The sequence below is a fragment of the Lentzea sp. NPDC058436 genome (genome assembly GCF_042721515.1).
Lineage (GTDB): Bacteria > Actinomycetota > Actinomycetes > Mycobacteriales > Pseudonocardiaceae > Lentzea.
On the sequence record NZ_JBHXLF010000002.1, the window covers coordinates 1,081,552 to 1,139,222 of the forward strand.

Annotated in this window: 16 protein-coding genes (1 of these 16 running past the window's edge); 12 read left to right on the forward strand and 4 right to left on the reverse strand. The window is 70.1% G+C overall.

Going from position 1 to position 57,671, the window contains the following annotated elements; genetic code table 11:
* Positions 1–345: the start of an ArnT family glycosyltransferase gene (locus ACFWN2_RS12325; RefSeq protein ID WP_382427001.1), read on the reverse strand. 1,143 nt of this gene lie to the left of the window's left edge; the window shows 345 of its 1,488 coding nt (coding positions 1–345); its start codon is at positions 343–345; the stop codon falls past the left edge of the window.
* Between the two features lie 798 nt (positions 346–1,143).
* Here ACFWN2_RS12325 and ACFWN2_RS12330 point away from each other — a divergent pair.
* The 10 genes from ACFWN2_RS12330 (at position 1,144) to ACFWN2_RS12375 (ending at position 53,558) form a co-directional block, all read left to right on the forward strand.
* Positions 1,144–32,115, forward strand: a complete 30,972-nt coding sequence (locus ACFWN2_RS12330) for a non-ribosomal peptide synthase/polyketide synthase (protein ID WP_382427002.1) — start codon at positions 1,144–1,146, stop codon at positions 32,113–32,115.
* 225 nt (positions 32,116–32,340) lie between these two features.
* Positions 32,341–44,109, forward strand: a complete 11,769-nt coding sequence (locus ACFWN2_RS12335; RefSeq protein WP_382427454.1) for an amino acid adenylation domain-containing protein — start codon at positions 32,341–32,343, stop codon at positions 44,107–44,109.
* Between the two features lie 13 nt (positions 44,110–44,122).
* Positions 44,123–45,133 carry a guanitoxin biosynthesis L-enduracididine beta-hydroxylase GntD gene (gntD, locus tag ACFWN2_RS12340; RefSeq protein WP_382427004.1) on the forward strand — a complete coding sequence of 337 codons (1,011 nt, stop codon included), beginning with the start codon at positions 44,123–44,125 and terminating at the stop codon, positions 45,131–45,133.
* A 14-nt stretch (positions 45,134–45,147) separates the two neighbouring features.
* Positions 45,148–46,995: an ABC transporter ATP-binding protein gene (locus ACFWN2_RS12345; RefSeq protein ID WP_382427006.1), complete on the forward strand. Its 1,848-nt coding sequence runs from the start codon at positions 45,148–45,150 to the stop codon at positions 46,993–46,995.
* A complete protein-coding gene (locus tag ACFWN2_RS12350; protein ID WP_382427008.1) occupies positions 46,988–48,772 on the forward strand; it encodes an ABC transporter ATP-binding protein in 1,785 nt (594 codons plus the stop codon). The genes ACFWN2_RS12345 and ACFWN2_RS12350 overlap by 8 nt, the downstream gene beginning before the upstream one ends.
* Positions 48,773–48,786: 14 nt before the next feature.
* The gene (vioD, locus tag ACFWN2_RS12355; protein ID WP_382427009.1) at positions 48,787–49,905 is read left to right on the forward strand and encodes a capreomycidine synthase; all 1,119 of its coding nucleotides are present in this window, start codon (positions 48,787–48,789) and stop codon (positions 49,903–49,905) included.
* Positions 49,892–50,923, forward strand: coding sequence for a guanitoxin biosynthesis L-enduracididine beta-hydroxylase GntD (gene gntD, locus ACFWN2_RS12360; protein ID WP_382427010.1), 1,032 nt, complete (start codon positions 49,892–49,894; stop codon positions 50,921–50,923). Before vioD ends, gntD (ACFWN2_RS12360) begins: the two co-directional genes overlap by 14 nt.
* A 13-nt stretch (positions 50,924–50,936) precedes the next feature.
* Positions 50,937–51,167 carry an MbtH family protein gene (locus ACFWN2_RS12365; protein ID WP_382427011.1) on the forward strand — a complete coding sequence of 77 codons (231 nt, stop codon included), beginning with the start codon at positions 50,937–50,939 and terminating at the stop codon, positions 51,165–51,167.
* Between the two features lie 416 nt (positions 51,168–51,583).
* A complete protein-coding gene (locus ACFWN2_RS12370; RefSeq protein ID WP_382427013.1) occupies positions 51,584–52,909 on the forward strand; it encodes a TrkH family potassium uptake protein in 1,326 nt (441 codons plus the stop codon).
* Positions 52,899–53,558, forward strand: coding sequence for a potassium channel family protein (locus ACFWN2_RS12375; RefSeq protein WP_382427014.1), 660 nt, complete (start codon positions 52,899–52,901; stop codon positions 53,556–53,558). Before ACFWN2_RS12370 ends, ACFWN2_RS12375 begins: the two co-directional genes overlap by 11 nt.
* A gap of 42 nt (positions 53,559–53,600) precedes the next feature.
* On the opposite strand, the gene ACFWN2_RS12380 is transcribed toward ACFWN2_RS12375, so the two are convergent.
* Both ACFWN2_RS12380 and ACFWN2_RS12385 read right to left on the reverse strand, forming a co-directional pair.
* Complete coding sequence (locus ACFWN2_RS12380) at positions 53,601–53,924, reverse strand: hypothetical protein (protein ID WP_382427016.1); 324 nt, start codon at positions 53,922–53,924, stop codon at positions 53,601–53,603.
* 11 nt (positions 53,925–53,935) lie between these two features.
* Complete coding sequence (locus ACFWN2_RS12385) at positions 53,936–54,772, reverse strand: RICIN domain-containing protein (protein WP_382427018.1); 837 nt, start codon at positions 54,770–54,772, stop codon at positions 53,936–53,938.
* Between the two features lie 196 nt (positions 54,773–54,968).
* On the opposite strand from ACFWN2_RS12385, the gene ACFWN2_RS12390 reads away from it, so the two are divergent.
* Entirely contained in the window at positions 54,969–56,618 is a 1,650-nt protein-coding gene (locus tag ACFWN2_RS12390; protein ID WP_382427019.1) for a helix-turn-helix domain-containing protein, read from the forward strand.
* On the opposite strand, the gene ACFWN2_RS12395 is transcribed toward ACFWN2_RS12390, so the two are convergent.
* Positions 56,587–57,093 carry a hypothetical protein gene (locus ACFWN2_RS12395; RefSeq protein ID WP_382427020.1) on the reverse strand — a complete coding sequence of 169 codons (507 nt, stop codon included), beginning with the start codon at positions 57,091–57,093 and terminating at the stop codon, positions 56,587–56,589. The two genes, ACFWN2_RS12390 and ACFWN2_RS12395, sit on opposite strands and share 32 nt — an antisense overlap.
* A gap of 78 nt (positions 57,094–57,171) precedes the next feature.
* Here ACFWN2_RS12395 and ACFWN2_RS12400 point away from each other — a divergent pair, with 78 nt between their 5' ends.
* Entirely contained in the window at positions 57,172–57,600 is a 429-nt protein-coding gene (locus ACFWN2_RS12400) for a MarR family transcriptional regulator (protein WP_382427021.1), read from the forward strand.
* Positions 57,601–57,671: the final 71 nt, after the last annotated feature.

A 57,671-nucleotide genomic window follows, 5' to 3' on the forward strand; every position in this document is an offset into this window, starting at 1 on the left:
CGCCGCGGCCGCCGAGAGCACCTGGGCCCGCCGGCCGCCGCCCAGTTCGGCGGTGATCAGGGCCGCGAGCACGACGATCGCCATGCCGCACAGCAGAGCCGGAACGCGGATGCCCCAGACCGTGTCGCCGAACAGGACCGAGCCCGCCTTCGCGAGCAGCGGCGCGAGCGCCGGTTGGTCGAAGTAGCCCCAGCGCGGGTCGTCGCCCAGCATCCGGAAGTACAGCTCGTCGGCCGTGAGCCCGTAGTTCCCGGCGAGCGGGAAGACCAGGGCCGCGAACAGCCCCGCGACCACCGCCACCGGGCGCCACGCCGGCGGAACGGCGGTGCCGCTCCGCGTTGCCACGCCCTGCACCGTCAACACCGGAATCGCTCCCCTCTTTGGTGGCTCCGGAGCCACCGCGTTGGCGAGGGTAGCGGGAAATGAAAGGTCCCATGATTGAGCGGCGAACGCCCATAGCAGGTCCCCGAACACCTCGCGGCAGATTGACTGCGAATGTGGAGGATTGGTCCGAGAATCGCGTGTGAGCACGTGTTCGGCCATCTCAATTGGTGAGCGCAAAACGTGTTTGAATACCAAATCGTGGATGAAGGTGAAGGTTTTTGATGTTTGTGTGACGCGAGGCACAGGGTTTCGTCACACCATGTGTTTGGGTGGGTGCGGCACGTGACATTGCCTGGTCGTCCACCGATTGGCCTATAAGTGGATTGATAAAAGTTATGTGGTCCGAATTGGGCTGTTCGGCGGATCCATGCTGGTTGCGGGCCTGGTTAATCTGCGGTTGTCGCTTCGGCGGCTCTGGGGGCTTCTTTGGGGTGGGGTGCTTTCGTCGCACCGCTGATTCGCGTGCACGTCTCGTGAATTCGTGGTATCGGCGGATGACGCAAGGGGGTTTTCATGGCCGTTGTTGGAAAATTCATCTACGAGTCGCGCGCGGGATGGTACCCGCACAGGTGCGGCGTCGGTGATCCGCTGATCTCCGGACGCCCCTGAGCGGACGACCCGTTCCTGCCGGCACCGCCGTGCCCGGCCGCAGTCCACGAGCACGGACTTCAAAAGGTGCTCCTTCACCCGCTGTATCTGTGACTTCAGCGGTCTCTCTGTCCCGTTGTGTCGGGGCCATCAGCAAAGAGGAGCTTTTCAGTGGTTGAGCGGCGCGTGCCCGGCGTCCGGTACTCGCTGACGGCGGCGCAGGTCGACATGTGGCTGTCGGCCGAGTTGCTCGGGGACACCCCCGAGTTCAACCCGGCCCAGTACGTGGTCCTGCGCGGAGCCGTCGACGAGGAACTCCTGCGGACGAGCGCCCGTGTCGCGGCGGGGGAGACCGACGCGTACCGGCTCTTCTTCGGCGAGCACGCGGACGGCGCGCCCTGGCAGGCGATGGCCGACGACCTGCCCGCCGACGTCCTGCCCGTCGTGGACCTGCGCGGCGAGGCCGACCCCGCTGGTGCGGCACGCGCGTGGATGCACGCCGACGGCGCCCGTCCGATCGATCACCGAATGGCGCCGCTCTGGCGCTGGGCGCTGCTGCGCGTCGCCGACGCCGAGTACTGGTGGTACCACCGCGCCCACCACCTGATCACGGACATCTTCACGTTCAACCTGATCACCCAGCGCGTCGCCGAGATCTACTCCGGTGAGCACCGGCCGCGCTACTTCGGCTCGTGGGCCGACGTCGTGACCGAGGACGAGACCTACCGGCTCTCCGCCGACCGCGAGACCGACGAGCGGTACTGGCTGGACTCCGCGGCCACCCTGCGGGACCGCGAGGACGAACGCCGTCCCGAACGGCAGCGGCCGCCACGGCGGCGCACGGTCGCGGTGGACGCGGCGTTGCGCGAAGCCGTGCTCGAACGTTCGGCCGCGCTCGGTCTGCGCGTGCCGCACTTCCTCGTCTCGGCCTTCGCCGCCTACCAGCGGTCGTTGACCGACCGCGACGACGTGGTGTTCAGCCTGCCGACGGCCGCGCGCCGCAGCCCGTTGACGCGGTCGACCCCGGGGTTGCTGGCCAACGTCGCCCCCGTGGTCCTGCACCTTCCGGACGCGCTGACGGTCCGCGAGCTGACCGGCGCCACCACGTCCCGGCTCGCGGAGATCGTCGCGCGGTCCCGGTATCGCGGGGAGGACCTCGCCCGGCGGCTCGGCGTCACCGGCAACGGCGCCTGGTTCGGGCCGACGCTCAACGTGGTGGACTTCAACCGCTCGCGGAGCTTCGGGACCGACGTGGTCGCCGACGCGCCGCGCAACCTCGCGGTCGGGCCGATCCGCGATCTCACGGTCACCACCTACGGCTGGTCGCACGGTGACCATGCGTGGATCGACGTCGACGTCGAGGACGGTGTGGCCGCCGACGCCGAGCTCGTGTTGCACGAGGAGCGGTTCCTGGAGGTGCTGGACCGGCTCGCCTCCGGTCCGGTCGACGGGCGACTGCCGTCGTCCACTGTGGACCTGGCGCGGACGCGGCAGTGGGGTGCTGGTGCGCCGCAGGAAGCTGCTGCGAGCGTTCCGGACCTGGTCGCGGGTTACGCCGGCAGCGACAAGCTCGCGGTGGTGTGCGGTGACGAGCGGCTGACGTTCGCCGAGTTGAGTGCTCGGGCGGATGGGTTGGCCGGGCGGTTGCGGCGGGCCGGGGTGACGGTGGAGTCGCCGGTCGCAGTGCTGGTGCCGCGCGGGGTCGAGTTGGCTGTCGCGTTCCAGGGTGTGCTGCGGTCCGGTGGTGTTTACGTGCCGGTGAATCCTGGGTTGCTGGCGGAGCGGCTGGAGTTCCTGCTGGCGGATGCCGGGGTGGTCGCGGTGGTGACGACCGCGGCGCTGGCCGGTGAGCTGACGGCGGCGGGGTCGCCGGAGGGCGCTGGGTCCACACCGGTCGGCTTCTCCGGGGCGGTGCTGGTGGTGGAAGACGGGCCAGCCGGCCTCGGCGAGCCGCTGCCGCCGGTCGCCCCCGACGCGCTGGCGTACATCGCGTACACCTCCGGCTCCACCGGCCGCCCCAAGGGCGTCGCCGTCACCCACGCCGCTCTCTCGTCCTATGTGGCCGGTTGGCGTGACGGGCTGGCCGAGCTGGGCGGCCCCGGCACCGTGCTCTCCATGTCGGGCCCCGGTTTCGACGTGTCGATCGGCGACATGACGAGGGCGTTGGCGTTCGGGCAGACGGTGGTGTTCCTGCCGCACGACGAGGTCGTGTCGGTCGAGTCGCTGCACGAGACCCTGGTGGACCACGCGGTCGAGGTCGCCGAGATCGTTCCCGGCATGCTGCTGCGCGACCTCGCCGCCCACTGCCGCGAGGCGGGGCCGGTCGAGTCGTTGCGCCTGCTCATCTCGGGCACCGACATGTGGACCTACGACGCGCTCGTGTCCGCTGTCGAGGCCGTGGCGCCCAACGCCGTGCCGGGCAACGTGTTCGGCGTGACCGAGGCCGCGATCGACTCGATCTTCCACGCGGTGACCGCGCGGCCGGAGCACGAGGGCGAGGTCGTCCCGATCGGCGGGCCGCTCGCCGGTGTCGACGCGTTCGTCGTGGACGGGTCGTTGCGGCCGGTGCCCGTCGGTGTCGAGGGTGAGCTGCTGGTCGGTGGCGCCGGTCTGGCGCGGGGTTACGTGGGGCGTCCAGATCTGACCGCGGAACGGTTCCTGCCGGACGTGTTCGGCTCGGCGGGCGGCCGGCTGTACCGGACCGGTGACCGGGCGCGGTGGCGTGCCGACGGCGTGCTGGAGTTCCTGGGTCGTGTCGACGAGCAGGTGAAGATCCGCGGCTACCGGGTCGAGCCCGGTGAGGTCGAGGTCGTCATCGGTGATCACGACGACGTGCGCGATGTCGTGGTCGTCGCTCGCGATGGTGGACCGCACGGGGGCAAGCGCCTGGTCGCGTACGTCGTGGCGGAGGGTGAGTTCAGCTCGAAGGAGCTGCGTTCGTGGCTTCGTGAGCGGGTGCCGGACTACTTGGTGCCGTCGGTGTTCGTTGCGCTGGAACGGTTGCCGCTGACGCCGAACGGCAAGGTCGACCGGCGCGGGTTGCCCGACCCCGAGCCCGAGACCGCGGAGGCCTACGAGGCGCCTCGAACGTCCACTGAGGACGCTCTGGCGTCGGTGTGGGCACAGGTGCTGGGCGTTGGACGCGTTGGTGTGCACGACAACTTCTTCGAGCTCGGCGGCGACTCCATCCTGAGCCTGCAGATCGTGGCGCGGGCACGTGCCGCCGGACTGGGTCTCGGTGTGGCGGACGTGCTGTCGCACCAGACGGTCGCCGAGCTGGCGGCTGTCGCGCGGGACACGCCCGCGATCACCCTGGCCGAGCAGGGGGTCGTGACCGGTCCGGTGCCGCTGACGCCGATCCAGCACTGGTTCGTGGCTCAGGACGTCGAGGACCGCGACCACTGGAACTGGTCGGGCGTGTTCGAGCTGGCGCCCGGTACCGATCCTGTGAGGCTGAGCCAGGCGCTCGACGCCTTGGTCGCCCATCACGACGCGTTGCGGATCCGGTTCTCGGCCGACGGCCAGTACAACGCCGGCATCGAGTCCGTCGGCCTGAAGGTGATCGAGGGCGACGAGGCCGTGGCCGCCGAGATGACGGTGGCGCAGAAGTCGTTGCGGCTGGCGGACGGTCCGCTCGTGGCCGCCGTGTACTTCGACCGTGGCGACGAACCGGCGTGGCTGGGCCTCGTCGTGCACCACCTGGTGATGGACGGCGTGTCGTGGAACGTGCTGCTGGAGGACCTCGGCACCGCGTACCGCGCGGAGGAGCTGGGGCCGAAGACGACGTCGTTCCAGCAGTGGGCAGAGCAGCTCCAGGCGTTCGACGCGAGTGGTGAACGGGACCACTGGGCCGCGGCGACGTCCGGTGTGGTCGCGCTGCCGGTCGACGGCGACGGGCCCAACGACGAACGTTCGGCGCGGGTCCACACGACGCTGCTCGACGCCGCGACGACCAGCGCGTTGCTGGGTGACGCGCACAAGGCGTATCGCACGCAGGGCAACGACCTGCTGCTGTCGGCGCTGGTGCGCACGCTCGGTTCGTGGGCCGGCACCGACGAGCTGACCATCGACCTGGAGAGCCACGGTCGTGAGGCGATCGCGGACGGCGTCGACCTGTCGCGCACGGTCGGCTGGTTCACGTCGATCTTCCCGGTGCGGCTGAGCCGGCACGAGGAGATCGGCGCGACCGTGAAGGCGGTGAAGGAACAGCTGCGGGCCGTGCCGGGCCGCGGTGTCGGCTACGGCGCGTTGCGGTGGCTGCACGGCGAACTGGCCGACGCGCCGGATCGCCCGGTGCTGTTCAACTACCTGGGTTCCGTCGCGGGGACCGGGGATCTGCTGCGGCGCGAGCTGCCGGTGGCCTTGCGGGGCGCTGCCACTTCGGGCCGTGGCACGCGGTCGCACGTGCTGAACCTCGAAGTGACGCGCACCGCCGACGGGCAGTTGCAGGTCGAGTGGCACTACAGCGCGGACCTGCACGAGACCGAGACGGTGGAACGGCTGGCCGCGACCTACCAGCGCGAGCTGGAGGCGCTGGTCGCGCACTGCCGGTCCGGGGCCTCGGGCCTCACGCCGTCGGACTTCCCGTTGGCGTCGCTGGCGCAGAACGAGGTCGACCGGCTGGCGGCACGCTTCCCGCGCCTGGCGGACGTGTACCGGTTGGCTCCGGTGCAGTCGGGCATGTTGTTCGGTGTCGTCGGTGCTCCGGCTGAGGAAGGGCTCTACTGGGGCCAGGGGATCTACGAGCTCACCGGCACCGTGGACGCGGACCGGCTGGCGGCCGCGTGGCAGACGGTGATCGGGCGCCAGGCGGCGTTGCGCAGCGGGTTCGTGTGGGAGGGCGTCAGCGAACCGGTGCAGGTGGTGCTGGCCGACGTCGACGTTCCGCTGCAGGTGCGTGACTGGTCCGATGTGGACTCGGAGGCACAGCACGCGAGGCTGCGCGAGTTGGTGGACGAGGACCGCGCGCTCGGGTTCGACCTGGCCGCGCCGCCGTTGACGCGCCTGTACCTCGTCGACCGGGGGCTGGGGCAGCACTGGCTGGTGTGGGGTCTGTACCAGGGTCTGTGTGACGGGTGGAGTCTGCCCGTTGTGATGGACGAGGTGCTGGCGGCGTACGAGGGTTCGGCGCTGGCTCCGGCGCGGTCGTACCGCGAGTTCATCGCCTGGCTGGACGGCCGTGACGCCGGCGAGTCGTTCTGGCGGTCCTACCTGGACGGTTTCGAGGCGCCGACCCCGTTGCCGGTGGACCGGTTGGCCACCGACCACTACGCGCAGGACCGGCGGCGCACGCACCTCGACGCGACCGTGACGGCCGGGCTGGTCGAGCTGGCCCGGCGCGAGCGCGTGACGTTGTCGGCGGTCGTGCAGGCCGCGTGGGCCAAGGTGCTGTCGGCGTCCTCGGGTGAGGACGAGGTGGTCTTCGGCCTGACCGTGTCGGGCCGTCCGCCGGAGCTGGCCGGGGTCGAGTCGACCGTCGGCCTGTTCATCAACACGCTGCCGGTGCGCGCCGCGGTCCCCGCCGACGTGCCGTTCACGTCGTGGCTGCGCGACCTGCGGGACAACCAGGCCGCTCTGCAGCAGTTCGAGTGCACGCCGCTGGTCGACGCGCAGCGCTGGTCCTCGGTGCCCGGTGGTCGCGCGCTGTTCGACAGCATCGTGGTGCTGCGCAACTACCCCGGTGGCCAGACCCGCGTCGCCGACTTCGAGCTGTCGCCGCTGCTCGACTCGGTGGAGCAGGGCAACTACCCGCTCACCTTCGCCGTGGACGTGGAGGCCGAGCTCAAGATCGAGGCCGAGTTCTCCACGGCCGCTTTCGACGCCGTGACGGTGGAACGCGTCCTCGACCAGCTCGCGGTCGTGCTCACCGCCGTGGTGCGGCAGCCGGACCTGCTCGTGCGGGACGTGCCGTTGCAGCGTCCTGAGCAGGCCGCGGCACTGGTGGCGTGGGGCGAGACCCGCGAACCCGCCGCCGAACGCCCGGTGCCGGACCTGATCGACGACTGGGCGCGGATCTCACCCGAGGTCGCGGTGGTCTGCGGCGCCGAGAACCTGACGTTCGCCGAACTCGGTTTCCGGACCGAGGCGCTGGCCGGACGGCTCCAGCAGGCCGGAGTGGTCGTGGGCTCGAAGGTCGCGGTGCTGGTGCCGCGCGGGATCGAGCTGGCGGTCGCGTTCCAGGGCGTGATGCGGTCCGGTGGCGTGTACGTGCCGATCAACCCAGGCCTTCCCGCCGAACGGCTGGCGTTCCTGCTGGAGGACGTGGGCGCGACGGTCGCCGTCACGACCTCGGCCCTGGCCGGTGAGCTGACCGGACTCGCCGAGGTGCTGGTGCTGGACGACTCGCCGGGCTTCGGCGCGTTGCCGGTGCGGATCGATCCCGACGCGTTGGCCTACGTGGCTTACACCTCAGGCTCGACCGGTCGTCCCAAGGGCGTGGCGGTGACGCACGCCGCGCTGTCGTCGTACGTCGCCGGCTGGCGCGAAGGGCTCGCCGACCTGGGTGGTCCGGGCACGGTGTTGTCCATGTCGGGCCCCGGTTTCGACGTGTCGATCGGCGACATGACGCGAGCGCTGGCGTTCGGCCGGACCGTGGTGTTCCTGCCGCACGACGAGCACGTGACGGTCGAGTCGCTGCACGAGACCCTGGTGGACCACGAGGTCGAGGTCGCGGAGATCGTCCCAGGCATGCTGCTGCGCGACCTGGCGGCGCACTGCCGCGAGGCCGGGCCGGTCAAGTCGCTGCGCCTGGTGATCTCCGGTACGGACATGTGGACGCACGATGCGCTGACCACTGCCGTTGCGGAGGTGGCGCCGAACGCCGTGCCGGGCAATGTCTTCGGCGTGACCGAGGCGGCGATCGACTCGATCTTCCACCCCGTCGGTGAGGATCATCCTGCCGCTGTGGTGCCGATCGGTACGCCGCTGGCCGGTGCGCGGGCCGTGGTGGTCGACTCGGCGATGCGGCCTGTTCCCGTTGGCGTTCCCGGTGAGCTGCTGGTCGGTGGATCCGGTGTGGCGCAGGGGTACGTGAACCGGCCGGACCTGACGGCCGAGCGGTTCGTGCCGGACGTGTTCGGTGTCGGCGGTGGGCGTCTGTACCGCACCGGTGACCGGGCGCGGTGGCGTGCGGACGGGACGATCGAGTTCCTGGGTCGTGTCGACGAGCAGGTGAAGATCCGCGGTTACCGGGTGGAGCCCGGTGAGGTCGAGGTCGTCATCGGTGATCACCCCGGCGTGCGTGATGTTGTTGTGGTGGCCCGGGACGGTGGGCCGCACGGTGGCAAGCGGCTTGTCGCGTACGTGGTCGCCGAGGACGGGGACGTCAGCGGTCAGGTTCTGCGTGCGTGGCTGCGTGAGCGGGTGCCGGACTACTTGGTGCCGTCGGTGTTCGTTGCGCTGGAACGGCTTCCGCTCACGCCCAACGGCAAGGTCGACCGCCGCGGGTTGCCCGAGCCGGAGCCGGAGATCGTCGCCGAGACCTACGTCGCGCCTCGAACTCCTGTCGAGGAGACGCTGGCGGCGGTGTGGAGCGGCGTGCTCGGGGTTGAGCGCGTTGGTGTGCACGACAACTTCTTCGAGCTCGGTGGCGACTCGATCCTGAGCCTGCAGATCGTCGCCCGTGTCCGTGCGGCGGACCTCGGTGTGGACGTGGCGGACGTGTTCGCCCACCAGACCGTCGCCGAACTCGCTCTCGCCGTGCGCGAGACGCCGGTGGTCTCGCTGGCGGAGCAGGGTGTGGTCACCGGACCGGTGCCGCTGACGCCGATCCAGCACTGGTTCGTGGCGCAGGACATCCCGGACCGCGACCACTGGAACTGGTCGGGCATGTTCGGACTGGCTCCTGGCACCGATCCGGTTCGGCTGCGGCAGGCGCTGGACGTTCTCGTGGCGCACCACGACGCGTTGCGGATCCGGTTCTCGGCCGACGGCCAGCACAACGCCGGTGTCGAGGCTGTCGACCTGCTGCGGGTCGTTGCGGGCGACTCTGACGTGGCCGCCGAGATGACGGTGGCGCAGAAGTCGTTGCGGCTGAACGATGGTCCGTTGCTGGCCGCCGTCTTCTTCGACCGCGGTGACGAACCCGCGTGGCTCGGCCTGACCGTCCACCACCTCGTGATGGACGGGGTGTCGTGGAACGTCCTGCTGGAAGACCTCGACACCGCCTACCGCTCGGAGGCGCTGGGGCCGAAGACCGCGTCGTTCCAGCAGTGGGCGGAACACCTGCTGGAGCTGGACGCGGACGGCGAACGGGACCACTGGGTCGCGGCCACGTCGGACGTGGTCGCGCTGCCGGCCGACGCCGACGGCCCCAACACCGAGGCGTCCGGCGCCGTGGTGAGCACCTGGCTGGACGCGGACACCACCGCCGCGCTGTTCGGCGAGGCGCACAAGGCTTACCGCACGCAGGCCAACGACCTCCTGCTCGCCGCTCTGGCCCAGGTCCTGGGGGAGTGGGCCGGCAGCGACCACGTCACGGTCGACGTGGAGAGCCACGGCCGCGAGGACCTGGACCTGTCGCGCACGGTCGGCTGGTTCACGTCGATCTTCCCGGTGCGGTTGGACCGGTTCCACGACGTGGGCACGACGGTGAAGTCGGTCAAGGAGCAGCTGCGGGCCGTTCCTCGTCGTGGTGTCGGGTACGGGGCCCTGCGCTGGCTGCAAGGCTCGTTCGCCGATGCTGCCGACCGGCCCGTGCTGTTCAACTACCTGGGCGCTTTCGACGCCGTCGACTCGGTCGGCCTGATCCGGCGCGAGCTTCCGGCCGAGCTGGCCGGACCGATGCAGGGACCGGGCGGGACGCGCGCCTACCCGTTGCAGCTCGAAGTCGTGCGCGCGGCGGACGGCCGTCTGCGCATCGACTGGCTGCACAGCACGAACCTGCACCTCACCGGCACCGTGGAACGTGTCGCGGCCCGATACGTCGAGGCGTTGCGCGCGTTGGTGGCGCACTGCCAGTCCGGTGCCGCCGGCTTCACGCCGTCGGACTTCCCGTTGGCGTCGCTGGAGCAGGGCGACGTGGACGGGCTTGCTTCGCGCTATGCGTTGGCGGACGTGTACCGGTTGGCTCCGGTGCAGTCGGGCATGTTGTTCGGCGTGGTCGGCTCGCCGGTCGACGGTCTGTACTGGGGCCAGAGCGTCTACGACCTGGCCGGGCCCCTGGACGCGGACCGGCTGGCCGCCGCGTGGCGGACCGTGATCGCGCGGCATCCCGCTCTGCGCAGCGGGTTCGTCTGGGAGGGCGTCAGCGAACCGGTGCAGGTCGTCCTGGCGGGCGTGGACGTTCCGCTTCAGGTGCACGACTGGTCCGGCGTCGCGGCAGATGCTCAGCACGTGCGGCTGCGGGAGTTGCTGGACGAGGACCGCGCGCTCGGCTTCGACCTGGCCGCGCCGCCGTTGATGCGGTTGTACCTCGTTGATCGCGGCGAGGGCCGGTTGTGGCTGGTCTGGGGCTTGTACCAGGGGCTGTGTGACGGGTGGAGTCTGCCCGTCGTCATGGACGAGGTGCTCGCGGCGTACGAGGGTTCCGCGCTGGAACCGGTGCGGTCGTACCGCGAGTTCATCTCGTGGCTGGACGCCCGCGACCCTGACGAGTCGGAGTCGTTCTGGCGGTCCTGTTTGGACGGTTTCGAGGCGCCGACGCCGTTGCCGGTGGACCGGTTGGCGACCAACCACTACGCGCAGGAACGCCTCAAGACGAGGTTGGACGAGAGCGTCACCACCAAGCTGGTCGAGCTGGCACGTCGTGAGCGCGTGACGTTGTCGACGGTCGTGCAGGCCGCGTGGGCCAAGGTCCTGTCGGCGTCGTCCGGCGAGGACGACGTGCTGTTCGGGCTCACCGTGTCCGGCCGGCCCGGCGACCTGGTGGGCGTGGAGTCGATCGTCGGTCTGTTCATCAACACGCTGCCGGTGCGGACCGCGGTGCCCGCCGACGTGCCGTTCACGTCGTGGCTGCGCGAACTGCGGGACAACCAGGTCGCGTTGCAGCGCTTCGAGTACACGCCGCTGGTCGACGTCCAGCGCTGGTCCTCGGTGCCGGGCGGCCGAGCGTTGTTCGACTCGATCGTGGTGTTCGGCAACTACCCGCACCGTGAACTGCCCGACGACCTGACCGAGATTCCTGACGGCTACGCCTCGGTCGACTCGGTGGAGCAGGGCAACTACCCGCTCACGTTCGCGGTCGACCTGGAGCGCACGCTGCGGATCGAGGCCGAGTTCTCGACGGCCGCCTTCGACTCGGCGACCGTCGAGCGGGTCCTCGACCAGTTGGTGGTCGTGCTGACCGCCGTCGCGGAACGGCCTGAGTTGGCTGTCGTGGACGTGCCGTTGCAGCGTCCCGAGCAGGCGGCCGAGCTGGTGGCGTGGGGCCGGACGCCGGTGCCCGCCGCCGAGGCTTCGGTGCCCGAGCTGATTCGCGGGTGGGCTGGTGACGGCGTTGCCGTGGTGTGCGGTGACGAGCGGCTGACGTTCGCCGAGCTGGGTGCTCGGGCGGACGGGTTGGCTTCTCGGTTGCGGCAGGCCGGGGTGACGGTGGAGTCGCCGGTCGCGGTGCTGGTGCCGCGTGGGGTCGAGTTGGCAGTGGCGTTCCAGGGTGTGTTGCGGTCGGGTGGCGTGTATGTGCCGGTGAATCCGGGGTTGCCTGCTGAGCGGTTGGAGTTCTTGCTGGCGGATGCCGGGGTGGTCGCGGTGGTCACGACCGCGGGCCTGGTCGGTGAGCTGGCGGGGATCGGACTGGCCGGTGAAACCGCAGGGTTCTCTGGAGCCGTGCTGCTGGTCGACGACGTGTCCCCTGCCCCTGTTGAGCTCCTTCCGCCGGTCGATCCCACCTCCCTGGCCTACATCGCGTACACCTCCGGCTCGACCGGCCGCCCCAAGGGCGTGGCCGTCACGCATGCCGCCCTGTCGTCCTATGTGGCCGGTTGGCGTGACGGACTTGCCGCGCTGGGCGGACCTGGCCCGGTGCTGTCGATGTCCGGTCCTGGCTTCGACGTGTCGATCGGCGACATGACCCGTGCCCTGGCGTTCGGCCAGACGGTGGTGTTCCTGCCGCACGACGAGCACGTCTCCGTCGAGTCGTTGCACGCCACGCTGGTGGAGCACCGGATCGAGGTCGCGGAGATCGTTCCCGGCATGCTGCTGCGTGATCTGGCGGCGCACTGCCGGGTCGCCGGTCCTGTGGAGTCGCTGCGTCTGGTGATCTCGGGTACGGACATGTGGACGCACGATGCGCTGACCACGGCTGTGGCGGAGGTGGCGCCGAACGCGGTGCCGGGCAACGTGTTCGGTGTGACCGAGGCGGCGATCGACTCGATCTTCCACGCCGTTGGCGAGGATCATCCTGCCGCCGTGGTGCCGATCGGTACGCCGCTGGCCGGCGCGCGTGCTGTCGTCGTCGACCCGGCGATGCGGCCTGTTCCCGTCGGCGTGCCCGGTGAGCTGCTCGTCGGTGGTGCCGGTGTGGCGCGTGGCTATCTCGGACGCCCCGACCTCACGGCGACGCGGTTCGTGCCTGATGTGTTCACCGACTCCGGCGAACGCCTCTATCGCACTGGTGACCGTGCGCGGTGGCGTGCCGACGGGACGATCGAGTTCCTGGGTCGTGTCGACGAGCAGGTCAAGATCCGCGGCTACCGCGTTGAGCCTGGTGAGGTCGAGGTCGTCATCGGCGACCACCCGAACGTGCGTGATGTTGTTGTGGTCGCGCGCGATGGTGGGCCGCACGGCGGTAAGCGGCTTGTCGCGTACGTGGTTGCCGAGGGCGAGTTCAGCGTCAAGGAACTGCGTGCGTGGCTGCGCGAGCGGGTGCCGGACTACTTGGTGCCGTCGGTGTTCGTTGCGCTGGAACGGCTTCCGCTCACGCCCAACGGGAAGGTCGACCGCCGCGGGCTGCCGGACCCGGAGCCCGAGACCACCGGTGAGGCGTACGTCGCGCCTCGGACCGCCGCCGAGGAGACGCTCGCGGCCGTCTGGGGTGGCGTGCTCGGGGTCGAGCGCGTCGGTGTGCACGACAACTTCTTCGAGCTGGGTGGCGACTCGATCCTGAGCCTGCAGATCGTGGCTCGGGTTCGTGCGGCCGGGCTTGGTGTGGACGTGGCGGACGTGTTCGCAAACCAGACGGTCGCCGAACTGGCGGGTGTCGTGCGGGACACGCCTGCGATCACGTTGGCGGAGCAGGGCGTCGTCACCGGTCCGGTGCCGTTGACGCCGATCCAGCACTGGTTCCTCGCGGAGGACATCCCGAACCGGGACCACTGGAACTGGTCGGGGATGTTCGAGCTGGCTCCCGGCACCGATCCCGTCAGGCTCGGCGAGGCGCTCGATTCCCTTGTCGTGCATCACGACGCGTTGCGCATCCGGTTCACGCCGGACGGCCAGTTCGGCACGCCGGTCGACGGTGGTGGCTTCCTGCGCGTGGTCGACGGTGACGAGTCCGTCATCGCGGAGATGACGGCCGCGCAGACCTCGTTGCGACTGGCCGACGGGCCTTTGCTCGCCGCGGTCTACTTCGATCGCGGTGACGAGCCCGCGTGGCTCGGGTTGACCGTGCACCACCTGGTGATGGACGGCGTGTCGTGGAACGTCTTCCTTGAGGACCTGGACACTGCGTACTCCGGTCGGGAGCTCGGGCCGAAGACGACGTCGTTCCAGCAGTGGGCCGAGGTTCTGCAGGAACTGGACGCGCGGGACGAGCGCGAGATCTGGCTGGCCCAGACCGCGGACGTGGTCGCGCTGCCGCAGGACCGCGACGGACTGAACACCGAGACGTCGGCCGGTGTAGTGCAGTCGTGGCTGGACGCCGGCACGACCGCCGCGCTGCTCGGCGACGCGCACCGCGCCTACCGCACCCAGGGCAACGACCTGCTGCTGACCGCTCTCGCGCAGGTGCTGGGCGAGTGGGCGGGGTCCGGCCACGTGACGGTGGACCTGGAGAGCCACGGCCGTGAAGCGGTCGCCGACGGCGTGGACCTGTCGCGGACCGTCGGGTACTTCACGTCGATCTTCCCGGTGCGCCTGACGCACGAGAGCGACCCGGCGGCGGCGGTCAAGGCCGTCAAGGAGGAGCTGCGTGCCGTTCCGCGACGTGGTGTCGGCTATGGCGCGTTGCGCTGGTTGCAGGGCGATCTGGCCGATGCCGCCGACAGGCCTGTGCTGTTCAACTACCTGGGTGCTTTCGACGCCGTTGACTCGCACGGCCTGATCCGCCGGGAACTGCCCGCCGAGCTGGCGGGCCCGAGTGAGGGCGAGGGCGGGACGCGGTCGCACGTCCTGCAGATCGAGGCCCAGCAGGACGCCGAGGGGCGCCTTCGGATCGACTGGCACTTCAGCCACTCCCTGCACGACATCGCCACCGTTGAACGCGTTGCTGCCCGGTACATCGAGGCTTTGGGCGAGCTGGTCGCGCATTGCCGTTCTGCCAGTGGTTTCACGCCGTCGGACTTCCCGCTGGCGTCCCTGGCCCAGCCCGAGGTCGACCGGCTCGCCGAGCGGTACGCGCTGGCGGACGTGCACCGGCTGGCGCCCGTGCAGTCGGGCATGTTGTTCGGTGTCGCGGGTTCTCCTGTCGACGGTCTCTACTGGGGCCAGGGGGTCTACGACCTCGCCGGTCCTCTGGACGTCGACCGCCTGACCGATGCCTGGCGGACGGTGATCGCGCGCCACGCGGCGTTGCGCAGCGGGTTCGTGTGGGAGGGCGTCGGCGAACCGGTCCAGGTCGTGCTGACGGGCGTGGACGTTCCGCTCGACCTGCGCGACTGGTCTGGCCTCGACGACGTGGCTCAGCAGTCGCGGCTGCGGGAGTTGCTGGACGAGGACCGTGCGCTCGGCTTCGATCTGGCCGCGCCGCCGTTGATGCGGTTGTACCTGGTGGATCGTGGTGAGGGCCGGTTGTGGCTGGTGTGGGGCTTGTACCAGGGTCTTTGTGACGGGTGGAGTCTGCCTGTCGTCATGGACGAGGTGTCGGCCGCCTACCAGGGCAAGGTCCTGGAACCCGTGCGGTCCTACCGGGACTTCATCGGGTGGCTGGGCCGGCGTGACTCGGCGGAGTCCGAAGGGTTCTGGCGCACCTACCTGGCCGGGTTCGAGGCTCCCACGGCACTTCCGGTCGACCGGCTGGCGGGCAGCCACTACGACCAGGACCGGCGTCGCCTGCGCCTGGACGAGACGGTCACCGGCAAGCTGGTCGAGCTGGCACGCCGTCAGCGCGTGACGTTGTCGACGGTCGTGCAGGCGGCGTGGGCGTTGCTGCTTTCGACGTACTCGGGCGACGACGACGTGACGTTCGGCCTCACCGTCTCCGGCCGCCCGGCCGAGCTGGCCGGCGTGGAGTCGATGGTCGGCTTGTTCATCAACACCCTGCCGGTGCGCGCTTCCGTGCCCGCGGACACGACCTTCGCCGCCTGGTTGCCCCTGTTGCAGGACAACCAGGTCGCGTTGCAGCGGTTCGAGTACACGCCTTTGGTGGACGTGCAGCGGTGGTCGGCTGTTCCGCACGGCCGGGCGTTGTTCGACTCGATCGTCGTGTTCGGCAACTACCCGCAGGAGGAGCTGCCGGAGGACCTGGGTGGTCTGCAGGCCGCGGACTCGGTGGAGCAGGGCAACTACCCGCTCACGTTCGCGGTCGACCTGGAACGCACGCTGCGCGTCGAGGCGGAGTTCTCGACAGCCGCGTTCGACGCGATCACCGTCGAGCGGATCCTCGACCAGCTGTCGGTCGTGCTGACCGCCGTCGCGGAACGGCCTGAGCTGGCGGTCCGGGACGTGCCGGTGCAGCGGGCCGAGCAGGCGGCGGAGCTGGTGGCCTGGGGAGCGACTCCGGTCCCTGCGGCCGAACTGCCGGTGCCGGAGCTGGTCGCCGGGTGGTCGTCGGCTGAGGTCGCCGTGGTGTGTGGTGACGAGCGGCTGACGTTCGCCGAGTTGAACGCTCGGGCGGACGGGTTGGCCGCGCGGTTGCGGCAGGCCGGGGTGACTGTGGGGTCGCCGGTGGCGGTGCTGGTGCCGCGTGGGGTCGAGTTGGCGGTGGCGTTCCAGGGTGTGTTGCGCAGCGGTGGTGTGTATGTGCCGGTGAATCCTGGGTTGCCGGCGGAGCGGTTGGAGTTCTTGCTGGCTGATGCCGGTGTGGTTGCGGTGGTGACGACCGGTGAGGCGGTTGGTTTCTCCGGTGCGGTGCTGCTCGTCGACGACTTGTCTGCGGCCCCTGCTGAGCCTCTCCCGTCGATCGATCCTGCTTCCTTGGCGTACATCGCGTACACGTCCGGTTCGACCGGTCGTCCCAAGGGTGTCGCGGTGACCCATGGCGCGCTTTCGTCCTATGTGGCCGGTTGGCGCGACGGACTTGCCGCGCTGGGCGGTCCGGGCACGGTGTTGTCGATGTCGGGGCCTGGGTTCGACGTGTCGATCGGTGACATGACGAGGGCGTTGGCGTTCGGGCAGCGTGTGGTGTTCTTGCCGCACGACGAGCACGTGACGGTGGAGTCGTTGCACCGCACGTTGGTGGACCACGAGGTCGAGGTCGCGGAGATCGTTCCCGGCATGCTGCTGCGCGATCTGGCGGCGCACTGCCGGGTGGCGGGTCCGGTCGAGTCGCTGCGCCTGGTGATCTCGGGAACCGATCTGTGGACGCATGATGCGTTGACGTCTGCTGTTGCTGAGGTGGCGCCTAATGCGTTGCCGGGCAACGTGTTCGGCGTGACTGAGGCGGCGATCGACTCGATCTTCCACGCCGTCGGCGAGGACCATCCTGCCGCTGTGGTGCCGATCGGTACGCCGCTGGCGGGTGCTCAGGCGTTCGTGGTGGACGGGTCGTTGCGGCCGGCGCCGGTCGGTGTGCCGGGTGAGCTGCTGGTCGGTGGTCCCGGTGTGGCGCAGGGGTATGTGGGCCGGCCGGACCTGACGGCGGAGCGGTTTGTTCCGGACGTGTTCACCGGTTTCGGTGGGCGTCTGTACCGCACTGGTGACCGGGCTCTCTGGCGTGCCGACGGGACGATCGAGTTCCTCGGACGGGTCGATGAGCAGGTGAAGATCCGTGGCTACCGCGTGGAGCCCGGTGAGGTCGAGGTCGTCATCGGTGACCACGACGACGTGCGTGATGTTGTCGTGGTGGCTCGTGATGGTGGGCCGCACGGTGGTAAGAGGCTTGTCGCGTACGTGGTTGCCGAGGGTGAGTTCAGCGCTAAGGAGCTGCGTTCGTGGCTTCGTGAGCGGGTGCCGGACTACTTGGTGCCGTCAGTGTTCGTGGCCCTCGACAAGCTTCCGCTGACGCCCAACGGCAAGGTCGACCGGCGCGGGCTGCCCGACCCGGAGCCTGAGACGGCCAGTGAGGCGTATGTGGCGCCTCGGAACGCTGCCGAGGAGACTCTGGCGGCCGTGTGGTCGCAGGTTCTCGGTGTCGAGCGCGTTGGTGTGCACGACAACTTCTTCGAACTGGGTGGCGACTCGATCGTCAGCCTGCAGATCGTGGCCCGCGTTCGCGCGGCCGGTCTCGGGATCGACGTGGCGGACGTGTTCGCCCACCAGACCGTGGCCGAGCTGGCGCCGGCCGTGCGGGACACGCCTGTGGTCAGCCTGGCGGAGCAGGGCGTGGTGACCGGGCCGGTGCCGTTCACGCCGATCCAGCGGTGGTTCCTGGCGCAGGACATCCCGAACCGGGACCACTGGAACTGGTCGGGGATGTTCGAGCTGGCGCCGTGCACGGATCCGGAACGGCTTGGACGGGCACTCGATTCCCTCGTCGCGCACCACGACGCGCTGCGGCTCCGGTTCACGCCGGACAGCCAGTACAACGCGCCGGTCGACGGTGGCGGGTACCTGCGGGTCGCGGACGGCGATGACGTGGTCGAGCAGATGACCTGGGCGCAGAAGTCGTTGCGGTTGGCGGACGGTCCGTTGCTGGCGGCCGTGTACTTCGACCGTGGTGACGAGCCGGCGTGGTTCGGGTTGACCGTGCACCACCTCGTGATGGACGGGGTGTCGTGGAACGTCCTGCTGGAGGACCTCGACACGGTCTACGCGGGCGGTGAGCTCGCGCCGAAGACGACGTCGTTCAAGGCGTGGGCCGAGCAGGTCCGGACGCTCGACGCCGCGGCCGAGCGTGACCACTGGGTCGCCACGACCGCGGACGTCGTGGTCGTGCCGGTGGACGGAGACGGGCCGAACTCCGAGGAGTCCGGCGCGGTCGTGCAGTCGTGGCTCGACGCCGAGACGACGGCCTCGCTGCTCGGCGAGGCGCACAAGGCGTATCGCACGCAGGGCAACGACCTGCTGCTGACCGCTCTGGCCCAGGCGTTGGGGGAGTGGGCCGGCAGCGATCACGTCACCGTGGACTTGGAGAGCCACGGTCGTGAGGGTGCGGACCTGTCGCGCACGGTCGGCTGGTTCACGTCCATCTTCCCGGTGCGTCTGACCCGTGAGAGCGATCCCGGCGCGGCGATCAAGGCCGTGAAGGAGGACCTGCGGTCGGTGCCGCGGCTGGGTGTCGGCTACGGCGTGCTGCAGGACGATCTGGTGGCCGCTGACCGTCCCGTGCTGTTCAACTACCTCGGCGCGTACGACGCCGTTGACTCGGTGGGGTTGATCCGCCGGGAACTCTCCGCCGACCTGGCCGGCCCGAGTGAGGGTGAGGGCGGAACACGCTCGCACCTGTTGCAGATCGAGGTGCAGCAGAGCGCTGACGGCCGGTTGTCGATCGAGTGGTTCCACTCGGCGAACCTCCACGACACCGCCACCGTCGAACAGGTTGCGGCTCGCTATGTCGAGGCGTTGCGCTCGTTGGTCGCGCATTGCCGTTCTGCCAGTGGTTTCACGCCGTCGGACTTCCCGCTGGCGTCCCTGGCCCAGACCGAGGTCGACCGGCTCGCCGAGCGTTACCCGCTGGCCGACGTGTACCGGTTGGCTCCGGTGCAGTCGGGCATGTTGTTCGGTGTCGTGGGCTCGCCCGTCGACGGTCTCTACTGGGCTCAGAACGTCTACGACCTGGCCGGTCCGATCGATGCCGACCGGCTGGCCGCGGCCTGGCGTCAGGTGATCGCCCGGCACGCCGCGCTGCGCAGCGGGTTCGTGTGGGAGGGCGTCAGCGAGCCGGTGCAGGTCGTGCCGGCCGAGGTCGACGTGCCGTTGGCGACTCACGACTGGTCGCATGTGGACGATGCCGCACAGCAGGTGCGGTTGCAGGAGTTGCTGGACGAGGATCGTGCGCTGGGCTTCGACCTGGCTGCGCCGCCGTTGATGCGGTTGTACCTGGTTGATCGTGGTGAGGGCCGGTTGTGGCTGGTCTGGGGCTTGTACCAGGGTCTTTGTGACGGGTGGAGTCTGCCTGTCGTCATGGACGAGGTGTCGGCTGCGTACCAGAGGCAGTCACTGCCGCCCGCACGCCCGTACCGCGACTACATCGCGTGGCTCGACCAGCGCGATCCCGGCGACACGGAAGGGTTCTGGCGCACTTACCTGGACGGGTTCGAGGCGCCGACCTCGTTGCCGGTCGACCGGTTGGCGACGAGCCACTACGCGCAGGACCGGCGGCGCACGCACCTCGACGCGGACGTCACCGCCGGACTGGTGGAGCTGGCGCGCCGGGAGCGCGTGACGTTGTCGACGGTGGTGCAGGCGGCGTGGGCGAAGGTGTTGTCGGCGTCGTCGGGTGAAGATGACGTGATCTTCGGCTTGACCGTGTCGGGTCGTCCGGCGGAGTTGGCCGGGGTGGAGTCGATGGTCGGGTTGTTCATCAACACCCTGCCCGTGCGGACCGCCGTGCCCGTCGAGATGCCGTTCGCCTCGTGGTTGCCTCTGCTGCGCGACAACCAGGTTGCGCTGCAACGGTTCGAGTACACGCCGTTGGTGGATGTGCAGCGGTGGTCGGCTGTTCCGCACGGGCGTGCGTTGTTCGACTCCATCGTGGTGTTCGGCAACTTCCCCCAGGAGGAACAGCCGGAGGACCTGGGCGGTGTGCAGGCCACGGAGTCGGTGGAGCAGGGCAACTACCCGCTCACCTTCGCGGTCGACCTGGAGACGACGCTCAAGATCGAGGCCGAGTTCTCGACGGCCGCCTTCGACGCGGCCACCGTCGAGCGGATCCTCGACCAGCTGGTCGTCGTGCTGACCGCGGTGTCGGAACGACCGGGGCTCGCGGTCGGCGACGTGCCGTTGCAGCGGCCCGAGCAGGCAGCTGCTCTCGTGGCGTTGGGGACGACGCCGGAGCCCGTTGCCGAACGCCCTGTGCCCGACCTGGTCGCCGGGTGGGCGTCGGGTGAGGTCGCGGTGGTGTGTGGTGACGAGCGGCTGACATTCGCTGAGCTGGGTGCTCGGGCGGATGGGTTGGCTGGTCGGTTGCGGCAGGCCGGGGTGACTGTGGGGTCGCCGGTGGCGGTGTTGGTGCCGCGCGGGGTTGAGCTGGCGGTGGCGTTCCAGGGGGTGTTGCGGTCGGGTGGCGTGTATGTGCCGGTGAATCCTGGGTTGCCTGCTGAGCGACTGGAGTTCTTGCTGGCGGATGCCGGTGTGGTCGCGGTGGTGACGACTGGTGAGGATGTTGCCTTCTCCGGTGCGGTGCTGCCCGTGGACGACGCGTCCGCAGCACCTGCTGAGCCTCTTCCGTCGATCGATCCTGCTTCCTTGGCGTACATCGCCTACACGTCCGGTTCGACCGGCCGCCCCAAGGGCGTGGCCGTCACCCACGGCGCCCTCTCGTCCTATGTGGCCGGTTGGCGTGATGGTCTGGCCGCGTTGGGCGGGCCGGGTGCGGTGCTGTCCATGTCGGGGCCTGGTTTCGACGTGTCGATCGGTGACATGACTCGGGCGCTGGCGTTCGGGCAGCGGGTGGTGTTCCTGCCGCACGACGAGCATGTCACCGTGGAGTCGCTGCACCGGACGTTGGTCGAGCACTCGGTCGAGGTCGCGGAGATCGTGCCGGGCATGTTGCTGCGCGATCTGGCGGCGCATTGCCGGACCGCCGGTGCTATCGAGTCGTTGCGGTTGGTGATCTCGGGTACGGACATGTGGACGCATGACGCTCTGGTCACCGCTGTTGCCGAGGTGGCGCCGAACGCGGTGCCGGGCAACGTGTTCGGTGTGACCGAGGCGGCGATCGACTCGATCTTCCACCCCGTGTCCGAGGATCACGGGGCTGCCGTGGTGCCGATCGGTACGCCACTGGCGGGCGCTCAGGCCTTCGTCGTGGACGGGTCGTTGCGGCCGGTGCCGGTGGGTGTTCCCGGTGAGTTGCTGGTCGGTGGTCCGGGTGTGGCGCAGGGGTATGTGGGTCGGCCGGACCTGACTGCGGAGCGGTTCGTTCCGGACGTGTTCGCCGGTTCCGGTGGGCGTCTCTACCGCACTGGTGACCGGGCTCGGTGGCGCGCCGACGGAACGATCGAGTTCCTCGGACGGGTCGATGAGCAGGTGAAGATCCGTGGCTATCGGGTCGAGCCTGGTGAGGTCGAGGTCGTCATCGGTGATCACGCCGACGTGCGCGATGTTGTGGTCGTCGCCCGCGATGGTGGGCCGCACGGCGGTAAGCGGCTTGTCGCGTATGTGGTTGCCGAGGGCGAGTTCAGCGTCAAGGAGCTGCGGTCCTGGCTGTGTGAGCGGGTGCCGGACTACTTGGTGCCGTCGGTGTTCGTCGCGCTGGAACGGCTTCCGCTCACGCCCAACGGGAAGGTGGACCGTCGTGGTCTGCCCGACCCGGAGCCCGAGACCACGGGCGAGACGTATGTCGCGCCTCGGACCGCTGCCGAAGAGGCTTTGGCGGCCGTGTGGTCGCAGGTCCTGGGGGCGGAACGTGTCGGTGTGCACGACAACTTCTTCGAACTCGGTGGCGACTCGATCCTGAGCCTGCAGATCGTGGCTCGTGTTCGTGCGGCCGGTCTCGGTGTCGACGTGGCGGACGTGTTCGCCCACCAGACCATCGCCGAGCTCGCGCTTGCCGTGCGTGACGCGCCTGCGGTGACCTCGGCCGCGCAGGGAGTGGTGACCGGGGCTGTTCCGTTCACACCGATTCAGCGGTGGTTCCTGGCGCAGGACATCCCGAACCGGGACCACTGGAACTGGTCGGGGATGTTCGAGCTGGCACCCGGCGCCGAGCCCGGTCGGCTCGCGTCGGCACTGCGGACCGTGGTGGCGCACCACGACGCGTTGCGGATCCGGTTCTCGGCCGACGGCCAGCACAACGCCGGCATCGAGCCCGTGGACCTGCTGCGTGTTGTCGAAGGCGACGGGGCCGTGGTCGAGCACATGACTGAGGCGCAGAAGTCGTTGCGGCTGGCCGATGGTCCGCTGCTTGCCGCGGTGTTCTTCGACCGTGGCAGCGAACCGGCGTGGCTTGGGTTGACCGTGCATCACCTGGTGATGGACGGGGTGTCGTGGAACGTCCTGTTGGAGGACCTCGACACCGCGTACGAAGGCCGGGAACTGGGGCCGAAGACGACGTCGTTCCAGCAGTGGGCGTTGCAGCTGCAGGACGACGATGCCGGCGCCGAACGCGACCACTGGGTCAAGACGACCGCTGACTTGGTCGAACTTCCCGCCGATGGCGACGGGCCGAACACCGACGCGTCCGAGTCGATCGTGCAGTCGTGGCTGGATGCTGAGACGACGGCGGCGCTGCTGGGTGACGCGCACAAGGCGTATCGCACGCAGGGCCAAGATCTTCTGCTGACCGCTCTCGCGCAGGCGTTGGGGGAGTGGGTCGGCAGCGATCACGTGACGATCGACCTGGAGAGCCACGGTCGTGAGGGCGCGGACCTGTCGCGCACGGTCGGTTGGTTCACGTCGATCTTCCCGGTACGGCTCACGAACCAGGGTGATCCGGCGTCGGCGATCAAGGCCGTGAAGGAGGACCTGCGTTCGGTTCCTCGCCGTGGTGTCGGTTATGGCGTGCTGCGGTGGTTGAGGGACGACCTGGTCTCGGCTGACCGTCCGGTGCTGTTCAACTACCTCGGCGTGTACGACTCGGACGACTCGTCCGGGTTGATCCGCCGTGAGCTCGACGGTGATCTCGCCGGACCGAGTGAGGGTGAGGGCGGGACGCGGTCGCACCTCTTGCAGCTAGAGGTGCAGCAGACGGCTGATGGCCGGTTGTCGATCGAGTGGTTCCACTCGGCGAACGTCCACGACACCGCCACCGTCGAACGGGTCGCCGCTCGGTACGTCGAGGCGTTGCGCGAACTGGTCGCCCATTGTGGAACGGCCAGTGGGTTCACGCCGTCGGACTTCCCGTTGGCTTCGTTGGCGCAGGCCGAGGTTGACCTGCTCGCCGAGCGTTACCCGCTGTCCGACGTGTACCGGTTGGCGCCGGTGCAGTCGGGCATGTTGTTCGGTGTCGTGGGTTCGCCCGTCGACGGTCTGTACTGGGGTCAGAGCGTCTACGACCTGGCAGGCCCGATCGACCTTCCCCGGTTCGAGGCGGCGTGGCGTGAGGTGATCACCCGGCACGCGTCCCTGCGCAGCGGGTTCGTGTGGGAGGGCGTGGCCGAACAGGTCCAGGTCGTGCTCGGCGAGGTCGGCGTTCCGCTCACGGCTCACGACTGGTCGGGTCTGGACGAGGCCGCACAACAGGTTCGGCTGCAGGAGCTGCTGGAGGAGGACCGCGCACTCGGGTTCGACCTGGCGCGGCCGCCGTTGATGCGGCTGCACGTCGTTGATCGCGGTGACGGGCGGAACTGGCTGATCTGGGGCCTGTACCAGGGGTTGTGCGACGGGTGGAGCCTTCCCGTCGTGATGGACGAGGTGTCCGCGGCCTACCAGGGCAGTGCTCTCGAACCCACCCGCCCCTACAGGGACTTCATCGCGTGGCTCGACGGCCGCGACCCGTCCGGGCCGGAGTCCTTCTGGCGCACCTACCTCGCCGGTTTCGAGGCGCCGACGGTGCTGCCGGTCGACCGCCTGGCCGCGAGCCACTACGCGCAGGACCGACGGCGCACGCACCTCGACGACGAGGTGACGGGCCTGCTGGTGCAGCTGGCCCGGCGCGAGCGCGTGACGTTGTCGACGGTGGTGCAGGCCGCGTGGGCGAAGGTGCTGTCGGCGTCGTCGGGCGAGGACGACGTGATCTTCGGCTTGACCGTGTCGGGTCGTCCGGCCGAGTTGGCCGGGGTGGAGTCGATGGTCGGGTTGTTCATCAACACCCTGCCCGTGCGGACCGTCGTGCCCGCGGACGTGCCGTTCACCTCGTGGCTGCAAGAGCTGCGGGACAACCAGGTCGCGCTGCAACGGTTCGAGTACACGCCGTTGGTGGATGTGCAGCGGTGGTCGGATGTCCCGCACGGCCGGGCGTTGTTCGACTCGATCGTCGTGTTCGGCAACTACCCGCAGGAGGAACTGCCGGAGGACCTCGGCGAGGACTGGCTGCAGGCCACGGAGTCGGTGGAGCAGGGCAACTACCCGCTCACGTTCGCGGTCGACCTGGAGGCCACGCTCAAGATCGAGGCGGAGTTCTCGACGGCTGCGTTCGACGCGGCCACGATCGAGCGGGTCCTCGACCGGCTGGTGGTCGTGCTGACGGCGGTGGCGCGGAGGCCTGACCTGCGGGTCCAGGACATTCCGCTGCACCGCGCCGAGCAGGCGGCGGAGATCGTCGGGTGGGGCAGCACGGTCGCGCCGGTCGTGGAACGGCCGGTGCCGGACCTCATCGCCGGCTGGAGTGGCATCGCGGCGATCTGCGGCGACGAGCGGCTCACGTTCGCGGAGCTGAACGCTCGGGCGGACGGGTTGGCGGCTCGGTTGCGGGTGAGTGTCGGTTCGCCTGTGGCGGTGTTGGTGCCGCGTGGGGTCGAGCTGGCGGTTGCCTTCCAGGGCGTGCTGCGCAGCGGCGGCGTGTACGTGCCGGTGAACCCGGGACTGCCGGCCGAGCGGTTGGAGTTCTTGCTCGCGGACGCCGGGGCGGTCGCGGTGGTGACCACTGCGGCGCTGGCCGGAGAGGTGGAGGGTTTCCCCGGCGAGGTCGTCCTGCTGGATGAGGCGGCCCCGGTCGTCGAGTTCACGCCTCCGCGCATCGATCCGAACGCCTTGGCGTACATCGCTTACACCTCGGGCTCGACCGGCCGTCCCAAGGGCGTTGCCGTGACCCATGCCGCTCTCTCGACCTATGTGGCCGGTTGGCGCGATGGGCTTGCGGCCTTGGGCGGTCCGGGCACCGTGTTGTCGATGTCGGGGCCTGGTTTCGACGTGTCGATCGGTGACATGACGCGGGCGCTTGCGTTCGGGCAGCCTGTGGTGTTCCTGCCGCACGACGAGCACGTCTCCGTGGAGTCGTTGCACGCCACGCTGGTGGAGCACCGGATCGAGGTCGCCGAGATCGTTCCCGGCATGCTGCTGCGTGATCTTGCTGCGCATTGCCGCGAAGCCGGGCCGATCGAGTCACTGCGGCTCGTGATCTCCGGCACCGACATGTGGACGCACGATGCGTTGACGTCTGCTGTCGCTGAGGTTGCGCCGAACGCGGTGCCGGGCAACGTGTTCGGTGTGACCGAGGCGGCGATCGACTCGATCTTCCACGCCGTTGGCGAGGATCATCCTGCCGCTGTGGTGCCGATCGGTACGCCGCTGGCGGGTGCTCAGGCGTTCGTGGTGGACGGGTCGTTGCAGCCTGTGCCGGTGGGTGTGCCGGGTGAGCTGCTGGTCGGTGGATCCGGTGTGGCCCAGGGCTATGTGGGCCGGCCGGACCTGACCGCCGAGCGGTTCGTGCCTGACGTGTTCGGGGCGTCGGGCGGTCGGTTGTACCGGACCGGTGACCGGGCCAGGTGGCGTGCCGACGGGACGATCGAGTTCCTCGGACGGGTCGACGAGCAGGTCAAGATCCGCGGTTACCGGGTCGAACCGGGTGAGGTCGAGGTCGTCATCGGCGACCACGAAGACGTCCGTGATGTTGTTGTGGTGGCACGGGATGGCGGGCCGCACGGTGGTAAGAGGCTTGTCGCGTACGTGGTCGCCGAGGGTGAGTTCAGCGTCAAGGAATTGCGGACCTGGCTTCGTGAGCGGGTGCCGGACTACCTGGTGCCGTCGGTGTTCGTGGCTCTCGACAAGCTGCCGCTGACGCCGAACGGCAAGGTCGACCGCAAGGGGTTGCCCGAGCCGGAGCCTGAGGTCGCCGGTGAGGTGTTCGTCGCACCGAGGACCGCTGCCGAGGAGACGCTCGCGGCCGTCTGGTCGCAGGTTCTCGGGGTGGAACGCGTTGGCGTGCACGACAACTTCTTCGAGCTCGGCGGCGACTCGATCCTGAGCCTGCAGATCGTGGCTCGGGTTCGTGCGGCCGGACTCGGTGTCGACGTGGCCGACGTGTTCACGCACCAGTCGGTGGCCGAGTTGGCATCGGTGGTGCGGGACGCGCCGACGGCGACGCTGGCCGAGCAGGGTGTGGTGACCGGGGCTGTTCCGTTCACGCCGATCCAGCGTTGGTTCCTGGCGCAGGACCTGCCGGACCGGGACCACTGGAACTGGTCGGGCATGTTCGAACTGGCTCCGGGCACCGACCCGGCGCGACTGAGCCGGGCGCTCGACGCCGTTGTCGCTCACCACGACGCGTTGCGCATCCGGTTCACACCGGACAGTCAGCACAACGCGCCGGTCGACGGTGGCGGGTTCCTGCGGGTCGTGGACAACGGCGTGGTCGAGCACATGACCGAGGCGCAGAAGTCGTTGCGGTTGGCCGACGGTCCGCTGCTCGCCGCCGTGTACTTCGATCGCGGCAGCGAACCGGCGTGGCTCGGGTTGACCGTGCACCACCTGGTGATGGACGGCGTGTCGTGGAACGTCCTGTTGGAGGACCTCGACACCGCGTACGAAGGCCGGAAACTGGGACCGAAGACGACGTCGTTCCAGCAGTGGGCGTTGCAGCTGCAGGACGACGACGCGAGCGGCGAACGTGAGCACTGGATCAACGCGACCGCTGATGTGGTCGCGCTTCCGGCCGATGGCGAGGGCGTGAACGATGACGCGTCCGAGTCGATCGTGCAGTCGTGGCTGGATGCTGAGACGACGGCGGCGCTGCTCGGTGACGCGCACAAGGCGTATCGCACGCAGGGCCAGGATCTGCTGCTGACCGCTCTCGCGCAGGCGTTGGGCGAGTGGGCAGGCGAAGACCACATCACGATCGACCTGGAGAGCCATGGTCGTGAGGGTGCGGACCTGTCACGCACGGTGGGTTGGTTCACCTCCATCTTCCCGGTGCGCCTCACCAACCAGGGTGATCCGGCGGCGGCGATCAAGGCCGTCAAGGAGGAGCTGCGGTCGGTGCCGCGTCGGGGCGTCGGTTACGGCGTGCTGCGGTGGCTGCACGACGAACTGGCGGCGGACGAGCGTCCGGTGCTGTTCAACTACCTCGGCGCACACGACGGCGGCGACGACTCGGGTGGGTTGATCCGCCGCGAACTGGACGCCGATCTGGCCGGGCCGAGCGAGGCGGACGGCGGCACGCGGTCGCACCTGTTGCAGCTTGAGGTGCAGCAGACGGCGGACGGCCGGTTGTCGATCGAGTGGTTCCACTCGGCGAACATCCACGACACCGCCACCGTCGAACGGGTCGCGGCCCGCTATGTCGAGGCGTTGCGCGAACTGGTCGCGCATTGCAGGGAGGCCAACGGGTTCACGCCGTCGGACTTCCCTCTGGCCTCCCTGACCCAGGCCGAGGTCGACTGGCTCGCGGCGAACCGCGCGCTGGCCGACGTGTACCGGTTGGCTCCGGTGCAGTCGGGCATGTTGTTCGGTGTCGTCGGCGCCCCGGACGAAGGCGACGGGCTCTACTGGGGCCAGGGCGTCTACGACCTGGCCGGGACGATCGACGCCGACAGGCTGGCGACGGCTTGGCGCCAGGTGATCGCCCGGCACGCCGCGCTGCGCAGCGGGTTCGTGTGGGAGGGCGTCAGCGAACCGGTGCAGATCGTGCTGGCCGAGGTCGACGTGCCGGTGACGACTCACGACTGGTCGAAGCTGGACGAGGCCGCCCAGCAGGCCCGGCTGCAGAAGCTGCTGGAGAAGGACCGCGGGCTCGGCTTCGACCTCGCCCGGCCGCCGCTCACCCGGCTCTACCTGGTGGACCGCGGCAACGGCCAGAACTGGCTGGTCTGGGGTCTGTACCAGGGGTTGTGCGACGGCTGGAGCCTCCCGGTGGTGATGGACGAGGTGTCCGCCGCCTACCAGGGGCAGTCGCTGCCGCCCGCACGTCCGTACCGCGACTACATCGCGTGGCTCGGCCGGCGCGATCCCGCTGACACGGAAGGGTTCTGGCGCACCTACCTCGACGGCTTCGAGGCGCCGACGACGTTGCCCGTCGACCGGCTGGCCGCGAGCCACTACGCCCAGGACCGGCGGCGCACGCACCTCACCGACGACGTCACCAGCAGGCTTGTGCGGCTTGCCCGGCGCGAACGCGTCACGTTGTCGACGGTCGTGCAGGCGGCGTGGGCCAAGGTGCTGTCCGCCAACTCCGGTGAGAACGACGTGGTGTTCGGCCTGACCGTGTCGGGTCGCCCGGCCGACCTGGCCGGGGTCGAGTCGATGGTCGGGTTGTTCATCAACACGCTGCCCGTCCGCGCCTCGATCCCCGGTGGCACGCCGTTCAGCTCGTGGCTGCACGAGCTGAGCGACAACCAGGTCGCACTGCAACGGTTCGAGTTCACGCCGCTGGTGGACGTCCAGCGGTGGTCGGCTGTTCCGCACGGTCGAGGTCTCTTCGACAGCATCGTCGTGTTCGGCAACTACCCGCAGGAGGAGGCACCCGACGAGGCGGGCGAGGACTGGGCGGACGCCGTCGAGTCCGTCGAGCAGGGCAACTACCCGCTCACGTTCGCGGTGGACTTGGAGGACACGCTCAAGATCGAAGCGGAGTTCTCCACGGCCGCGTTCGACGGCACGACGATCGAACGCGTGCTCGACCAGATGGTCGTGGTGCTGACGGCGGTCGCGGACGAGCCGGACCTGGCCGTCGCGGAGCTGCCGTTGCAGCGTCCGGAGCAGGCCGCCCGGCTGGTGGCGCAGGGTGAGACGGCGGTTCCGGCCGTTGAGCTGCCGGTGCCGGAGCTGGTTCGGGGGTGGACGGACGGTGTCGCCGCGAGGTGTGGCGAGCGGAGCCTGACGTTCGCCGAGCTGGACGCCCGGTCCGCCGGACTGGCGGCACGGTTGCGGCGTGCGGGGGTCACGGCCGAGTCGCCGGTGGCGGTGCTGGTGCCGCGTGGGATCGAGCTGGCGGTGGCGTTCCAGGGTGTGCTGCGGTCTGGTGGCGTGTACGTGCCGGTCAACCCCGGGCTGCCGGCGGAACGGCTGGAGTTCTTGCTGGCGGACGCCGGGGTGGTCGCGGTGGTCACGACCTCGGAGCTGGCTGGGGAACTGTCGGGGCTGAAGGGCGAGGCGTCGGGGTCGGCCGGGGAGTCGGCGGGGTCGGCCGGGTTCTCCGGTGCGGTGCTGCTCCTGGACGACACGTCCTCCGTCTCCGGAGAGCCTCTCCCACCGATCGACCCCAGCTCGTTGGCGTACATCGCCTACACCTCCGGCTCGACCGGACGTCCCAAGGGCGTTGCCGTCACCCACGGCGCGCTTTCGTCCTATGTGGCCGGTTGGCGTGACGGACTCGCCTCGCTGGGCGGACCCGGCCCGGTGCTCTCGATGTCCGGGCCCGGTTTCGACGTGTCGATCGGTGACATGACGCGGGCGCTGGCGTTCGGGCAGACCGTGGTGTTCCTGCCGCACGACGAGCATGTGTCCGTGGAGTCGTTGCACCGCACACTCTCCGACGACGGTGTGGCGATCGCCGAGATCGTCCCCGGCATGCTGCTGCGCGACCTGGCGGCGCACTGCCGCGAAGCCGGGCCGGTCGAGTCGCTGCGGCTCGTGATCTCCGGCACCGACATGTGGACGCACGACGCGCTGACCACGGCGGTGGCGGAGGTGGCGCCTAACGCCGTGCCGGGCAACGTGTTCGGCGTGACCGAGGCGGCGATCGACTCGATCTTCCACCCGGTCGGCGAGGACCACCCCCAGGCCGTCGTGCCCATCGGCACGCCGCTGGCGGGTGCCCGTGCCGTCATCGTCGACGACGCGCTGCGCCCGGCTCCGGTCGGCGTGCCGGGTGAGCTGCTGGTCGGTGGTCCCGGTGTGGCACGGGGTTACGTGAACCGCGCCGACCTCACTGCGGAACGGTTCGTGCCCGACGTGTTCGGTGCGGCCGGCGGAAGGCTCTACCGGACCGGTGACCGGGCGAGGTGGCGTGCCGACGGGACGATCGAGTTCCTGGGTCGGGTCGACGAGCAGGTCAAGATCCGCGGCTACCGGGTTGAGCCCGGTGAGGTCGAGGTCGTCATCGGTGATCACGACGACGTGCGTGATGTCGTTGTGGTGGCACGGGATGGCGGGCCACACGGTGGCAAGCGCCTGGTCGCGTACGTGGTCGCGGAAGGTGAGTTCAGCTCGAAGGAGCTGCGGACCTGGTTGCGTGAGCGGGTGCCGGACTACCTGGTGCCGTCGGTGTTCGTGGCCCTCGACAAGCTGCCGCTGACGCCGAACGGCAAGGTCGACCGCAAGGGGCTGCCCGACCCGGAGCCCGAGACGACGGCCGAGGTGTTCGAGGCGCCCCGGACGTCCGCCGAGGACGTGCTGGCCGAGGTGTGGGCGCAGGTGCTCGGCCTCGAACGCGTTGGCGTGCACGACAACTTCTTCGAGCTGGGCGGCGACTCGATCCTGAGTCTGCAGATCGTGGCGCGCACCCGTGCGGCCGGTCTGGGCGTGGACGTGGCGGACGTGTTCGCCCACCAGACGATCGCCGAGCTCGCACCGGTCGTGCGGGACACGCCCACCGCCATGCTCGCCGAACAGGGTGTCGTCGCCGGTCCGGTGCCGCTCACGCCGATCCAGCACTGGTTCGTCGAGGAGGACATCCCCGATCGCGACCACTGGAACTGGTCGGGTGTGTTCGAACTGGCGGCCGGCACCGATCCGGAACGGCTCGCGCGGGCGGTCGACACCGTCGTCGCCCATCACGACGCACTGCGCATCAGGTTCCGCCAGGACGGCGACACCTGGGTGCAGGACAACGACGGTGAGCTGCCGTCCGTGCTTCGCGTCGTCACCGCCGCGAACGACGACGAGGTCGTGGCGATCATGACCGAGGCGCAGCTGTCGTTGCGGCTGGCGGAAGGTCCGCTCGTCTCCGCGCTCTACTTCGACCGCGGTGACGAACCGGCGTGGCTCGGGCTCACGGCGCACCACTTCGTCATGGACGGCGTGGCGTGGAACGTGCTGCTGGAGGACCTCGACACCGTCTACCAGGGCGGGTCGCTCGGGCCGAAGACGACGTCGTTCCAGCAGTGGGCCGAGGTGCTGCACGCCGACGACCCGCAGGCCGAACGCGATCACTGGGTGGCGCAGACCGATCGCGTCACCGCGGTGCCCGTCGACGGTCGTGGTGCCAACACCGAGGAGTCGGCCGACACGGTCCGCGGCTGGCTCGACGTGAGGTCGACCGAACTGCTGCTCGGTGAGGCGCACAAGGCCTACCGGACGCAGATCAACGACCTGCTGCTGGCCGCGCTGCTCAAGACGCTCGGCGAGTGGGCGGGCGTCGGCGACGTCACGATCGACCTGGAGAGCCACGGACGTGAGGCGATCGCCGACGGCGTCGACCTGTCCCGCACCGTCGGCTGGTTCACGTCGATCTTCCCGGTGCGCCTGCGGCACCACCGCCTGAACGACAGCGGTGAGCTGATCAAGGCGGTCAAGGAGCAGCTGCGGACCGTGCCGCGCCGCGGCGTCGGGTACGGGATCCTCCGTTACCTCGAACGCGACGAGCGATTGGTCGAAGCGCCTGCGCGGCCGGTTCTGTTCAACTATCTTGGAGCGTTCGACGCTGCGGGCGACGATGCTGTCGGTTTGATTAGCGAAGAACTTTCCTCCGACCTCTGCGGGCCGACGGAGAACGAACAGGGGAACCGTTCGCACCTTCTCCACATCGAAGCCGAGCAGACCTCGGACGGTCGTCTGCTGGTCGAGTGGTATTTCAGCACCAACGTCCACTCGAAGGCGACCGTCGAGCGTCTCGCGGCGCGTTATGTGGACGTGCTCCGCGACCTCGTGGAGCACTGCCAGTCGGGAGCCGGCGGCGTGACTCCGTCCGACTTCCCGCTGGCCAACATCGATCAAGCGAGTCTCGCCGCCGTGCTCAAGCAGATGGGAGGGTGATCGGGAGCAAGCTCGGCGGCATTTAGCGCACTGGGGTCTGCGCATCTGGGGGAACGATTTAAACGGTGATGAAGGGTTGTGTTCGGCGTGCCATTTTAATGTGGCACGCCGTTTTTCTGTGTCCATTGGAATTTCTTATGGCAGAACGGGCACAGTTCCTTGCCCTTTCGTGCGTCTTTTGTGTAAAAATTGACGCAGGGGAGGGCCGGATCTGTGATCGAAGATATGTATCCGTTGGCGCCTGTTCAGCAGGGCATGCTTTTCCACGTCCTGGAGGCGCAATCGGACAAGGGCGTCTACTGGGCGCAGGGGCTCTACGAGTTCGACGGGGTGCTCGACCTCGACGCCATGCGCCGCGCGTGGGAGTCGGTGGTCGCCCGCCACGCCGTGCTGCGCACCGGTTTCGTGTGGGAGGGCGTGCCCGAGCCGCTCCAGGTCGTCATGGGTGACGTCCAGGTGCCGTTCGAGGTGCACGACTGGACGGCCGTCGCCGACCAGAAGGCCGCACTCGACGACCTGCTCGCCCGCGACCGCGCCCAGGGCTTCGACCTCACCAAGCCGCCCCTCATGCGCGTGCACGTCATCAACGACGGCACCAGCCACCACCGCATGGTGTGGGCGCTCTACTCGGGACTGTGCGACGGCTGGAGCGTGCCCGTCGTCCTCGAAGAGGTCGGCGCGACCTACGACGCGCTGTGCCGCGGCACGACCCCCGACCTCGAACCCGTGCGCCCCTACCGCGACTTCATCGCCTGGCTGGGCAAGCGCGACCGCGCCGAGGCCGAGGCGTTCTGGCGCGACTACCTCGCCGGCTTCGACGCCCCGACGGCGTTGCCCGTCGACCACTCGGTTCGCGAGCACTGGGCCCAGGGCCGCCGCCACGCCGAGCTGCCCGAGGCCCTGACCACGTCGATCATGGACCTGGCCCGGCGAAAGCGCGTCACTCCGTCCACGGTCATCCAGGCGGCGTGGGCACTCCTGCTGTCCGCCTACTCCGGCGACGACGAGGTCGTCTACGGCCTCACCGTGTCCGGCCGTCCCGCCGACCTGCCCGGCGTCGAGTCGATGGTCGGCGTCTTCATCAACACGCTGCCCGTGCGCGTGCGCATCTCGTGGGAGCACTCCTTCGCCGACTGGCTGGGAGAGCTGCAGGCCAACCAGGTCGCGGTGCAGCGCTACGAGTTCACCGCGCTCTCGGACATCAAGCGCTGGTCGGAACTCCCGCGCGGCAGCGGTGTCTTCGACAGCATCGTCGTGTTCGGCAACTACCCGCAGGCCCTTCTGTCCGAAGAGGACGAGGAGAACGACGACGAGGACCGCTTCGGTGCCCTCGACTCGATCGAGCAGGTGAACTACCCGATCGCGTTCGCGGTCGACCTGGAGGACACGCTCAAGATCGAGGCCGAGTTCTCGACCGGCGCGTTCGACGAGGCCACCGTCGACAGGCTGCTCGACCAGCTGCAGGCCGTGCTGTCCGCCGCAGTGGAACGTCCCGAGCAGCTCGTGCGCGAGGTGACGCCCGCGCCGGTGACCGAGTGGGGTGTGGGGCCTGCGGCGGACGAGCAGTTCGTCGGTCTGGCCGAACGGTTCCGGCGTGCGGTGGACGAGTTCGACGGCCAGGTGGCCGTTCGGGACGGTGCCGTCGAGCTGACCTACGCCGAACTCGGTGAGCGGGTCGCTCGGGTGGCTTCCGGCCTGGGTGCGGCCGGTGTGCGGGACGAGACCCGTGTCGGGTTGTGGTTCGAGCGGTCGGCCGATCTGGTGGTCGCGATCCTCGCCGTGGCGCAGGCAGGCGGGACGTACGTTCCGCTGGACCCGGCGTTGCCGCACGGCCGGTTGAGGGACGTGCAGGCGGCGGCCGGGGTCGAGCTGGTCGTGTCGCGCGGCGACTACGCGCTGGACGGTCCGCGTGTCGTCGAGTTCGCGGAACTGGTCACCAGCCCGGCCGAGCGGCTCGAACTCGTTGCCCTGCCTGAACGTCTGGTCTACACGATGTTCACCTCGGGCTCGACCGGCGTCCCCAAGGGCGTCGAGGTCACCGAGGAGGGCGTCGTCCGCGTCGTCCTCGACCCGGCAGTGACCGCACGGCCCGGAGACGTGGTCGCGCACATGGCGGCGGTGTCGTTCGACGCCTCCACCTGGGAGATCTGGACGGCGTTGCTGAGCGGCGCCACCCTGGCCGTGGCGCCGGCGAACCTGGCCGAGCGGATGGACGTCGCCAAGCTCTTCGCGCGGCACGACGTGACGTTGTCGTTCATGACCACCGGCCTGTTCCACCAGCTGGCGGACACCGACCCGGCCGTGTTCTCCGGGCACCGCCTGGTGCTGGCAGGCGGCGAGGCGATGTCGCCCGTCCAGGCGCGCAAGGTGCTCGACGCCAACCCGTCCGTGGCGATCTACAACATGTACGGGCCGACCGAGTCCACTGTGTACGCGTCGTTCCACGACATGCACACCGGGCGGCTCGGTCCGTCGTCGGTCCCGATCGGAACCGCGTTGCGCGGCCTGCGGTTCTACGTGCTGGACCGCTGGTTGCAGCCGACGCCGATCGGCGTGCCGGGCGAGCTGTACATCGGCGGCACCGGCCTGGCGCGCGGCTACGCGGGGCGTGCCGACCTGGCCGCCGAACGGTTCCTCGCCGACCCGTACGTGCCTGGCGCCCGCATGTACCGCACCGGTGACCTGGTGCGGTGGGGTGCCGACGGCGCCGTCGACTTCGTGGGGCGCACCGACAACCAGGTCAAGATCCGCGGCTTCCGCGTGGAGCCGGGCGAGGTCGAGCACGTGCTCGCCGGTCACCCGGACGTCGCGAACGCGGCCGTGATCGTGAACGACAAGCGGCTGATCGCGTACGTCGTCAGCACCGTGGAGCCCGCGGACCTCCGGCGCTTCCTCGCCGAACGCCTGCCGGAGTTCCTGGTGCCGTCGGCGGTCGTGCCGATGGACGAGTTGCCGTTGAACCCCAACGGCAAGCTGGACGTGCGGGCGCTGCCCGACCCCGGCGCGCCCGAGCGCACGACCGCGTACGAAGCGCCCAGCACGGAGGCCGAGCGCACGCTCGCCGAGGTGTGGACGCAGGTGCTCGGCGTCGACCGCGTCGGCGTGCACGACAACTTCTTCGAGCTGGGCGGCGACTCGATCGTCAGCCTCCAGATCGTGTCGAGGGCGCGCGCCGCCGGACTGCGACTGGAGATCGCGGACCTCTTCACCCACCAGACGGTCCAGGAGCTCGCGGCCCGCGTCAGCACGGCGGAGGAGCCCACGGCCGACCAGGGCACCGTCAGCGGGCCCGTGGCGTTCACGCCCATCCAGAGCTGGTTCCTGCGCGAGGAACTGCCGCAACGCGACCACTTCAACTGGTCGGGCATGTTCGAGCTGGAGCCGGGCACCGCCGCGAGCACGATGCGGGCCGCGCTCGGCACCGTCGTCGCGCACCACGACGCCCTGCGGTTGCGCCTCGTCGGGGACGGGCAGGAGAACCTCGCCGCCGAGACCGCCGAACTGGTCAGCGTGCTCGACGCGACCGGACTCGACGGTGTCGCGCTGGACGAGGCCGTCACCGCGGCCATGACGACCGCGCAGACGTCGCTGAGCCTGGTCGACGGTCCGCTGCTGCGCGCCGTGTACGTGGACCGGGGCGAGCGGCCGGCGTGGTTCGGCCTCACCGTGCACCACTACGTCGTGGACGCGGTCTCGTGGAACGTCCTGCTGGAGGACCTGGAGACTGCCTACTCCGGCGGTGTCCTGCCTCCCAAGACCACCTCGTACCAGGAGTGGGCGGCCGCGCTGGAGGCGTTCGACCCGCAGGACGAACTGGCCTGGTGGCGCGACGTCGTGCGGACGACCACGCCCGTGCCGGCCGACCTCGACGGGCCCAACACCGAGGACTCGACCGAGTCCGTGCGCGTTTCCCTTGACGCGGAAAGCACTTCGGTGCTCCTCACGCAGGCCCACCGCGCCTACCGCACCCAGGGCCACGAACTGCTCCTCGCCGGGCTGCTGCAGGTGCTCGGCCGCTGGACGGGCGCGGGTGCCGCCGCGATCGACCTGGAGAGCCACGGCCGCGAGCCGATCGCCGACGGCATCGACCTGAGCCGCACCGTCGGCTGGTTCACCGCCATCCACCCCGTGGGGCTGCGGCACTCCGACCTCGACGACGTGTCCGGCGTGATCAAGGCGGTCAAGGAGCAGCTGCGTTCCGTGCCGCGCCGCGGTGTCGGCTACACCGTGCTGCGCGAGCGGGACGCTCAGCTCCGTGACGCGCCCGCTCGCCCGGTCGTCTTCAACTACCTCGGTGGTGTCGACGCCGTCGAGGAGTCGGACGGCCTGTTCGCCCGTGAGCTCTCCGAGGAACTGGGTGGTCCGGCCGAGGGCGACGGCGGGCTGCGCTCGCACGTGCTCGGCGTCGAGGTGGTCCAGGCCGCCGACGGCACCCTGTCCGTGGAGCTGCAGTACAGCACCAACCTGCACGACCGTTCGACGATCGCGCGCCTCGCCTCGGAGTACGTCGCCGCGCTGGCCGGGATCGCGGAGCACTGCGTGTCCGGTGCCTCCGGCCTGACGCCGTCGGACGTTCCGCTGGCCTCGCTCTCGCAGTCCTCTTTGGACGCTCTGGTGGAGCGGACTCCCGGACTGGTCGACGCCTACCCGCTGTCGCCGTTGCAGCAGGGCATGCTGTTCCACGCCGTCGAGTCGCCGGACAGCGGTGTCTACTGGACGCAGGACGTCCGCGAGCTGACCGGTGAGCTGGACGTCGAGGCCATGCGCGCCGCGTGGCAGCTCGTGCTCGACCGGCATCCCGCGCTGCGCACCGGTTTCGTGTGGACGGGCGAGCCCCTGCAGGTCGTCGTGGGCGACGTCCAGGTGCCGTTCGAGGTGCGCGACTGGACGTCCGTCGAAGATCCCGACGCCGCGGTCGACGAACTGCTGGCCGAGGACCGCGCTCGTGGTTGCGACCTGAGCGTGGCGCCGTTGCTGCGGGTCACCGTCGCGCAGGGCCGCGATCGCCACTGGATCCTGCTGGCGTTCCACCACCTCTACGCCGACGGCTGGAGCATCCCGCTGCTGTGGGACGAGGTCACGGCCGCCTACCAGGGCGAGTCGCTGCCGCCGGTGCGCCCGTACCGCGACTTCATCGCGTGGCTTGGCCGGCGCGACTCCGTTGAAGCGGAGGGGTTCTGGCGCGAGTACCTGGCCGGGTTCGACTCGCCGACGCCGCTGCCGGTCGACCGCGTGGTGCGTGAGCACTGGTCGCAGGACCGGCGCGAACTGGCGCTGCCCCGCGACGTCACGACCGCGCTGATGTCGCTGGCACGTGACCAGCGCGTCACGCTGTCGACGGTCGTGCAGGCGGCGTGGTCCGTGCTGCTGGCGGCCTACTCAGGCGAGGACGACGTCGTGTTCGGCCTGACGGTGTCCGGCCGGCCCGCAGACCTGCCCGGTGTCGAGTCGATCGTCGGCCTGTTCATCAACACGCTGCCGGTGCGGGTCCGCGTGGCCTGGGAGACGTCGTTCGCCGACTGGCTCGGCGACCTGCAGGAGAACCAGGTCGCGGTGCAGCGGCACGAGCACACGCCGCTCGCCGACATCCAGCGCGTCGCCACGGGCGGCCTGTTCGACAGCATGCTGGTCTTCGGCAACTACCCGCAGGGCGCGGCGCCGGAGGAGGGCGAGGAGGACCCGGAGGAGCTGTTCGCCTCGACCGACTCCGTCGAGCAGATGCACTACCCGATCATCCTCGCGGTCGACCTCGAAGCGACCCTGAAGGTGGAGGCCAACTTCTCCACCGGCGCGTTCGACGCGTCCACTGTGGAGCGACTGCTCGGGCAGCTCGCCGAGGTGCTGACCGCTGCCGCGCGCCGGCCGTTGGCCGTGGTGCGCGAGATGACGCCTGCCGCTGCTGACGGGTGGGGCGTGGGGCCGGCGGCGGACGAACCGTTCGTGGGGCTGGCGGAGCGGTTCCGGCGGGCGGTGGCCGGGTTCGGCGACCAGGTGGCGGTTCGGGACGGTGCCGCGGAGTGGACCTACGCCGAACTCGGCGACCGGGTTGCCCGCGTCGCCTCTGGCCTGCGTGCTGCCGGTGTGCGGGACGAGACCCGTGTCGGGTTGTGGTTCGAGCGGTCGGCCGACCTCGTGGTCGCGATCCTCGCCGTGGCGCAGGCGGGCGGGACGTACGTGCCGCTGGACCCGGCGCTGCCGCACAGCCGGTTGCGTGACGTGCAGGCGGCGGCCGGTGTCGAGCTGGTCGTGTCCCGTGGCGACTACGCGCTCGAAGGACCGCGTGTCGTTGATCTCGCGGAGCTGGAGACTTCGGCTGGGGAGTGGCCCGAACTCGCCGCCGTGCCGGGGCGCCTGGTCTACACGATGTTCACCTCGGGCTCGACCGGCGTCCCCAAGGGCGTCGAGGTCACCGAGGAAGGCGTCCTGCGGGTCGTCCTCGACCCCGCGGTCGCCGCTCACCCCGGCGACGTCGTGGCGCACATGGCGGCGGTGTCGTTCGACGCCTCCACCTGGGAGATCTGGACCGCGCTGCTGACCGGCGCCACCCTCGCCATCGCCCCCGCGAACCTGGCCGAACGGCTCGACGTCGCCAAGCTCTACACCGAGCACGGCGTCACGTTGTCGTTCATGACCACCGGTCTGTTCCACCAGCTGGCGGACACCGATCCCGCCGTGTTCTCGGGGCACCGCAAGGTGCTCGCGGGCGGCGAGGGCATGTCTCCCGTCCAGGCGCGCAAGGTGCTGGACGCGAACCCGGCCGTCGGCGTCTTCAACATGTACGGGCCGACCGAGTCCACTGTGTACGCGTCGTTCCACGACATGCACACCGGACGGCTCGGCCCGGCGACCGTGCCGATCGGCGACCCGTTGCGGGGCCTGCGCTTCTCCGTGCTGGACCAGTGGCTGCGGCCCACGCCCGTCGGCGTGCCGGGCGAGCTGTACATCGGTGGTACCGGCCTGGCCCGTGGCTACGCGGGACGTGCCGACCTGGCCGCCGAGCGGTTCGTTCCCGACCCGGACGTGCCCGGCGCCCGCATGTACCGCACCGGTGACCTGGTGCAGTGGGGCGCGGACGGGGCGGTCGACTTCGTCGGGCGCACCGACGACCAGGTCAAGATCCGCGGGTTCCGGGTCGAGCCCGGTGAGGTCGAGCACGTGCTCGCCGGACATCCGGAGGTCGCCAACGCCGCCGTGGTCGTTCGTGAGCTGCAGCAGGGCAAGCGGCTCGTCGCGTACGTCGTGAGCACGGCCGATGCAGCGGAGTTGAAGGGCTTCCTCGCCGAGCGGCTGCCGGAGTTCCTGGTGCCGTCAGCGATCGTGCAGCTCGACGAGCTGCCGTTGAACTCCAACGGGAAGCTCGACAAGCGCGCGCTGCCGTTGCCCGAGGCGCCGGAGTCCACGAGCGTCGCGCCCAGCACCGACGTCGAACGGGCGCTGGCCGCCGTGTGGTCGCAGGTGCTCGGCGTCGAACGGGTCGGCGTGCACGACAACTACTTCGAGCTGGGCGGCGACTCGATCGTCAGCCTCCAGGTCGTGGCCCGTGCGCGGGAGGCCGGCCTGGAACTGAAGATCGCCGACCTCTTCACTCACCAGACCATCCAGCAGATCGCGCTCCACACCGGCGTCGCGGTCGGCTCGCAGGTCGTCGCGAAGCCGTTGGCGGACCTGGAGCCGCTCAAGGCGCGGGTGCCGGGCGCCGTGGACGCGTACCCGTTGTCGCCCATGCAGCAGGGCATGCTGTTCCACGTCCTGGAGGCGCCCGCCGACACCGCGGTGTACTGGGCGCAGGACGTGCGCGAGCTGCGCGGGCCGCTCGACGCCGCCGCCCTGCGCGATGCGTGGCGGACCGTCGTCGGACGGCACCCCGCGCTGCGCAGCGCGTTCGTGTGGGAGGGCGTCGAGGAACCGCTGCAGGTCGTGATCGGCGAGGTCGACGTGCCGTTCGAGGTGCTCGACTGGACGTCCGTGACCGATCCCGGCGCTGCCCTGGACGACCTGCTCGACGCCGACCAGCGGCGCGGGTTCGACGTCACCACCGCGCCGTTGCTGCGGGTGTACGTGGCCGACCGTGGCGACCGCCAGTGGGTCGTGTTCACGTTCCACCACCTCTACCTCGACGGCTGGAGCATCCCGCTCGTCTGGGACGAGGTGCTGGCGGCGTACCGGAAGCAGTCGCTGCCGCCGGTCCGCCCGTACCGCGACTACATCGCGTGGCTGCAGGAGCAGCCCGCGGCGGACGACTTCTGGCGCGAGTACCTCGACGGCTTCACGTCGCCGACCGCGCTGCCCGTCGACCGCACCTCGCGAGTGCACTGGGACCAGGGCAGGCACCACCGCGAACTGCCGGAGAGCGTCGCCCTCGCGCTGGAGGCGCTCGCACGGCGCGAGCACGTCACGATCAGCGCCGTCGTGCAGGCCGCGTGGGCGTTGTTGCTGGCGTCGCACAGCGGTGACGACGACATCGTCTTCGGACTCACCGTGTCGGGACGCCCGGCCGCACTGCCCGGTGTCGAGTCGATCGTCGGCCTGTTCATCAACACGCTGCCCGTGCGGATCCGGGTTCCCGGCGACCGCACACCGTTCGAGCAGTGGTTGCGGACCGTCCAGGAAGGACAGGTTGCGGCACAACGGTTCGAGCACTCGCCGTTGGTCGACATCCAGCGGATCGCCGGTGTGCCGAGGCTGTTCGAGAGCATCGTCGCGGTGCAGAACCTGCCCAGTGGCCTGGACGACGAGGGCGACGACGACGGGGACGAGTTCGACTCGCCCGCCATGCTGGAGCAGGGCCGGTACCCGCTGAAGCTCGTCGTGGACGTCGACGGCCAGCTGGCGCTGCTGTGCGAGTACTCGACGGGTGCGTTCGACTCGGCGACGGTCGAGGCGCTGGTCGACCAGCTGGAGCTCATCCTGACCACGGTCGCGGAGACGCCGGGCACGCCGGTGCGGGAGATCGCGCTGCTGGACGCCGACCGGCGGGCCGAGGTGCTGGAGTGGAGCTCGTCCGCGGCCCGCGAGATGCCGGAGGCGCACCTGGTCGCGTTGTTCGGACGGCAGGTGCTGGCTCACCCGGACCGGATCGCGCTCCGGGGTGGCCGCGAGTTGACGTACGCCGAACTCGACCGGCGGGCCGCCGGGGTGGCTCGGTGGTTGCGGACGCAGGGCGTGGGGGTGGGCACGCGGGTCGGGCTGCACCTGGACCGCGGGGTCGAGCTGATCGTCGCGATGCTCGGGGTGATCGGGGCCGGGGGCAGCTACGTGCCGCTGGACCCGGCGCAGAACTCGGCTCGCCTCGCGCAGATGGTGGGGGCGGCCGAGGTCGGTGTGGTGGTCACGGACCGGGAGTGGCCGCTCGACATCCCCCGAGTTCGCGTTCTCGACGTGAACGTTCTGGAGGTTCCGCAGAACGACCGGTCGCTTCCTGTTGCCGGCGCCCCCGACAGCGAGCTGTACGTGCTGTTCACCTCCGGCTCCACCGGAGTCCCGAAGGGCGTGTCGCTGACCCACGAGGGCGTGGCCAGGGTCGTCACCGACCCGGCCGTGCGCGTGGAACCCGGCGACGTCGTCTCGCACCTCGCGGGCATCGGCTTCGACACCGGTGCGTTCGAGATCTGGCTGGCCCTGCTCAACGGCGCCACCCTCGTCGTCGGCCCCGCCGACGTCGCCGAGCGGATGGACGTCGGCAAGTTCCTGCGGGACAACGACATCACGGCGTCGCTGCTCACGACGGGCCTCTTCCACCAGCTGGTCGAGACCTCGCCCGACGTGCTCGACGGCCTGCGGCTGCTCGTGGTCGGTGGTGACGCCCTGCAGGCACAGCACGCCCGCACGGCTCGCGAACGGCGGCCGGACCTGCGGATCGTGAACGCCTACGGGCCCACTGAGACCACCATGACGTGCACCATCCACACCCTCAACGGTGTCACCACGCAGGTGCCGATCGGCCGGCCGTTCGCGGGCATGCGGGCGTTCGTGCTCGACTCGTGGCTCCAGGTGGTGCCGCCCGGTGTCGCCGGCGAGCTGTTCGTCGGTGGTCCGGGTGTGGCGCGCGGGTACGTCGGCCGTGCGGACCTCACCGCGGAACGGTTCGTTCCCGACCCGACACAGCAGGGCGAACGCCTGTACCGCACGGGAGACCGGGCCCGGTGGCGTGCCGACGGGACGCTGGAGTTCCTCGGCCGCGCTGACGACCAGGTCAAGATCCGGGGCTTCCGGGTCGAGCCCGGTGAGGTCGAGGCACTGCTGAGCACTCACGAGGGTGTGCGGGCGGCGGCTGTCGTCGCCACGGCGTCGGGGACCGGGAAGCGGCTGGTGGCCTACGTGGTCACCGACGCCGAGACCGGAGAGTTGCGCGCGTTCCTGCGCGAGCGGCTGCCCGACTACCTGGTGCCAACCGCGTTCGTGACGCTCGACGCGCTTCCGTTGACCGCCAACGGCAAGCTCGACCGCCGTGCCCTGCCCGAACCGGCCGCGCCCGAGGAGGACCAGGAGTTCGTCGCCCCGCGCAACGACCAGGAACGCGCTCTCACGGAGATCTGGGCGAAGTTGCTCGGTGCCGACCGCGTCGGTGTGCACGACAACTTCTTCGACCTGGGTGGCGACTCGATCGCCAGCCTGCAGGTGGTGGCACGGGCTCGTGCCGCGGGTCTCGGCCTCGCGGTCGCGGACCTGTTCACCCACCAGACGGTCGCCGAACTCGCCGCCGTGGCAACGGTTCCCGCGACGATCGACGAGGGGCCGGCCACCGGGCCGGTGCCGCTCACGCCCATCCAGCGGTGGTTCACCAACGCCACCATCGACGACCGGAACCACTGGAACTGGTCCGGGCTCTTCGAGCTGGAGCCGGGCGTCGACGCCGGCAGGCTCGCCGCCGCGCTCAACACGGTCGTCACGCACCACGACGCCCTGCGCACCCGCCTGCACCACGGGCCCGACGGCTGGCACCAGCACGTCGTGGAACCGGGTGAGGCGGCCAGGTTCGAGGTCGTCCGAGGCGATGCCCAGCAGCACATGGACGCGCTGCAACGCTCGCTGGACCTCGAGAACGGGCCGCTGGTGGCCGCGATCCTGTTCGACCGCGGTGACGAACCCGCCCACCTCGGCCTGGTCGCGCACCACCTGGTGGTCGACGGCGTGTCGTGGAACGTCCTGCTGGAGGACCTCGACGCCGCCTACCAGGGTGACGAGCTGCCGCCGAAGACGACGTCGTTCCGCAGGTGGGCCGAGTCGGTCACCACCTTCGCGGACAGCGACGAGGTCCGCGCCGAACTGCCGTACTGGCTGGAGAAGGCGGAGACGCCCTTCACGCTGCCGGTCGACGCCACCGGTGCCAACACCGAGGACTCGGCCGCGGTCGTCGAGGTCGCGCTCGACTCGGGAAGCCTGCCCAACGCCAGGGTGCTCGACATCGTTCTGGCCGCGCTGCACCAGACGCTGGGGGAGTGGGTCGGCACCGACACGGTCGTCGTCGACCTCGAACACCACGGCCGCGAGAGCGTCGCACCGGGCACGGACCTGTCCCGCACGGTCGGCTGGTTCACCTCGGTGCACCCGGTGGTGCTCCGGCACGACGACCTGAGCGACGGCGCCGGAGTCGTCGAAGCGGCACGGGAAAGCCTGAAGTCCTTGCCACGGCACGGAGTCGGCTACGGCGCGTTGCGCCACCTGACGGCCGACGACCAGGAGGTGCGCCGCCTGCGCGCCGCGCCCGACCGTCAGATCAACATCAACTTCACGGGCGGGCTCGACGCCGTGAACGACGACGAGGTCAGGGGCCTCATCGTCGACGAACTACCGGGTGACCTGTGCGGCGACAGCACCAGCGGAGGTGTTCGTCCGTACGCGCTGCACCTGGAGATCGAGCGTTCCGGCGAGGGAGAGCTCCTCGTCGAATGGCACCACAGCACCAACCTTCACCGCACCGAAACCGTGCGACGGGTCGCATCCCGCTTCCGGGAAGCCGCAGAGGCCCTCATCGCACTCCCAGACAGCAATTGAGGGGGAGCAGTCCTTGTCCACGCCCAAACGGATCTACACCCTGTCGTCGGAAGAGGCCGCGGAGGCCGAGAACCTGACGCTGCGCATCGCCAAGGAGTACTCGGGCCCGGCGGACGAGCAGCTGCTGCGCGACCTGCCGCTGCTCGCCGCCGAACTGCCCGTGGGCCAGCGCCGCTTCCTGCGCGACTTCGCGCTGGAGGACGAGCTGGGCTACGCCGTCGTCCGCGGTCACAACATCGACGACGCGCGTGTCGGCCCGACGCCGGAGCACTGGCGCGGCCGCCCGACGCCGTCCCCGGAGTTCGCCGAGGAGATCCTCCTGCTGCTGCACGGATCCCTGCTCGGTGAGCCGTTCGGCTGGAAGACCCAGCAGGACGCCCGGCTCGTGCACGACATCTTCCCCATCAAGGGTTTCGAGACCGAGCAGATGGGGATCGGCAGCACCGACACGCTCACGCTGCACACCGAGGACGCGTTCCACCCGTGGCGCGCGGACTACCTGCTGCTGGAGTGCCTGCGCAACCCCGACCAGGTCGCGACGATCGTGTCGGAGCCCGACCTCCGGTCGCTCGACGCGGACATCCTCGAGCTGCTGCACGAGCCGAACTTCCTGATCCGGCCGGACGACTCGCACCTGGCGAAGCACAACGTCACCAAGGGCGTCGACGCCGAGTTCTCCGAGATCGACGACATGAAGGCCGACGACAACCGCGTCGCGGTGCTCTACGGGTCGCGCGAGCACCCGTACATCCGCATCGACCCGTACTTCATGGAGACGCCGACGGACCCGGCCGCGCGCAGGGCGTTGCAGGCCGTCAGCGACCTCCTGGAGGCGTCGTGCCTGGACGTCGCGCTGACGCCCGGTGACGTGCTGATCATCAACAACCACCGCCTCGCGCACGGCAGGCAGGCGTTCCAGGCCCATTACGACGGCACGGACCGCTGGCTCAAGCGGGTCAGCATCACGACCGACCTGCGGAAGTCCCACGAGCGGCGCGCCTCGGCGACCGCACGCCTCATCTGACGGATACGGAAGTCATGCCGAACCCGCTCCACAACCTCCCGCCCACCGCCAGGGGCATCCTCGCCGTCCTCCGGGTCCTGCCACGGGTCAGCCGGCCGCGCACGGTGCTCCTGGCGGGCGGCGTGGTGGTGAGCGCCGCCCTGCCCATCGGGATCGCGGTCCTCACCGGTCTGCTCATCGGCGCCATCCCGGACGCCGCGAGAGGCGGTGCGGACTCACCGGCCGCCGACCGGGTGAGCACGCTGCTGGCCGCCGTCGCGGTCGCGATCCTGGTCGAACGCCTCACGTCACCGCTGCTGCGGGCCGCCGTGTCGACGCTCGGCCGCGACGTCGACAGGTACCTGCAGGAGGTCGTGCTCACCGCGCTGGGCAAGCCGAGGGGCATCGCGCACCTCGAGGACTCCGACGTGGTCGACGAGGTCCGCATCGTGCGGGGCCTCGGCATGAGCGCGCACCGGCCGGGCCAGACCGTCGAGGCACTGCCCGAGGTGCTCACGTCGTGGCTGCGGGCGATCGGCTCGGCTGCCGTGCTCACCTGGTTCCACTGGTGGCTCGGCGCGCTGTGGCTGGTGGTCTGGCCGATCATCGTCTACCGGATGCAGCGCGACTACCTGCGGGTCGGCGAGGAGGGCTTCGGGCAGAGCGCCCAGCTCCGCCAGGCCGAGTACGTCCGCGACCTCGCGCTCGACCCGCCGCCGGCCAAGGAGGTGCGCCTGTGGGGCGTGCTCGACTGGCTCGTGCACCGCTTCGACACGTTGTGGCAGGCGGGGATCGGACCGATCCGCAAGGCACGCCGCCCCCGCCCCGGCATGGTGGTCGGGTCCGCCTCGGCGATCATGGTCATCAACGTGCTGTCGTACGGCCTGCTGGCTTATGCGGCGGTGCAGGGGAACCTGACGCTGGCCGCGCTCGCGGTGTTCGTGGAGGCACTGGCCAACGCGAACGAGTACGCGGTCGGTGACGAGCACCTGTACCTGTCCAACGCGGCCGTCACCGTGCCGAAGCTGCTCTCCCTGGAGAAGCGGCTCGCCGAGAGCGGGCCTCCGCAGTCCGGGTTGCCGGTCGGTGCGGACGTTCCCGCGCAGGAGATCCGTTACGAGGGCGTGCACTTCAGATATCCCGGCGGTGAGCGGGACGTCCACAAGGGACTGGACCTCGTCATCCCGGCGGGGAGGTCGCTGGCGATCGTCGGCGACAACGGCGCGGGCAAGACCTCGCTCGTGAAGCTGCTGGCCGGGTTCTACGAGCCCACCGGCGGCAAGATCACGGTCGACGGCGCCGACCTGGCGAGCCTCGACCCGGAGGAGTGGCGCAGGCGCGTCGCCGTGCTGTTCCAGGACTTCACCCGCTACCACCTGCCGGTGCGCGACAACATCGGCCTCGGCGCCCCCGAGCACGCGGGCGACGAGGACATGCTGCGCCGCGCCGCCGAACGGGCAGGGATCGGCGACCTGATCGAGTCGCTGCCGAAGGGCTGGGACACCGTGCTGTCGCAGGCCTACAGCGACGGCGTCGACCTCTCCGGCGGGCAGTGGCAGCGCGTCGCACTGGCCCGCGCGATGTTCGCCGTCGAGGCGGGCGCCAAGGTCCTCGTGCTCGACGAGCCCGCGGCCGCTCTGGACGTGCGGGCGGAAGCCGAGCTGTACGAACGGTTCCTGGACCTCACGCAGGGCCTCACCACGATCATCATCTCGCACCGCTTCTCCACCGTGCGGCGCGCGGACCGGATCGTGGTCGTGTCCGAGGGCCAGGCGATCGAGGCCGGCGGTCACGACGAGCTGATGGACCTCGACGGCCGTTACGCCCACCTGTTCCGCCTGCAGGCGGAGCGCTTCCAGCCGGTGGGAGGCACCGATGCGTGACACCTGGAGGGCTTTCCTCACCACCATCAGCTTCGGGTTCCGGGCGGCGCGCTGGCACGCGGTCTTCCAGATCGTCACGGAGATCGCGCTCGCGCTCACCGGGCCGTTGATCGCCTACAGCGCCGCCACCCTCGTGGACGCGGCCGCGGACAGCGATCTCGAAGGCGCGCTCACCGCCGGGTTCGGCATCGCCGCCGCGACCGGGTTGCTCATCGTCGCCCAGTACTACAACGCCCACTGCGTCTTCGCGGTCCTGGAACGCACGCAGGCGTTGTCGGACAGGACGTTGATGCGCCTGCTCGGCGGGATCGCCAGTCTCGCCCCGCACGAGCACCCGAAGTACCTCGACCAGATCCAGCTCCTGCGCGAGGAGCGCGAGAGCCTCGCCGAGATGACCAACGCGACGGCCGGCCTGATCAGCGCGATCGTGGGCTTCGGCACCACGGCGTTGCTGCTCGCGGACGTCCACCCGGCACTGATCTCGCTGGCGCTGCTGGCGTTCATCTCGCTGTGGATCACCAGCCGGGCCAACGACCTCGCGGTGGACGCGCAGGAGGACACCGGCGAACCCGAGCGGCTGCGCCGCCACCTGTTCGACATCGGCACGACTGCCGGTGCCGGCAAGGAGCTGCGGATCTTCGGGCTCACCCGCGAACTGGTCCGCCGGCACCACCAGGTGTCCGACGAGGTGCTGGACACCCGCAACCGCGCTGCCTGGCGCGGCGCCGCGTTGAAGAGCATCGACGCCGTGATCAACGCGGCCGGGTTCTTCGGCGCGATCGCTCTGGTGGTCTGGCTCGCCGTCGACGGCAAGGCGAGTCCCGGTGACGTCGTGCTGGTCGTCGCCCTGACGATCGAGATGGCCGCGGTCGTCGCCACGTCCGTCGGCTACAGCGGCGACTTCCTGTGGTGCGTCAAACAGGCGAAGCGCTACCTCTGGCTGGAGCGGTTCGCCGCCGAGGCCGCCAAGGAGCCCGACGAACCGGTGGCGCCGCCCGCGACGCTGAACCGCGGCATCGACCTCGTCGACGTCACCTACCGCTACCCCGGTAGCGAGCGGACCGTGCTCGACGGCGTCTCGCTGCACCTGCCCGCCGGAGCCGTGGTGGCGCTGGTGGGCGAGAACGGCGCGGGCAAGTCCACGCTCGTGAAGTTGTTGTGCGACTTCTACGAACCGGACGACGGCAAGATCCAGGTCGACGGCGTCGACCTGCGCCGCTTCCCCGTCCCGCAGTGGCGGGCCAGGCTCACCGGTGCCTTCCAGGACTTCGTGGAGCTGCGGCTGCCGGCCCGCGAGGCGATCGGGATCGCCGACACCACGCGGATCAACGACGACGTCGCTCTGCAAGGAGCTCTGGCACGCGCTGGAGCGACGTCCGTTGTGGACGGTCTGCCGCACGGACTCGACACGCAGCTCGGCCGGGAGTGGGACGGCGGTGTCGAGCTGTCCGGCGGGCAGTGGCAGAAGCTGGCGCTCGCCCGCGGCCTGCTGCGCACCGACCCGTTGCTGGCCGTGTTCGACGAGCCGACCGCCGCTCTGGACCCGCAGACCGAGCACGCGTTGTTCGAGCGGTTCGCCGAGGCCGCCCGCGAGGGCAAGTCACGCGGAACGGTGACTCTCCTCGTGTCGCACCGGTTCTCGACCGTGCGCATGGCGGACCTGATCGTCGTGCTCGACGGCGGCCGCATCCGCGAGATGGGCAGCCACGAGGACCTGATGGCCCACCCCGACCTCTACGCCGAGCTGTACGACCTGCAGTCCTCGGCCTACCGCTGAAAGGAGCCGTCCGAATGAAGTTCGAACCAGCACCTCTAGAGGACTGGATGCGTCTGTACTACTTCGCGGTGGACGACGACATCGGCAGCAGCGGGGTCGAGGACTACTCGCTCGCCGACCTGCGGGCGCTGCTCGGCATCGGAGCCGACGAGCTCGACGCCGTGGTGTTCCGCGACAGCACGTCGTTCGGCGGCGAGGAAGTGCGCACGGCCATCGCCCGCCAGTGGGGGACCGGCGACCCGGACAAGGTCATGGTCACGCACGGCGGCAGCGAGGCGATCTACCTCGTGCTGAGCACGTTGCTGGAGCCCACCGACTCCGTGGTCGTCACCGAGCCGACCTACCACACGCACACGTCGATCGCCCGGACGATGGGCTGCGACCTGCGCGTGTGGCCGTTGAGGCCGGAGAACGGCTTCCGCCCCGACCTGGACGACCTGCGCGCGGTCATCGACGGCGCGAAGGCCGTCGTCGTGAACTTCCCGCACAACCCGACGGGCGCGTCGCTCACGCCGGAGCAGCGCGACGAGTTCGTCGAGATCTGCCGGGAGGCCGGCGCGTACCTGGTGTGGGACCAGGCCTTCCGCGAGATGGTCGTGGAGGGCGAGCCGCTGGTCGACCCTGTCCACGACTACGACAAGGCCGTCTCGATCGGCACGCTGTCGAAGGGCTACGGCCTGCCGGGGCTGCGGGTCGGCTGGGCGATCGGCCCGGAGGACGTCCTGCGCGGCACGCTCGACCTGCGCGACCGGATGACGTTGCACCTGTCGCCGTTGGTGGAGCTGCTCGCCACCCGTGTGGCTCAGAACGCCGATCTGCTGGTGGGTCCGCGCATGGACAACGCCCGCAGGAACCTGGCGCTGCTGCGCAAGTGGGCCGCCGAGCACCCGGACCTGATCGACCTGCCGGAGCCGATGGGCGGCGCGTCCACGTTCCCGCAGCTCCTCGGCCACGCCGACACCACCGATTTCTGCCACGAACTGGCACGTCAGCACCGCACGCTCCTCGTTCCGGGGACGTGCTTCGGGGACCCGACCCGCGTCCGCCTGGGTTACGGCGGTCCCGCCGCCTCGTTCGCCCGAGGCCTCGAAACGCTCGCACTAGTGGGGGAGAAGGCCCGTGTTCAGAATTGACCTGTCCGAATCGGACGTCGCCGAGGCCGACGCCCTCGTCGCCTCGCTGGCGTCGAGGTACGGCACGGTGGAGGACCCGGCGTTCGTGCGCGAGGCCACGGTCATCGCGCACGAACTGCCCCGCGCCCTGCGTGCGGGCCTGCTGGAGTTCCGCCTGACCGAGCCGCACCCGTTGTGCGTCATCGGCGGCTACCGGATCGACAACGACCGCATCGGCCCGACGCCCGCGCACTGGAAGGACTGCGGCGGTGAAGGCAGGCCCACGCTCGCGGAGGACCTGTTCTTCTACCTGTGCGCGTCCCTGCTCGGCGACCCGATCGCCTGGTCCACCCAGCAGGACGGCCGGCTGCTGCACGACGTGTTCCCCATCAAGGAGCACCAGTACGAGCAGCTCGGCTCGGGCAGCGAAGAGCTGCTGACGTGGCACATCGAGGACGCGTTCCACCCGATGCGCACGGACTACGTGGGCCTCATGTGCCTGCGCAACCCGGACGGCGTCAACACCACGTACGGCTCCCTGGACGGCGTCGAGCTGCCGGAGGACGTCGTCGAGGTGCTGCGCCAGGAACGGTTCCCGATCCGCCCGGACCGCTCGCACCTCGCCGCCAACCGTCAGAACGACGACGGCGACGAGCAGCTGCGCCGCCTGCGCGACCGCAGCTACGAGTGGATCTCCGGCCTGGACGCCCACCCGGAGCCCATCGCCGTCCTGTTCGGCCCGCAGGAGGAGCCGTACCTGCGCCTCGACCCGTACTTCATGGAGGTCCCGGCCTCCGACCCCGAGGCCGCCGCCGCGCTGGACACGATCGTCAAGGCGATCGACGCCGCCATCACCGGTTACGCGTTGAAGCCCGGCGAGGTCCTGTTCCTCGACAACTACCGCGGCACCCACGGCCGTGAGCCGTTCACGGCCCGTTTCGACGGCACCGACCGCTGGCTGACCCGCCTGAACATCGCCCGCGACCTCCGCAAGTCGCGCGCCCACCGCCGCACCGCCGACGACCGCACCATCTACTAGTCAGGATTTCGAGATGCGCACGAGCCCTTTCGACGATGAGGACGGCCGCTTCTTCGTGGTCGTCAACGCCGAGGACCAGCACGCCCTGTGGCCAGCCACGCTGGCGACCGTTCCGGACGGCTGGACCGTCGTGCACGGCGAGGAGACCCGCCAGTCGTGCCTCGACTACGTGAACACGCACTGGACGGACATGCGGCCGCGCAGCGTGCGGGAACAGTTGGACCGGCAGGCCGCCGGTCGGTGATCCGGTTGGTGACGGGATAGGTGCTGTGGGGCGCGGCCTCGCCGGGGATGCCGGTGGGGCCGCGCCTGCTGTTGTGCCGGGATGCTGGTTGGGCGGCGGCTGCTGTTGTGCCGGGATGCTGGTTGGGCGGCGGCTGCTGTTGTGCCGGTGGGCCGCCGGGTGCAGGCGGCGTCCGCCGGTGGGGCCGTCCCTGCGGTCGTGACCGGAGTGGGCGGAGCCGCGCCTGCCGGTGTGTCGCGGGGATGCCGGTGGGGCAGCGCCTGCCGGGTGCCGCGGGGTGTCGATCGGCCGCATCTGCCGTTGTCGCTGGAGACCGGTGGGCCCCCCGCACCTCACCTGCGCCCGCTCACGCCCGCCGCGACCGGTTTGCCCCGCCACGTCCCACGTGTCCTGACAGGACGATCTAGGCTGGCGCGGTGATCACCGGGTGGCGGCACCCCGCCCGCCTCGTCGTACTCGCCTTCCTGGCGGCCACCGCGGCCGGCACGGTGCTGCTGATGCTGCCGGTCGCCGCCGAGTCCGGGCAGACCACGAGCTTCATGGACGCGCTGTTCACCGCGGCCTCCGGCATCAGCGGCACGGGTCTCGCGGTGGTGGACACCGGGTCGCACTGGTCGGCGTTCGGCGAGGTCGTGCTGCTGGTGCTGTGGCAGGTGGGCGGGTTCGGCATCATGACGCTCACGTCGGTGCTGGCGATGCTGATCTCGCACCGGCTGGGGCTGCACATGCAGCTCACCGTGAAGACCGAGACCAACACGCTGAACCTGGGACAGGTCCGCGCGGTCGTGGCCGGTGTCATCGCCATCAGCCTGATCGTCGAGGCGATCGGCGCGGTGGTGCTGGCGCTGCGGTTCTGGCTCGGCCACGGCGAGCCGTTCGGGCGGGCGCTGTACTCCGGGGTGTTCCACTCGATCTCGGCGTTCAACAGCGTCGGCCTGGCGCTCTACCCCGACAGCCTCATGCGGTACGCGACGGATCCGTGGGTGTGCCTGCCGATCGTGGTGGTCGCGGTGACGGGCGGGCTGGGGTTTCCCGTGCTGTTCGAGTTCCTGCGGCGGCACCGCAAGAGGTGGTCGCTGCACACCAAGATCACCGTGCCCGTGTACCTGGGGCTGATGGCGTTCGGCACGCTCGTGGTGCTCGTCGTCGAGTGGGGGCGCGCGGGCACGCTCGGTCCGTACGGGGTGGGGGACAAGCTCCTCATCGGACTGTTCCACGGCGTCATGCCGGGGACGGCCGGGTTCAACACCGTCGACGTCGCCCAGCTGCAGCCCGCCACGATGCTCGTCGGCGACGTGCTGATGTTCATCGGCGGCGGCAGCGCGGGCACGACCGGTGGCATCAAGGTCACGACGTTCGCGCTTCTCGCGTTCGTCCTGCTGGCCGAGGTGCGGGCCGAGCCGAGCGTGCACGTCATGGGCCGCCGCATCAGCGCCGAGGTGCAGCGGCAGGCGGTCACGGTCGCGCTGCTCGGGGTCGGCGTGGTGATGGCCGCGACGCTGATCCTGCTCGCCACCAGCACGTTCCGCCTCGACGACGTGCTGTTCGAGACCTCGTCGGCGTTCGGTGGTGTCGGCATGTCGACCGGCATCACCGCCGACCTGTCCGTCACGGGGCAGCTGGTCATCATCGTGCTGATGTTCATCGGCAGGGTCGGGCCGATCACCCTGGTGTCGGCTCTGGCGCTGCGGGAACGCCGCCGCCGCTACGAACTACCCGAGGAGCGACCCATTGTCGGATAAGGAACACCGCGTCGTCGTGCTCGGGCTGGGCCGCTTCGGCAGCTCGCTCGCGCTGGAGCTGGTCTCCCAGGGCGTCGAGGTCATGGCGATCGACTCGGACTCGAAGCTGGTCCAGCGCTACGCCGACGACCTCACCCACGCCGTCGTCGCCGACACGACCGACGCCGAGGTGATGCGCCAGCTCGGCGTCGACGAGTTCGAACGCGCGGTCGTCGGCATCGGCACCAACCTGGAGGCCAGCATCCTGACCACGGCCGTGCTGGCCGACTTCGGCATCCCCACCATCTGGGCCAAGGCGATCAGCCGCGAGCACGGCCGCATCCTCGAACGCATCGGCGCGCACCACGTCGTCCTGCCCGAGCACGAGATGGGCGAACGCGTGGCGCACCTCGTCACCGGCAAGATGCTGGACTACATCGAGTTCGAGGACGACTACGCGATGATCAAGGCCCGGCCGCCGAAGGAGGCGATCGGCAAGCCCCTCGGCCAGAGCAAGCTGCGCGGCAAGTACGGCGTCACGGTCGTGGGCGTCAAACGGCCGGGCGAGGGCTTCACCTACGCCACCGCGGAGACCGTGATCGAACGCGGCGACGTGCTGATCGTCGCCGGCAAGGTCACCGACGTGGAACGGATCGCGGACCTGACGTGACGCAGCGCGGCCCCCCGCACGGGGCCGCGCTGCGTCAGGCGGTCAGTACCGGCACTCGCTGTCCGCCCCGTTCGGCCCCGCGCAGACCGCGATCCAGACGACCGCGGACGGCATGTTCCTGGAGCCGCACGGCGAGGTGCTGCCGTTGCCGTCACCGACCAGGCCGGCCGACCCGTCCGCCAGTTCGTAGTAGGTCCGCACGCCCCAGCCGTCGGCCTTGGTGTCGCACGCGTAGACGCGGTACGTCTCGTTGCCGCCGTAACCCCTGCCCTGCGACAGGGTCAGCTGGGCGGCGTGCGCGGTGCCGCTCAGCACGAGCACGAGACCCGCCGCTCCTGCCGCGGCGAGGATTCGCTTGCCCCTCATGTCGTCCCCCTTCACTTCCAGTACTGGTCCGCCCAGTTCCCGCAGGTCGACTGCAGGAGCTGGGACTCACCGGTGCCGCGCGCCACGAGGCACAGGTTCGAGTAGGTGTTGACGAACCGGTCGGCCTGGGCGCTGGGCACCGCCTGCGGTGTCCAGATCTGGTCCGGCCAGGTCGTTCCCGTGCTGCACGTCGTCATCACGGCGAGCGACTCGCCGAACCCGCGCGTCGCCAGGCACAGGCCCAGCAGGGTGTTGCGGATGCGGTACCTCCGCTCGCCCGACGCGATCGGGACGAGCTGCCACCGCTGCTCCGGCGCCAGGTAGGCCGGGCTGGCGCAGAACCGCTGCGTTGCGGGACGCTCCCCGGCGCCCAGCGACGACGACATGCAGAGGCCGGAGTTGACGTTGCGCAGCACGAGGCCGCGTTGGACGCTCTGCACCGTCACCGTCTGGTTGTCGTGAATCCTGATCCACTGGCTCGTGACGCCCCGCCGGTCGACCTCGTGCTGGGTCCTGATGTACTGCGGCGGCACGCTGACGGTCACCGTGAGCAGCTCGTACCTCATCACGGAACCGGCGTCGACCCGGACGCCGTCCCAGTCCTCCAGTGCGGGGGTGCCGTTCCCCGGCGGCAGCCTCCTCGTGGTGCTGCCCGTTCCGCAGGGCGGCGCCTCCTGGTTCTTCCTCTCGTCGTCGCCGCACCAGTCCACGGCGATGAGGACGTGCTCGTCACTCGTCGAGTTCACCGTCTCCGAACGCGGGAACGCCTGTGCGGCAGGGGATGCGAGCAGAACGCCCGCCCCCGCCAGGCACAGCGCCGTGGTGAACGCTGTCAATCGACGCAACATCGACCCTCCCAAGCGATGTCGTTGCCATTCGGCCGACACCAACGTCGTCCCCACGGCGGTGCGTCGGCAACGCGTCAGGGGCAACTTGGGACGCTGGGACGAAAACCGGCCCCTGACCAGCGAGGACGTCGGTCCCTGGGACGTCGCGGACGTTTGGCCGATGGACGGGGAGGGGCGTCTGGGACACCCTGGAACCGTGACCGCAGGGGAGCGGGACGGCGATCGGCACGCGAGAGAACTCGGGGAACGGCTGGAGCGGCTCAAGTCGGCCAGCGACCTCAGCTACGACCGGATCGGGCGCAGGGTGCACCTGAGCAAGTCCGCGGTGCACCGCTACTGCAGGGGGACGAGCGTGCCGCGGGAGTTCGGCACCGTGGAACGCATCGCGCTGACGTGTGGCGCGAGCCGTGACGACATGGCCGCCCTGCACCACCTGTGGCTGCGGGCGACGGCGCCCGCACCGGACGTCGAAGTGGAAAGCCCTTCTCCCGAACCGGTTCCGGCGCCACCCGCGCGGCACGTCCGGAGGAGACCTGGGTGGGCGTGGGTGGCCGCCGTGGTGGTGTTGCCGGCCGCCCTGCTGGCAGCGAGCGCCGCCCAGGACTCACGGGGAGTCGCCGCGGACCCGCCGGGGCAGTCGGCCGCCGGTCCCGCGTGGACCCTGCCGCCCGCCCGCGTGCCGCCCGAGCTGTTCGGCGTCACGATCAACAGCGCCACCGGGGCCATGCCCGCGTTCCGCGTCGGCGCCGTCCGCTTCTGGGACGGCGGGACGCGGTGGTCGGAGACGGAGCGCGAGCGCGGGGCGCTCGACTGGACCACGCTCGACCGCCTGGTCGGCGGCGCGGAGAAGGCGGGCCTGCCACCGCTGTTCGTCTTCGGCAGCACCCCGAAGTGGGCCAGTCCCGACGGTCCGCCGGGGCCTTATCCCGACGGCACCTCGGCGCCTCCGGCCGACCTCGCGGACTGGGAGGGGTTCGTCCGGGCTGTGGCCGAGCGCTACCGGGGGCGGATCGAGGCGTACGAGCTGTGGGTGCTGGCCAACGACCGCCGGTTCTACAGCGGCAGCGTCGAGACCCTGGTCGAGATGACGCGCCGGGCGAGCAGGGTCGTCCGTGCCACCGACCCGGCGGCCACCGTCGTGTGCCCCGGCATGGGCCGCCTGCACACGGAGGAGGGGCTGGCGTTCCTCCGCCGGTTCATCGAGCTCGACGGGTACGACCACTGCGACGTCGCGGGCATCAAGCTGTTCCGCCCCAACGCCTCCGACCCGCCGGAGGTCGTGCTCGGGCACCTCGCGGCGGTCGACCGGGTGCTGCACGACGCCGGGATCCACCCGCGGCTGTGGAGCACCGGCACCGACTACGCGATCGCGACCCAGCCGCAGCTCGACGACGTCACCGCGCGCGACCACGCGGTGCGCTTCTTCCTCGTCGGGATGTTCGCGCGCAAGGTCAACCTCGAACGCCTCTACTTCTACAACTGGGGCGGAACGAAGATCCCCGTGGTGCTGCAGCCGGTCGGCGGGGTGCCGACGAGGGCCGCGCTCGCCGTCGAGCAGCTGCAGCGGTGGGTGCACGGGGCCGGCATCCGTTCGTGCGGCCGGGGTGTCGGCGTGAACCTGCCGGACAACGTCTTCGAGTGCGTCTACTCGGCGACCGACGCCGGACGGACCTACGACCTGACGATCCGGTGGACCGACAGGGGAACGGCCGCGGTCGTCGCACCGCCCCGCGCCTACGAGGTGCGACGCCTCGACGGGACCGCTCAGCCCGTGGAAGCGGGTGACACCCTCACGATCTCCGAGGAACCCGTCCTCATCGCCTCGACGCCGGCAGCGCCTCGCTGACCTCCGCCGAGAACACCTGGCGGATCACGCCGATCCACCACAGGAACGTCAGCGCGATGACCGTCGGGTTCTTCACGAACAGCAGCACGGCCAGGTAGGTCTGCCTGGCCGACGGCGGGAGCAACGCGGACACGAGGTGTTCGGCGACCACCTCGAACACCGCGAAGGCCGCGCCCAGGAACACGACCTGCCACAGCAGGCTGCGCCAGTGCCGCCGCACGAAGTCGCGACCGGACCGCAGCGCGCGGCCGGCCATCGCGATCCGCCAGACCAGCACCAGGAGCAGCACGCGGGCCGCCAGCACCACGACCTCGGACGCCGTCGCGAGGGCGGGAGGGACCTCGTCCGTCCAGTTCACGACGACCAGCCGCTGGACCGAGGCGATCAGCGACAGTCCCACCACCAGGCCCAGGTGGCGGGTGTAGCAGCGCCACGTCCATCTCGGCACTTCCAGCGCCAGCTTCAGCTCACTCATCGAATCCCCCTGGATGTTTCACTCGACTGAACAATTTAGTTCAGTGTACTGAAATATCGCTCGGGGTAAAGTGATCGTGTGGAAGGTCGAGATGCCGGACGTGAACTGAGCACCGCCGTCGTGGCGTTCCACGAGGCGGTGGGCGCGACCCTCGGCGTGACGGCCGTCGACCAGCGCGCGCTCGCCGTGATCATGGGCGCCGGGTCGGTGTCGGCGGGGGAGCTGGCCGGGGAGATCGGCCTGACCCCCGGTGCGGTCACGGGCGTGGTCGACCGGCTCGCGCGAGCGGGGCTCGCCCGGCGCGAGCCGGATCCGCGGGACCGGCGCCGGCTGGTGATCACCGCGGTGCCGGGCGCGTTCGGCGACGCGTTCTCCGGCCTGGCCAAGGCGATGGCCGGGCTGACGGAGCGCTACACGCCCGAGGAGCAGGCCGTGATCGGTGACTGGGTGACGCGCACGATCGCTGTGCTGCGCGAGCAGACGCGGATCCTGAACGAGCGCCGCTAGCGCTCACCGCTTCGGATCGCGGCCGTCACTCGTCCGGGTTACGGTCGGAAGCAGGTTGAGCATGCAGCCCT

What these genes read in the sequence shown, in the direction of transcription:
- ACFWN2_RS12335 (WP_382427454.1), top strand. Translation starts at nt 32,341, where the DNA reads ATGTATCCGTTGGCGCCTGTTCAGCAGGGCATGCTTTTCCACGTCCTG.
- ACFWN2_RS12345 (WP_382427006.1), top strand. Translation starts at nt 45,148, where the DNA reads ATGCCGAACCCGCTCCACAACCTCCCGCCCACCGCCAGGGGCATCCTC.
- ACFWN2_RS12350 (WP_382427008.1), top strand. Translation starts at nt 46,988, where the DNA reads ATGCGTGACACCTGGAGGGCTTTCCTCACCACCATCAGCTTCGGGTTC.
- vioD (WP_382427009.1), top strand. Translation starts at nt 48,787, where the DNA reads ATGAAGTTCGAACCAGCACCTCTAGAGGACTGGATGCGTCTGTACTAC.
- ACFWN2_RS12365 (WP_382427011.1), top strand. Translation starts at nt 50,937, where the DNA reads ATGCGCACGAGCCCTTTCGACGATGAGGACGGCCGCTTCTTCGTGGTC.
- ACFWN2_RS12380 (WP_382427016.1), bottom strand. Translation starts at nt 53,924, where the DNA reads ATGAGGGGCAAGCGAATCCTCGCCGCGGCAGGAGCGGCGGGTCTCGTG.
- ACFWN2_RS12385 (WP_382427018.1), bottom strand. Translation starts at nt 54,772, where the DNA reads ATGTTGCGTCGATTGACAGCGTTCACCACGGCGCTGTGCCTGGCGGGG.
- ACFWN2_RS12395 (WP_382427020.1), bottom strand. Translation starts at nt 57,093, where the DNA reads ATGAGTGAGCTGAAGCTGGCGCTGGAAGTGCCGAGATGGACGTGGCGC.